The following is a 57,671-nucleotide window of genomic DNA, read 5'->3' on the forward strand; positions in this document are numbered from 1 at the left end:
GGCGCGCCGTGGCCGGGAGAGAGTACGGCAAGTTCGTTTTCACGCGCAACCTTTCCGACATCCTGGAAGGTGTGGCCTGCTGGGGCGAGGAGTGCGGCTTCTCCAGGGAAAACGTTTCCTTCCTGACGTTCCAGGAGATACTTGAGCAGCTTACCGTGGGGGTACTCAAAGACAGGAAGGAACACTTCCAGGAGCTCATCAACAGGAACAGGTCACTCTTCGACCTCGGCCAAACCCTGCGCCTGCCCTACCTGATCGTGAGTCCTCGCGACGTCTACGTGGCCCCCCAGCACCGCAGCTCCCCGAACTTCATCTCGCGCAAGCGGATTGTCGCCCGCGTGGCGAGGCTGGGTGCGGAAACGCGCCAGGCCGACCTGGCTGGCCGAATCGTTTGCATCGAAAACGCAGACCCCGGTTTCGACTGGATTTTCTCCCGCTCCATTGCGGGAGTGGTCACCAAGTTCGGCGGGGCCAATTCGCACATGGCTGTGCGCTGCGCCGAATACGGCCTGCCCGCGGCCATCGGCTGCGGCGAAAAGCTGTTCGAGTCGCTCAAGCCCTCCTGCCTGGCGGAACTGGATGCGGTGGCCGGCATCCTGCGCCCCGTCACGGACCGCCCATGAGACGTATCGGAATCACCTGCCGCATCGTCGAGGCCCCGGGATACGCCGAACGCCGGGACGCCCTTGCCCATGACTGGCAAGCCTTCATGGCGGCGGCCCTGCCAGAGGCGGCATGGCTGCCCATCCCCAACCTGGGGGCGCACGTCACGGATTTCATCACCGCCTGGGGCCTGAACGGCTTCATCCTGAGTGGCGGAGAGACTCCGGGTGACTGCCCGCAAAGGGACCTTACGGAAGGTCTCATATTGGATATCGCGGTATCCCGGCGGCTTCCCGTGCTCGGTGTCTGCCGCGGGGCGCAGTGCATCAACCGTTACTTCGGCGGGGCGCTCTCGCCCCTCCCGGACGGCGGCCACCCCGGAAAACGGCACGGCATCCGCACTCTGTCAGGGAGCACGCGCGAGGTGAACTCTTACCACGCCTTCGGCATGGCACGAGGCGGGATGGGCGGCGGGCTTGCCCCCACGGCCTTCAGCGCCGAGGGCGACGTCGAGGCCTTCGTCCACGAATCCCTGCCTGTGGCCGCCGTCATGTGGCACCCCGAACGCGAACGCCCCCATCACCCTAGCGACGTGCGACTCGCGCGCGGTCTTTTTGTGGAGGAATCAGGGTGCGACCAGCAGCGATAATCCTTGCCGCGGGGCGCGGCTCTCGCATGGGCGAGCTCACCAGCGCCAGACCCAAATGCATGACCGGACTGGCCGGGCGCCCCCTGCTCCACTGGCAGCTGGACTCCTTGCGACAAGCCGGATTGACGGAGATTCACGTGGTCACCGGCTACCTGGGGGACACCCTGAAGGGTCCGTTCGCCACGTTCCCCAACGCGCGCTGGCAAGAGACGAACATGGTGGCCAGCCTGGCGTGCGCCGCATCGGTGCTCAGCCGCCGCGCCTGCATCGTGGCCTATTCGGACATCGTCTACCATCCCGGCCATGTTCGGGGCTTGGCCGAGGCGGAGGGTGACATCGTCATCACCAGCGACCGCCTCTGGGAGGCTTTGTGGCGTCTGCGCTTCGACTCGCCGCTGGATGACGCAGAGACCTTCCGCGCCGAGGAAGGACTCTTGGCCGAGATCGGGGCCAAGCCCCGGACCCTGGACGAAATCCAGGGGCAATACATGGGGCTTCTCAAGATAACGCCAAGGGGATGGGAGGGTATCCGCGCCGTGCTGGACGGGCTGCCCGCCCCGCAGCGAGACCGCCTCGACATGACGTCGCTGCTGCGCCTGCTTCTCCAGGCGGGGCAGCCGGTCGGTGTCGTGTCCGTGGAAGGTCGCTGGCTGGAGGTGGACAGCGGGCGGGACGTCCTGGCCTACGAACGCGCCCTGGAGGATGCCTTGGCCCAGGGCACATGCTTCAGCCACGATTGGAGGGAGAATCCGTCATGGTGCTCTGGATCATAGGGCTTTCCGGCGCGGGCAAGAGCACCCTGGCGACGGCCGTCGCCGAGGAAGTCCGGCGGCGCATGCCCAACGTGGCGCTGGTGGACGGAGACGTGCTCCGCGAAGTCTGGGGCAACGACCTGGGCCACACCATGGAGGACCGGAGGAAGAACGCCGACAGGCTTTGCAGGCTCTGCCGCTTCCTCGACAGACAGGGCATCCACGTCGTCGCCGCCATCCTCTCCCTGTTCGAGCAGTCGCGGGAATGGAATCGCGAAAATCTCCGGGACTACAGGGAGGTCTACATCAAATGCCCCCTGCCGGACCTCGTCCGCCGCGACCCCAAGGGGCTTTACGCCAAAGGCGCGCGCGGGGAGATCGACCTGCCGGGGCTTACCCTGCCCTTCGCGGAACCGGCCCGGCCGGACCTGGTCATCGACAACTCGTCCGGACTCGAGGCACTGCTTGCCCACGCCAAAACGCTCGCTTCGCTGTTCCCCGGCGGCAGGGAGGAAAACTGATGCGCGTCACCTACAGAAGCAGGGACAACAAGGATTACTGGGAAAAACGGTGGTCGGCCATCCCTGCCGATGAACCCATGGAGAACGAGGACGCCTATCCCCTGCGCTATGCGCTCATGGCCACGGGGAACGCTCCCAAGGGCTGGATCTTGGAAGCAGGCTGCGGAGCGGGCAGGCTGTTACGGTACTACCACGCCCTCGGAGCGCCAATTCGCGGGTTCGACTTCATCCCGTCGGTGGTGGACAAGCTCAAGAAGGCTGATCCGAGCCTGGACGTGACCACCGGAGACATCTGCTCCCTGGACTATCCGGACGAAAGCTTCAGCCATGTCCTCGCCTTCGGCCTCTATCACAACCTGCCCCCCGACATGCTGGGCAGGGCCCTCTTGGAGACAAGGCGAGTGTTGAAACCGGGCGGCGTCCTTTGCGCATCCTTCAGGGCCGACAACATGACCACCCGGGTGACGGACTGGCTGCGCCAGAGGGAAACCAAATCCGCCGCCACCCCTGACCGCTTTCACAAGCTGAACCTCTCGGAGGCGGAATTCCGGGCGGCTCTCGTCTCAAACGGTTTCACAGTGGATTCGATGCATTATGTGGTAAACATGCCGGTGCTCTACAAGTTTCGCTTCTTCAGGCATGCCACCCACAAGACGTTCGACGAGCACAAGATGCGCCTTGAAGGCTGCAGGCTGAACCTGTTGGGGGCACTGCTCCAGAGCTTCCTCCTGAAGTTTGCGCCCTCCCAGTATTGCAACATTTATGTGGCTCTGGCGAGGCGCGCCAAAGGCCCATCGGAAGACTAGCCGCCCCCCCGCCGCCCCCCGAGCATCAGAATGTGCCGCAGCACGGGATGCATGATGTAATACGGCTCCGAATGGACATTCTCGACCCCGGAATCCGGCCACTCCCCGTATGCGGCGTAATGCCGCGCCAGGGCGCACAGGACCTCGGCCCGGTAAATCGAGTCGAGCACGAGATCCAGTTCGGTCACGTCTTCCGGGGCGGGGAAACGGGCACGGTGGAGAATGCGCCCCGAATCAATCACGTCGGTCAGAAAAATGGCGCTCGCCCCGCAGAAGTTGCCTTCCAGGATGCTGTAATGATTCGTCGTGCTGCCTTTGTAGTCCGGCAGCCAACCCCCGTGGACATGCAGGAACCTCTTGCCGCAGGCCAGCACCGGCCCGCGCAGGATCGCCCCCCCGAAACCTGAATACAGGAACGTTTCCGCCTTGATCCCGTTCAGGAGCGACACCACCTCGGCATCGTTGATGTCCCCCGTGGGTGCGAACGTTACGGGCACGTCGGCATCACGGCAGGTTTGCTCCAGAGGGACACCCGGGAAGAACGCGCCCCACGATCCCAGGGCCGACTTCTGTTCCCCCGCCGCGCATTGGCCGGGTCGTTTGCCGTCCGGGCTGGGCAGGAGCACGCATTGTTCCGGCAGGATGCCGATGCCCGCCAGCGCCTGCATGTAACAGCGAGACCGGGCCGTGTCCCCCGCCAGCAGGGTGACCGCCCGCATCAGCATGGCTTCTCCGGCCACAGGGCTCCGACCAGGGACATCTCGCACATGATGGCCAAGGCGACGGCCGGAGCCGTCAAGGGAGCGGCAAGGGCCTCCACCCCCTGGGAACACAGGAGGTCGCACGCCTTGAGGAGGCAGTTGACCAGCCGGAGGTCGCGCGCGGACATGCCCGCCAGCCCAACGAGGCAGGCGAACGCCGCGTAGGGTTCCACCTGCGTCAGGGGGGCGCCTTTCAGGCCGTACTGCGGGGGACTCATCACGCACGGCAGCTTCTTGCTCACCTCGAATCGCCGGACCAGCCCACGCAACACCGCATTCACCTCCAGCGGGGCATGCTCCGCCGGGCAGGCCAGCATGCCCCGCAGCACCCCGGCCGTTTCCTGCCCGCCGTTCCCGGCGGCCTCGTCTCCCGACCAGCCGTCCCCGATGAGTTCCGCATGCACCGCGAAGGCCGACGCGGCGTCGAGGACGCCACCCGAGTTCAAGGATGCCTGGGCTGCCCGGGATGCCCTTGTGCCGCCTTGAAGGGGCTCGAGCTGGCCCAGCAGTCCTCCGAGCACGTGCAGGCGCGAGGCTCGGTACGCTTCGAGAAAATCCCACCCTTTGAACGGCGGGTACATGTACGTCGCAGGTTCGTTCAGCAGGTCACGCCGGGTGTAGCTGTATTCCATGCCTGCCACATACCCCGTGTCCGGCGGCGTCCGCAACCGCCCGGAGGTGGTTTCAGGCGCTCGGGACTTGATTCCGCCCGAGCAGCGTCGTACCACCCTTCACAAGCGAAAAGGCCCCTCATTCCGGCATAGGACTTGCATTTCGCGAGAAGGTTGCGCCGAATTCCCGCCCCCGAACGGCGCAGGTGCCACATCGGGGATGGCTGCCGCACACCCCCGCGGCTTCAGGCTGAACACTTCGCCGCACTCGGCTGCTGCCGAACCGCCGGGGCGGAAGATGGAGACTCTACATGGACTCTCATTTCCAGACGCTGTTGGACTCCTACGCCACAACCCTCTCACGGCTTCAGGGGCACCCGTTCTTCAAGACCGCCGCCCTGCAGTCCGCTACCGCCGTGGCGAACCTCATGGACACGCTCCTGATGGCCGACGCCCGGGAAGACCCGTCAGCACTGCTTTGCGGCCTCTTCACCCGCCATACCGCCTACCTGAAAGACCTCCTGGACGCCAAGGCCGCGTTCAAGGATGCGGATGCTCCGTCCTGCGGCACCCCGCCCGACGACACGGACGCCATTTTCGGCAGCGCCTGGACCGCATTTGACCCCAAGGCCTACGACCACTCGGTATCCTTGGTGACCAGGCGCCTCGAGGCAAGCGGCATCACATCCGAAACCATCCGCGGCAAACGCTGCTTCGACGGCGGCTGCGGTGTTGGGCGTCTGTCTGTCGCCCTGGCCAGGATGGGCGCAGCGGAGGTGGTGGCCCTGGACCACAGCGAGGAATGCCTCGACTATTTCCGCAAGGTTCTCAAGGACACGGGCGTCGCCAACGTCACCCCCGTGCGGGGCGACGCGACGGACCTGGGCGCCTGGCCCGATCAATCCTTTGATTTTGTCGCGACCAACGGCGTGCTCCATCATACGCCGGACTGCCGCAAAGGCCTGCTCGAGCACATGCGCGTCACCAAGGACGGCGGGCAACTGTGGATCTATCTCTATGCGCAGGGGGGATTGTACTGGCCGGTTTTCGACGCCCTGCGCGGCGCCATCGGGCCATCCATGGAAGCGTCGGAGATCAAGGCCAGGCTCTTCGGCCTCGGGCTGCGGCCGGGGTTCGTTTACACGTTTCTCGACAACGTGCTGGCGCCGAGAACGTACCACACCATCTCCGAAGTGGTCGAACTGCTGGGCAGAGAGCACACGCTGTCCTGGCGCGAGGCCGACGGTCCGTCCGTTTACGACAACCCGTCGCGCACGGCCGGGTCCCCCCTGGCCAGCGCCCTCCTCGGACCGGAAGGAGAAGTGCGCATGGTCATCAACCGGCTGGGTCGCAAGGCGCGGTCCGTCGCGCCGGGCAACTGACCGGGCGACGCCATGCGATACTGCTCCCGCTGCCTCTACCCCGCCAACCACCCGCTGCATCTGACCTTTGACGATGCGGGCGTTTGCAGCGGATGCCGCATCCACGAGGAAAAGGACGCCCTGGATTGGGAGGAGCGCTTCGAACGCCTTCGGAACATCGTGGACGGCTTCCGCTCACCCGGCGGGCGCAGGCACGACTGCATCGTCCCCGTAAGCGGCGCGCGTGATTCCCATTTCATCGTCCACGTGGTGAAGAACAAACTGGGGCTGAACCCCCTGCTGGTTTCCTACAACAAGCACTACAACACCAAGCGCGGCATCCGAAATCTCGCCTACCTCCGCACGCTCTTTGATTGCGATTTCCTGATGCAGACGGTGTCTCCGGAAACCGTCAAGCGCATCACCAGGGCGACCCTGCGCCTCATGGGCAGCATGTACTGGCACTGCCTGGCCGGCGAGACGGCCTATCCGGTGCAGGTCGCCGTGCGGCTCAAGATTCCGCTGATCATCTGGGGGGCGCACCAGGGCCTTGACCAGGTCGGCATGTTCTCCCATCTCGACGAGGTGGAGATGACCCGGAAATACCGCAAGGAGCACGACCTGATGGGCTTCGAGGCCGAGGACGTGCTCGCCGCGGCCCCGGAGATCGCCGAACGGGACATGCTCCACTTCGTGTACCCCCATGAGCGGCAGCTCGCCTCGGTTGGCGTACGGGGCATATATCTGGGCAACTACATCCGCTGGGACTCGAAAGCCCAGCATGAAGCCATGATAGACGCCTACGGCTACGAAACCGCCGCCCAGGCGCGCACGTTCGACACCTACAACGATGTCGATTCGTTCCACTACAGCGGCGTCCACGACTTCATCAAATACATCAAGCACGGATACGGCAAGGTCACGGACCACGCCGTACGGGAACTGCGCTTCGGCAGACTGACCCGCGAGCAGGGGATAGAGCTTGTGCGCATGCACCGCGACATGGCCCCACCCGCCGACCTCAGGCTCCTGCTGGACTGGCTCGGCATGCCTGAGGACGAATTTCTCGAAACCGTCGACAGATTCCGCGACCCGCGCATCTGGACGCGGGAGGATGGTTCCTGGAGGCTGCTGGACAGCGTTGACAGGCACACAGATGATCCGGGGACACGGCAGGCACGCCTTGATGCAACCGGCGACTGCCGTTTCCGGATCACGGACGGCAGGGATCCGGAAGCTGTCGAGGACAACTATGTCCTCATCGGGCGCGGATGGGTGGACGACCGCCAGGACATCCCTGGCCCAGGCCGTGGAGAAGGCAATGGCTGACGACGAGCACACGACCATCATCACTCCCAGGCTTCGCATCGTGGCCTTCGGCGAAGAGCACTGCGGCGAGCATTACCTCGCCTGGCTCAACGATCCCGACCTCATGGCCTTCAGCGAGCAGCGGCACCGCCGCCATACCATGGAGAGTTGCCGGGCGTACCGCATGAGCTTCGAGGGAAGCCAGAACTCGTTCTGGGCCATCGTCGCCAGGAAGGACGGCGCGCACATCGGAAACATCAGCGTGGCCCTCGACACGCACAACAGCCTCGCGAACATCTCCATTCTCGTCGGCAACGCCACAGCCCGCGGCAAAGGGTTCGGCAAGGAGGCCTGGGAAGGCGTCTGCGACCATCTTTTCCGCAACCGGGGCGTCCGCAAGATCCAGGCAGGGACCATGGCCGTCAACGCCCCAATGGTGGCGCTGGCCCGCTCCGTCGGCATGGTGGAGGACGGTCGCCGGATCAGGCATTACGTCTGGCGCGGGCGTGAAGTGGACCTCGTTTTCTTCGCCCTCTACCGGGACGACTGGCTGGCAGGCCACGCCGACCCTACTCTCTCCGGCGGTGAAGAGCGCGGCCGGGTCGAACCGGAACAGCTTTCAGAAAACAGGGGATGAGGCCCATGCGATACTGCTCCAAATGCCTGCAGCCGGACACCAGACCGAGCATTGTCTTCGACGCGCATGGCGTCTGCCCCGCATGCCGGTTCGCCGAAGCAGCCGGGGACATCGACTGGGCACTGCGCCACCGGGAACTGGAAAAAATCGCCGCCTTCGGACGGGCGCGCAACACCTCTGGATACGACTGCATCGTGGGCGTCAGCGGCGGAAAAGACAGCACCCGGCAGGCCATGTTCGTCCGCGACGAACTTGGACTGAACCCCCTGCTCGTGTGCTGCTCCTATCCGCCCGAGCAGTTGAGCGACCGTGGAGCCAGAAACATCTCCAACCTGGTCTCCCTCGGCTTCGACCTTGCCACGGTCTCCCCCGCGCCCCAGCTTTGGAAAAAACTGCTGCGTTACGGCTTCATCCGGTTCGGCAACTGGACCCGGTCCACCGAGATGGCCCTGTATGCGAGCGCCCCCAGGCTGGCCATCGCCTATCAGATTCCCTTGATCTTTCTGGGCGAGAATCCGGCCATAACCGTCGGCGAACTGGCCACCGGCTCCGTCACCGGAGACGCGAACAGGATGAAACACGCCAACACCATCGCCGGCGGCCCCGAAAGCCTCGGCCTGACCCCCGAGGAGGCCGAACGCCTCTTCTGGTACAACTACCCCCCGGATGAAGACATGGAGATGGCCGAACTCCGCATCGTCTACCTCGGCTACTACATCGAGGACTTCCGCAAGCGCGAGAACGCGGAATTCTCCATGGCCCACGGCATGGAGGTACGCTCCGACCCACCGGAAGACATCGGGGACATCACCGGCCATGAGGCCCTGGACGAAGATTTCGTGATCCCCGGACAAATGATGAAGCACCTGAAGCTGGGCTTCGGCAAGGTTACGGACCAGGTGTGCGAGGAAATCCGCCTGGGCCGCATGACCCGAGAGGAAGGCAAACGGCTGGTGCGCCTGTACGACGGTAAGTGTGCCCAGAAGTATCTGGACAGATTCAGGAATTACATGGCCTTGTCGCAACATGAGTTCCAGGCGGTGCTTGACCGGTACCGGAATCAGGAAATCTGGCGGCGAGGACCGGATGGAAACTGGGAACTGTCCGCGGACTTCGATTCCTGATCATGGCGAACGCGGCAGCCTCGCCACCGCCGCCCACGCAAGGCGCCAGCGCTCTCAATCGCATCAACCGGCAGGACAGCATGGACAAAAAGCCTGGAAGAAAACCCCGCATCGCCGTAGTCAACTGCGGCGTCGGCAACCTTCTCTGCGTCCACAGCGCGCTGAAACGTCTGGGGGCGAGTCCGTTTGAGGCGGCCACCCGCCAGGAACTGGCGGAAGGCCAGGCCATCATCCTGCCGGGGGTAGGGGCGTTTCCCGAAGCGATGGCAAACCTGCAACGGCTGGACATCGCCAAGCCCCTCACCGACGAGGTCCTGGGCAAGAAGAAGCCGTTCCTCGGCATCTGCCTCGGCATGCAACTGCTCGCCGAAAGCTCGGAAGAATTCGGCATGCACCAAGGCCTCGGCTGGCTCAACGCGAAGGTGACGCGGATTCCCGAAAACGGAGTGAGGTTGCCGCATGTAGGCTGGAACACCATCGACGGCGCGGACCCCGGCATGTTTTCACGCGTCCCGGCAGACGCCCACTTCTATTTCGACCATTCGTACCGCATGGAATGCCACGCTGAAGATGTGGCCGGGAGTTGCTCCTACGGCGCAGCAATCACGGCTGCGGTGCGCAGGGACAACATTTGGGGCACCCAGTTCCACCCCGAAAAGAGCCAAATCTACGGGCTGATGCTGCTGAGAAACTTCCTCAACACGGTTGAGGCCACGACACCATGTTAAAAATCCGCCTGATAGCTCTTCTGCTTATCCGTGAGGGCATTTGTGTCCAAAGTATCGGGTTCAGGCGCTACCTGCCCGTCGGACGGCCGGAGATAGCGGTCGAATTTCTCGACTCTTGGGGAATCGACGAGATCATATGTCTCAACATCGACAAGGCTGGCGGAAAGGCTGACTATTTCAGCGAGATAGAGCGATACGCCACACGCTGCCAGGTCCCCCTGGCCATCGGCGGCGGTATTGCCTCCGTTGATGATGCGGCGCACATCATCAGCAACGGCGCAGACAAGGTGGTCATCAACTCCGCCCTCATCAATGCTCCCGACACGGTTGAAAAGGCCGCCAGACGATATGGTTCGCAAAGCATCATTGCTTCGATAGATTGCAGGCGGGACGGGACCGGCTACCGGGTTTGGGTCAACGGCGGCAGGACGCAAACGGGGTTCACGCCAAGCGAGATGGCTCGCAGAGCGCAGGATCTCGGTGCGGGCGAATTGATGATCACTTCGATTGACCGGGATGGCAGCAAATCCGGCTACGATTTGGCGTTGTTGCAAGAAATTTCCGCCACCTCGAACATACCCGTGATCATCGCTGGCGGGGCGGCGAAACCAGCGCATCTGGAAGAAGCGATTCTCGCCGGGGCCGAGGCTATGGCGGTTGGGAACAGCTTCCATTTCGTCGAGCACGCCCCGGCCCTGGCCAAACAATACCTCGCGGATCGGGGCCATAATATGCGCATGGATTCACCGTTCCGCTACGATGACTCCAATACAGATGAATTCGGAAGAATTCTCAAAAAGGATGAAGAGACACTATCCCGACTTCGCTTCATCAAGATTGAGAAGATCGTCATTTAGCCTTACTAGCCAGAAAAAATCCACAGACAACACAAAATACGAAAACAAGCAGCAGAAGTTCTGACTTTAGCCGACATTCTTCCACATAATTGGCGCGCTGCCTGAAAGACCAATTGACCTGACGCTTTTCCTGCTCGGGCATTCCCTTCATCAAAAAGATCCTGCGCGATACCCCCCCCTGCAAAAACATACGCACACCTGACGAACGACAGGCGTGCTGCATAAATGCATCAACACAACACTGCAATTCATACAGAGTCGTGATGCATATTAATGACGTGAGATACAGGACAGAAATCATGCATGGGCGACCGTGTGGAAGCATTCACAGGCGCAGCCTGCTTGTGCCTTGCCCCATGCACGTTCAAGGCCGTTCATGCAGACAAACCAGATAACCGTGCCTTCCAGTTTGCAGCTACACTTCGCGCCCCTGTCCGCCAGAATGCGAAGAATGCCCATTCCCCATGGACAAAGAAGGGCAAAAACCCGCCGTTCCGCAGGGCGACCCCAGTGACGGGCGCCTTGGCGATATACAGCCTGGCCGCCGCGCGCGGACACATCGGCAACGTCTTCCCGCGCCTCTAGCCGCCCTTGCCGTGCGCCAACACGACGGATGGCCGACCTGCCAACCGCGCACCTTCTCTTACGCCTGCAACCGCAGCGGACCGTTGCCGTTGCCGCCGTCCTTGTCCTCGCGGCTGAACTGCACGGCCGTTCCGTAGCAGGAAAAATACTTCGATCCGTCGGGGTGGAAGGCCACGTTTTCCTGATAGCCCACGATGGCCTGGGCGCCCTTGTTCACGGCGCGGGCCGCCATGCCGAAGAACGTTTCCTCGGAATCGTAGCCCCGGCAGGCCACCAGGCCCAGCACGCGGCCTATCCTGCGGTCTTCGACGCCGTCGGTGGTGACCACGGGAAAACGCCCGGATACGAACAGCTCACGCACCCGTTCAAGGTTTTCGGTCTGCGCGGCCTCGGCCTTGCGCGCCTTTTTGTCGTTGCCGCCAAGCAGAAACAGCATGGGGAAGCCTCCTTGCAGTGATCTGGCGGAATGCCGCCACGCCGCCATGCATTGCAAGAGCCTTGCCGAACGCACACCTTGCTGTATTTTCAAGCTATCCAAAAAATGAACGACTCACCGCGTCGAAAACACGACGCCGCCCGGCACATCCCGATGCCGCCATTTCGGCGCACCGCTTCCTTCATGTCGCGGCCCCGGCCCGCATTTCTTCCGTCAACGGTTACACCAGCGGCACCAATCCCAGCGAGGCCCGGAACAGAAACCAGCCCAGCGCGGCCACGTACAGCACCAGCCCCACGATGACCAGCTTGAGCGACCACAGGAAGTAGCGCGTCTTGCGGTTGCGCACCGCCAGCAGCCGCAGGAAGCTGGCCTCCACCGTGTCGCCGCGCAGGCTGGACATCCAGCGCACCCGCACCACGCCGTACAGCGCCACGAACAGCCCGACAAGGATGCACACCAGCCCGGCCATCAGGGTCAGCCCGCTGAACGGCCCGGCCGCAGCCAGCCGGTGCCCGGAAAAGCCCGCCACGGAAATGGCCAGCGCCCCCACGCCGAAGACCATCTGGGTGCGTTGGGTGACGATGCCGAACTGCTGTTGCAGGCTCTTCCACACTTCGGCCTCGCTGCCCAGCACCTGGAGCAGGAAGCGGTATTCCTCGCACAAGGCGCAGGCGTCGTCCCGCCAGGGCGCGCCGCCGCGCTCGTAGTCGTCGCCCGCCATCCCCGCCCCCTCCTGTTCGGCCACATCCGAACGTGCGGCAAGGGCCGCCTCCGGGGGCAGGCCACACGTGGCGTCACCAGCCTTTGGGGCCGTGCCCATCGCACCGGTCGAATCCTTCTGCCGCCCTGCATCGCGTGCCACGCTCGGGTCCGTCATCGTCCGCTCCTTCAGGGGAGTGTCCCGGTTTTCCGGCGCACCGGGGGTGCCCCGCGCCGCCATCCTTCCAGAGTATTCCCGCCTCGCCGTCCGCACAAGCGCGCGCGAACATGCGGGCACACTGCCGGGGAAACGTCACGGCCCGCGCGCCAACCGGCCCGCACGCCCAGCCGGCGCGGCGGGCCTTGACCTTGACGGGGAAGTCCAGCATTAGTTGCACTCACGGTGGCGCCACTGCAAACTGTGCAGTCAAACACCTTCCTCGGCGGGGCCGCCCGCAGCCTTGGCCGTCCGGCATGCCCGCACGCCGTGCGACCCGGCGGCGCGTGCTCCCCCCGGTTTCCCCGCACCCCAGCCTTTCGGCGGACCCCCCGCATGCATACCAGCCATTTCCGGCCGATCCGGTCCCCGCGTCGGCCTGCCGATCCGCTTCCGCCCCCATCCCCGGTCCGGCACGCTTCCCGCGCGCGGCGCGCCGCGCTGCTCCGCCTGTGCGTCGTGCTGCCCGCGCTGTGCCTGGCGCTGCTCCTCGCGCCCGCGCTCGCGCCTGCCCCCGGGCCCATGTCGGCAGCCGGGGCCGCACCCGCGTCGCCCCTCGCGCCTTCACGAACTCCCGGCCTCCCCGCCAGCCTCCCCCTTGCCCTGGCGTCCCCCGCCCTGGCGGCCCCGGCCGAGGCCCCCACGCCGCCAGCCGTGCCGCAGTCGCCCGAAGGGGCGCGCAAGAACGTGCTGTACCTGAATTCGTACCACAACGGGTACTCCTGGTCCGACCACATCCAGGAGGGCATCCGCCGGACGCTGGCCGAAAGCCCTTACAGCATCGTGTTCCAGGTGGAATACATGGACTCCAAGAAGTTCCATTACCAGGACACGGTTTCCACCCTGTACGCCCTGTACCGCGACAAGTTCCGCAACAAGAAGTTCGACATCATCATCGCCTCGGACAACGTGGCGGTGGATTTCCTGCTCCAGTTCGGCGAAGAACTGTTCCCCGGCGTGCCCATCGTGTTTTGCGGGCTCAACGACGTGCAGCCCGAAAACCTGCGCGCCACCGGACGCGAGATCACCGGGGTGCTCGAAAATTACGACGTGGCGTACAACATAGAGCTGGCCCTGCGCCTCAACCCGCAACTGCGGCGCATGGTGATCATCGGCGACGATTCGGTCACCGGCGCGGCCATCCGCAACCAGGTGCTGGCCCAGCTCGGGCCGTTCAAGGACCGCCTGGTGGTGGAGGAATGGAGCGAATACAGCCTGGAGCAGATGCTGGACTGGGTGCGCGACCAGACCCCGGACACCTTCTTCTATTTCGTGCCCATCTACCGCGACATCGACGGCCAGTTCTACTCGGCCGAAGAACTGCTGGAAAAGGTGCACGCCGCCTCGCGCGCGCCGCTGTACAGCAACTGGGCCTTCCTGCTGGGCCACGGCATCGTGGGCGGCAAGCTCATCTCCGGGGTGCGCCACGGCGAGATGGCCGCGCGCATGGCCCTGCAGGTGCTGAGCGGCATCCGCGCCTCGTCCATCCCCATCGCGGAGCAGGCGGACCAGGCCTACATGTTCGACAACAACGAGTTGCAGCGGCTGTTCATCAGCCCCTCGCAACTGCCGCCCGACAGCATCATCATCAACGAGCCCAGCCGGTTCTACGAACTGAACAAGCAGGTCTTCTGGACCATCATCGTCAGCATGGTCATCCTGTCGGTGACCCTGGTGCTGCTGGTCATGAACATCCTGGAAAAGCGGCGGGTGGAAGGCAAGATCAAGGACCAGCTGTCGTTTTTGCGCTCGCTGATGGACACCATACCCATACCCATCTACAGCAAGGACGCCGACGGCCGGGTGCGCGAATGCAACGTGGCCTTCGAACGCTTCTTCGGGGTGGACCGCACGGCGCTGCTGGGCCGCTACGAATGGCAGGCCGGGCCGGAAGGCGTGGCCATGCTGCGCGACGCCTCGGACACCAGCCTGATGCACGAACCGGGCGTGGCCAGTTACGAAACCACGTTGCCCGGCCCCGAGGGCTCGCCCCATTCCATCATCATGCACAAGGCCACCTACCAGAACTCCAGGGGAGCGGTGGCGGGCCTTGTGGGCGTGGTCTTCGACTACACCGACCGCAAGAAGGCCGAGGACAGCCTGCGCGCCGCCGAGGAAAAATACCGCTCGCTGTTCGAAAGCTCGCCTCTGGGCATCTTCCGCGTCACCCCGGGCGGCGACTACCTGGACGCCAACCCGGCCATGGCGCGCATGTCGGGCTACCCGTCGCCTGCGGCGCTGCTGGCCTCGGGCGCGGGCACCTTCGCCCGGCTGCACGGCGCGCCGGACATAACGGACGCCGCGCCAGACACCGTGGTGTCGTTCGATTCCAGCGTGGACAGGCCCGGCGGCGGCACGGTGACCATGCACCTCACCCTGCGCCCCCTGCGCGACGAGCAGGGCAAGGTGCGCCACATCGAGGGCTACGCGGAAGACATCACCCAGCGCAAGGCCGCGGAGCGCGCCCTTTCCGCCTCGCAGCGCATGCTGCAACTGGTGCTCGATAACATTCCCCAGTTCGTCTACTGGAAGGACCGCGACCTCAAGTACCTGGGCGCCAACAAGTCGTTCCTCGGCTTCGTGGGGCTGGACAGCGCCGACGCCCTGCTGGGCCGCACCGACGAAGAACTGCTGCCCTCGTCCGAAGACGCTGGCCGCGTGCACGAGGATGATGCGGCCGTGGTGCGCTCCGGCCAGCCGCGCTACCAGACCAAGATCACCATCACCTCGCCCGGCGGCGACGCGGTGTGGCTGGAAACCAACCGCGTACCCCTGCTGGGCGACCGGTCCGGCCAGGCCGGGGCCGGATCCCCCGACGATGGCGGCGACGTGGTGGGCCTGCTGACCACCGCCGAGGACGTCACCCAGCGCATCCGGCTGGAACGCCAGCTGCTGCAATCGCAGAAGATGGAGGCCATCGGCACGCTGGCGGGCGGCATCTCACACGATTTCAACAACATCCTGACGTCCATCATCAACTCCATCGAACTCGCCATCAGCGACATCGCGGCAGACTCGCTGACCTGCAACGACCTCATGCGCGCGCTGAAGGCCGCCCAGCGCGGCAGCCGCCTGGTCAAGCAGATCCTGACCTTCAGCCGCCCCTCGGTGGAGGGCTTCGTCATCACCGACATCAACGAGGTGCTCACCGAGGCGCTGGTGCTCATCAAGGCGTCGCTGCCCCGCAACATCGAAATCCGCAAGGCCATCCCGCCGCGCCCCTCCATCACCCGGGCCGACCCCACCCAGATCCACCAGGTGCTCATGAACCTGTGCACCAATTCTTTCCAGGCCCTGCGCGAAACGGGCGGCGTGCTCGAGGTGAACCTGGAGCAGGAGACGCTGTCCGACGAGCGCGCCCTGGAACTGGGCATGGAGCCGGGCTGCGCCCTGCGCCTGACCGTGGCCGACGACGGCCCCGGCATACCCGCCGAGATCGTGGACAAGATCTTCGACCCGTTCTTCACCACCAAGGGCAAGACCGAGGGCACCGGTCTCGGCCTTGCCGTGGTGCACGGCATCATCAAGGGCCACAGGGGCTCGGTGCGCGTGTCCAGCGTGCCGTGGCGGCGCACCGAATTCGAAATCCACCTGCCCATGCACGCGCAGGACGCCTGCCTCATCGACCCGGCCCTGCTGGCCCCGGAAACGGGCAGCGAGCGTATCCTGTTCGTGGAGGACGACGACGACCAGTTGCACACCATCCCGCGCGTGCTGGAAAGCCTAGGCTACACCGTGCGGCCCTTCAAGAACCCGCTGCTGGCGCTGGCCGCCGTGCGCGAGCACCCCGCCTCGTTCGACCTGGTCATCACCGACTTCGACATGCCGGAAGCCAACGGCCTTGAGCTTGCCCGCAAAATGGGCGATATTGCGCCGAACATGCCGATAATTCTCGTTTCGGGCCGCGAGGTTGCGGCCGAAGGGGCGGCCGTCGCCGGAAACATCAAGGCCATGGTTCACAAGCCGTACAACCGGAACATCCTGGCGGACGCCATCCGCCGCGTGTTCGCCCGCCTGGGGAGCTAGCAAGCGTGCCCACCATCCTCGTCATAGACGACGACGTCCAGGTCTGCGAAACCATCGCCAGCCTGCTGGCCCGCCTGCGCTACGCCTGCGAGACGGCCCACACGCTGGAGGAAGGGCTGCGCAAGCTGGAAACCACCGACGTGGACGTGGTGTTTCTGGACGTGCGCCTGCCCGACGGCAACGGGCTGGACGCGCTGCCGCGCATCCGGCTCTCCCCGTCGCGGCCCGAGGTCATCATCCTGACCGGCGAGGGCGACCCCGACGGCGCGGAACTGGCCATCCAGGGCGGTGTGTGGGACTATCTGGTCAAGCCCTCGCCCATCAAGCAGACCACCCTCACCCTGCACCGGGCCCTGCAGTACCGCGAAGAAAAGCTGTCGCGCGGCGAGGCCCCCGCCGTGGCGCTGGACCTGGACGGCGTGGTGGGCACCAGCCCCTCCATGCGCCAGTGTTTCGACCTGGTGGCGCATGCCGCCTCGTCCGACGCCAACGTGCTGGTCACCGGAGAGACGGGCACCGGCAAGGAACTTTTCGCCCGCACCATCCACCGCAACAGCACCCGCCGCGCCGGCCACTTCGTGGTGGTGGACTGTGCCGCGCTGACCGAAAGCCTGGTGGAATCCACCCTGTTCGGGCACCGCAAGGGGGCCTTCACCAGCGCCCTCGCCGACCGCGACGGGCTGGTCAAGCTGGCCGACGGCGGCACCCTGTTCCTGGACGAAGTGGGCGAGATGCCCCTGTCCATCCAGCGCTCTTTCCTGCGCTTTCTGCAGGAACGCACCTTCCGCCCGGTGGGCGGCACGCAGGAGATAAAGAGCGACTTCCGGCTCATCTCCGCCACCAACCGCGACCTGGACGCCATGGTGGAGCGCGGCGAATTCCGCAAGGACCTGCTGTTCCGCCTGAAGACCGTGCACGTGGAGCTGCCCCCGCTGCGCAGCAGGCCGGAAGACCTGAAGCCGCTCGCCATCTACCACGTCAACCGGCTGTGCGAGCAGTACGGCGTGCCCCACAAGGGCTTCTCGCCAGACTTCTTCCAGCAGCTGGCCCAGTACGACTGGCCGGGCAACGTGCGCGAGCTGTACAACGTGCTGGAGCGCTCGTTCGTCATTTCGGGGCTGGAAAGCGTGCTCTACGCGCTGCACCTGCCCCAGGACATCCGCATCAAGATCACCCGCGCCGCCATCGCCCGCCCCGCCACGGGCGAAGTCGGCATCGGGAGCGAATCCGCCACCCACCCCTCCGCCGCCGACGGCAACGGCGACGGAACCGGCGGTGGCCCCGGCGGCGGAGAGGACATGGTGCCTCCCGCCCAGCGCGCCGACGCGCTCGGGGCCGCCTTCACCAGCCCCTTGCCGCCGCTCAAGGGCTTCAAGCGTCTCATGGAGCGCAAGTACCTTGAAATCCTCATCGGGCAGACGCGAGGCAACCTGCAGGAGATGCTGGACGTCTCCGGCCTGTCGCGCTCGCATTTCTATGCCCTGCTGAAAAAGAATAATATGTCGCTGTAAACGGGCCGGGGTAACCTGCGGGAGCATCCCTCCGGCGGGTGTCCTACCTTTCGGACGAGGCCCCCTCGCCCGCTCCGCCATCCGGTTTTTCGGACGCGCGGCGGATTTCGCCCCGATGAACCGTTTGACCATTCAAACCGGCGGCGTTAGGCTCCTTTCCCGCCCTTCGCCAGCCCGGACCCCCCATGCGCCGCAACGTCGGCCGTCCGGTTTTTCGGACCAGACGTCGACGTCAGTTTCACAAGACGACTTTATACTTCAACAATCCAAGGAGGATGCAGCCGACGTATCAGCGTAACGGAACTGGCACACTTCTTGTTGTTGCGTAGGGGCCACAGCCTGTCCCGCGCGGAGCAAGGCCGCCCGATATCCGGGCCCGCCACTCTGCCCGCGCCGCCCGCCCCGCTCGCCCGGATCATCCAGATCATCCGGAGCGCCTGAATCACAAGGGGCAGGGGGGCAGGCCTCGGCCGCCCACGCGACACCAACGGCCGCCAGCGGCAGCAAAACGCGCCGCAAGGGCCGGCATGACGAGGCACGATTCCGAGTCAATGCCCACGGACCGCGCCGCAAGGCACGGCTGATCTTTCACCCCCCGCTTCAAGGTTAGCAATCCAAGGAGAGATCAATGGCCAAGAAAATGAAGACCATGGACGGCAACACCGCTGCCGCGTACGTCGCCTACGCGCTCAGCGACACCGCCGCCATCTACCCCATCACCCCTTCGTCCAACATGGGCGAATCGGCGGACGAATGGGCCGCCCAGGGCAAGAAGAACCTTTTCGGACAGACGGTATCCGTCCGCCAGCTGCAGTCCGAAGCGGGCGCCGCGGGCGCCGTGCACGGCTCGCTGGCCGCTGGCGCGCTGACCTCCACCTTCACCGCCTCGCAGGGCCTCTTGCTGATGATCCCGAACATGTACAAGATCGCCGGTGAACTGCTTCCCGGCGTCTTTCATGTTTCGGCCCGCGCGCTGGCCTCGCACGCGCTGTCCATTTTCGGCGACCACCAGGACGTCATGGCCGCTCGCCAGACCGGCTTCGCCTTCCTGAACTCCAACTCGGTGCAGGAAGCCATGGACATGGCCCTGGTGGCCCACCTGGCCTCCATCGAGTCCAGCGTGCCGTTCTGTCACTTCTTCGACGGCTTCCGCACCTCGCACGAACTGCAGAAGATCGAAGTCATCGAATACGACGACATGAAGAAGCTGGTGAACTGGGAAAAGGTGGAAGCCTTCCGCCAGAACGCCATGAACCCGGAACACCCGCACATCCGCGGCACCGCGCAGAACCCGGACATCTACTTCCAGGCGCGTGAAGCCTGCAACTCGTTCTACAACGCCGTGCCCGGCATCGTTTCGAACTACATGAAGAAGGTCGGCGAGATCACCGGCCGTTCCTACAAGCTGTTCGACTACGTGGGCCACCCCGAAGCCGAGCGCGTGATCATCGCCATGGGTTCCGCCTGCGAAACCATCGAAGAAGTGGTCAACTTCCTGAACGCCAAGGGCGAGCGCGTGGGCCTGATCAAGGTGCGCCTGTACCGTCCGTTCTCCATCGACCACATGCTGTCGGTGCTGCCCGCCACCGCCGACACCATCACCGTGCTCGACCGCACCAAGGAACCCGGCTCGCTGGGCGAACCGCTGTACCTTGACGTGTGTACTGCCTTCATGGAGCGCGGCGAAATGCCCAAGCTCCTGGCCGGCCGCTACGGCCTGGGCTCCAAGGAATTCACCCCGGCCATGGCCAAGGCCGTGTACGACAACATGAAGGTCGTCGGCCCCAAGAACCACTTCACCGTGGGCATCATCGACGACGTCACCGACACCTCGCTTGAAGTGACCGAGGGCGTGGACACCGTGCCCACCGGCACCGTGCAGTGCAAGTTCTTCGGCCTTGGCGCCGACGGCACCGTGGGCGCCAACAAGCAGGCCATCAAGATCATCGGCGACAACACCGGCATGTACGCCCAGGGCTACTTCGCCTACGACTCCAAGAAGTCAGGCGGCTTCACCGTGTCGCACCTGCGCTTCGGCAACAGCCCCATCCAGTCCACCTACCTGGTCAACAGCGCCGACTACATCGCCTGCCACAAGTCGGCCTACGTGCACCAGTACGACGTGCTCGACGGCATCAAGACCGGCGGCACCTTCGTGCTGAACTCGCACTGGAACAGCGTGGCCGACATGGAGAAGGAACTGCCCGCCTCCATGCTGCGCACCATCGCCCGCAAGAAGCTGAAGTTCTACAACGTGGACGCCGTGAAGGTCGCCACCGAAGTGGGCCTTGGCGGGCGCATCAACATGATCATGCAGACCGCGTTCTTCAAGCTGTCCAGCGTGATTCCCTTCGAGCAGGCCGTGGCGCTGCTGAAGGACTCCATCCACAAGGCCTACGGCAAGAAGGGCGAAAAGATCGTGGCCATGAACGTGGCCGCCGTTGACAAGGCCATCGAGGCCGTCACCGAGATCAAGTACCCCGAAGCCTGGGCCACCGCCGCCGACGCCCCCTCGGCCGCCTCGGCCGACCCCGACTTCATCACCAACGTGGTGCGTCCCATCCTGGCCCAGCAGGGCGACAAGCTGCCGGTCTCGGCCTTCGAGCCCGACGGCCTGTTCCCGGTGGGCACCTCCGCCTTCGAAAAGCGCGGCGTGGCCATCACCGTGCCCGAATGGCTGTCCGAAAACTGCATCCAGTGCAACCAGTGCTCGTTCGTGTGCCCGCACGCGGCCATCCGCCCCATCCTGGCCTCCGATGACGAACTGGCCGGCGCGCCCGCCTCGTTCGTGGCCATCGAAGCCAAAGGCAAGGAACTGAACGGCCTGAAGTACCGCATGCAGGTCTACGCGCAGGACTGCATGGGCTGCGGCTCGTGCGCCGACGTGTGCCCGGCCAAGAACAAGGCCCTGGTCATGAAGCCCATCGAAACCCAGATGGCCGACCAGGTTGCCAACCTTGCCTACGCCGACGCCAACATCGCCATCAAGGACGACCTGATGGCCCGCGACAGCCTGAAGGGCTCGCAGTTCCAGCAGCCGCTGATGGAATTCTCCGGCGCTTGCGCGGGCTGCGGCGAAACCCCCTACGTCAAGCTGCTCACCCAGATGTTCGGCGAACGCATGGTGGTGGCCAACGCCACCGGCTGCTCGTCCATCTGGGGCGCTTCCGCCCCCACCACGCCGTACACCACCAACAAGGACGGTCACGGCCCGGCCTGGGGCAACTCGCTGTTCGAAGACGCCGCCGAATTCGGCTTCGGCATGAGCATGGCCTACACCCAGCGCCGCGCGAAGCTCGCCGACGTGGTGACCGAGGCCCTTTCGCTGGATCTCGCCGACGACCTGAAGGCCGCCCTGAAGGGCTGGCTGGACAACAAGGACGACGCCGAAGGCTCCAAGAAGTACGGCGAGGAAATCCTTGGCCTGCTGGGCGGCTCCGACGACCATCCGCTGCTGGACGAGCTGTGGCACATGAGCGACCTGTTCACCAAGAAGTCCGTGTGGATCTTCGGCGGTGACGGGTGGGCCTACGACATCGGCTACGGCGGCGTGGACCACGTGCTGGCCAGCGGCGAGGACATCAACATCCTGGTCATGGACACCGAAGTGTACTCCAACACCGGCGGCCAGGCCTCCAAGGCCACCCCGCTGGGCTCCATCGCCAAGTTCGCCGCCTCGGGCAAGAAGACCGCCAAGAAGGACCTGGGCCGCATGGCCATGACCTACGGCTACGTCTACGTTGCCTGCGTCTCCATGGGCGCCAACAAGCAGCAGGTGCTGAAGGCCTTCAAGGAAGCCGAAGCCTACAAGGGGCCCTCGCTGATCATCGCCTACGCCCCCTGCATCAACCAGGGCCTGCGCAAGGGCATGGGCAAGTCCATGGAAGAAGCCAAGATGGCCGTGGAATCCGGCTACTGGCCCCTGTACCGCTTCAACCCCGAACTTGCCGACGAAGGCAAGAACCCGTTCGTGCTCGAATCGAAGGCGCCCAACGGCACCATGCAGGAATTCATGGCTGGTGAAACCCGCTACGCCGCCCTCGAGAAGATCGCTCCCGAAGAGTCCAAGCGCCTGCGCACGGCCATCGAGAAGGAGTACAACGAACGCTACCTGCTGCTGAAGCAGATCGCCGAAGCGCCCGCCGTTACCGCCCCCGCCGGGGCCCCGGTGACCGTGGGAAACGCTGACAGCGGCTTCTGCGCCGTCACCGAAACTCCGGAACATGCCCGGCGCAAGGGCGGCGACGCCTGCGACGATGGTCGGGCCGCTGAATAACACCAACCGGTAGGACAGTGCCGGAGGGGAGGTGCAAACCCCTCCGGCACTTACATACCCTTCCCAATCCCGGCGGGTGCACTCCGGGGGCGGGTCACGCACAACAGAAGAGGAGCGTTTTGATGTCATTGGAACTGCTTGCATTGGTGGCACTGTTGCCCATCCTCGTGGCCCTGGTGCTCATGGTCGGCATGCGCTGGCCCTCCACCCGCGCCATGCCCTTGGCCTGGCTTGTCTGCGTGCTCGGCGCCATCGGCGCCTGGAACCTGCCCGCGGGGTACATCGCCGCGCTGTCGCTGCAGGGCATCGTCACCGCCATCGGCGTGCTGATCATCGTGTTCGGGGCCATCATCATCCTGTACACCCTGAAGTATTCCGGCGGCATGGAAACCATCCAGTACGGAATGCAGAACATCAGCCGTGACAAGCGCGTGCAGGCTATCATCATCGGCTACATGTTCGCGGCCTTCATCGAAGGCGCCGCCGGTTTCGGCACGCCCGCCGCGCTGGCCGCTCCGCTGCTGCTGTCCCTCGGCTTTCCGCCGCTGGCCGCCGCCGTCATCTGCCTTGTGTTCAACTCGTTCTGCGTGTCGTTCGGCGCGGTGGGCACGCCCATCCTCATCGGCCTGAAGTTCCTTGCCCCGCTGGTCAAGGACGCCGCCGCCGCCAACCCCGGCCTGAACTTCACCGACTTCGGCTCCTTCGCCAAGGTCATCGGCCAGTGGGTCACCCTGATGCACGGCCCGATGGTCTTCATCCTGCCCATCTTCATGCTGGGCTTCCTTACCCGTTTCTACGGCCAGAAGAAGTCGTGGGCCGAAGGCTTTGCCGCGTGGCAGTTCTGCGTGTTCGCGGCCGTGGCCTTCATCGTGCCCTACCTGACCTTCGCCTGGCTGGTGGGCCCCGAATTCCCGTCGCTGATCGGCGGCCTGGTGGGCCTTGGCATCATCGTGGCCGGCGCCAAGAAGGGCTTCTGCGTGCCCAAGGAAACCTGGGACTTCGGCCCCCAGTCCACCTGGGAAGCTGAATGGACCGGCACCATCGCCACCAGCACCAACACCGAATTCAAGCCGCACATGAGCCAGTTCATGGCGTGGCTGCCCTATATCCTCATCGGCATCATCCTGGTGCTGACCCGCATTCCCGAACTGGGCCTGAAGGGCTGGATGGCCGCCCAGAAGATCCCCTTCAACGACATCATGGGCTACAAGGGCGTCTCCGCCTCCATCGACTACCTGTACCTGCCCGGCACCATTCCCTTCACCCTGGTGGCGCTGCTGACCATCGTGCTGCACGGCATGAAGGGCGATGCGGTACAGAAGGCCTGGGCTGAATCGTTCTCCAAGATGAAGGCCCCCACCATCGCGCTGTTCGCGGCCGTGGCCCTGGTGTCCATCTTCCGCGGTTCCGGCGTGGCCGACGTGGCCCTGAACCCCAACAGCTACCCCTCCATGCCCCTGGCCATGGCCAAGACCGTGGCCGCCTTCGCGGGCAACGCCTGGCCCATGCTGGCCTCTTACGTGGGTGGCCTTGGCGCGTTCATCACCGGTTCGAACACCGTTTCTGACCTTCTGTTCGCCGAATTCCAGTGGGGCGTCGCGCAGCAGCTCAGCCTGCCCCGCCAGATCATCGTGGCGGCCCAGGTGGCCGGCGGCGCCATGGGCAACATGGTGTGCATCCACAACATCGTTGCCGTCTGCGCCGTTACCGGCCTGATCGGCCGCGAGGGTATGATCCTGAAGCGTACCTTCTGGCCCTTTGCCCTCTACGGCATCGTCGTGGGCATCATCGCCAGCGTGCTCTCCTTCGGGGCGTACTCCAACCTGTTCTAGTTTCGTAGGTGCAAGGGGGGCGGGGCGTCGCCCTGCCCCCCTTTTCAACAGAGGAGTGGCTGAACATACAGCCAGGAATGGGCGGAGCATCCGCTCCCCCAAAGTTTCCGCCGCCTCGCCCTTTCCCGGTGACGGGGGTGGAGCAACGCATGACCCGGAGGACCATCCTCATGCCCAGTGCAGCCCTGATCAAGGAATTCGAAGCCGTCGTCGGCAAGGACAACGTGTTCACCAGCGAGGCCGACCGCCAGTCGTACTCCTATGATTCCGCCGTGCTCGACGCCGTGGTCCCCGCCCTCGTGGTGCGCCCCACCACCACCGAACAGCTCGGCAAGGTGGTTCGCCTGTGCAACGAGAACGGCAACCCCATCACCGTTCGCGGCGCCGGCACCAACCTTTCCGGCGGCACCATCCCCGACCCGCGTGAAGGCATCGTCATCCTGACCAACAGCCTGAACCGCATCCTCGAAATCAACGAGGAAGACCTGTACGCCGTGGTCGAGCCCGGCGTGGTCACCGCGAAATTCGCGGGCGAAGTGGCCAAGCGCGGCCTGTTCTACCCGCCGGATCCGGGCTCCCAGGCCGTTTCCACCCTTGGCGGCAACGTGGCCGAAAACGCCGGTGGCCTGCGCGGCCTGAAGTACGGCGTGACCAAGGACTACGTGATGGGGATCGAATTTTTCGACGTCAACGGCGGCCTGGTGAAGACCGGCTCGCGCACCGTCAAGTGCGTGACCGGCTACAACCTCGCGGGCCTCATGGTGGCGTCCGAAGGCACCCTTGGCGTGTTCAGCCAGATCACCCTGAAGCTGGTGCCCCCGCCGCAGGCCTCCAAGGCCATGATGGCCGTGTTCGACGACGTGAACAAGGCGTCGGAAGCCGTCGCCGGCATCATCGCCTCGCACGTGGTGCCCTGCACGCTCGAATTCATGGACCAGGCCACCATCCGCTACGTTGACGACTTCACCAAGGCCGGTCTGCCGCGCGACGCCCAGGCCATCCTGCTCATCGAAGTGGACGGCCACCCCGGCCAGGTCGCCGACGACGCCGAAAAGGTGGAAAAGGTGCTGAACAAGGTCGGCGCCACCGAAATCAAGGTGGCCAAGGACGCCGCCGAAAAGCTGAAGCTGTGGGAAGCCCGCCGCAACGCGCTGCCCGCGCTCGCCCGCGCCAAGCCCACCACCGTGCTTGAAGACGCCACCGTGCCGCGCTCCAAGATTCCCGCCATGGTCAAGGCCATCAACGACATCGCCGCCAAGTACAACATCTCCATCGGCACCTTCGGCCACGCTGGCGACGGCAACCTGCACCCGACCATCCTGTGCGACCGCCGCGACAAGCACGAGTTCGAGCGCGTGGAACACGCCGTGGACGAAATCTTCGACGTGGCCCTTTCGCTGCAGGGCACCCTGTCCGGCGAACACGGCATCGGCATGGCCAAGTCCAAGTGGATGGAGAAGGAAACCTCCAAGGCCACCATCGAGTTCTCGCGCAACATGAAGCGCGCCATCGACCCCAAGTACATCCTGAATCCCGGCAAGATCATCGGAGCCTAAAGCCATGGCAGACCTTACCAAACTCGCCAAGCTGCTTCAGGAGCTGGACGACCAGATGGTCGGCTGCATGAAGTGCGGCATGTGCCAGGCCGTCTGCCCCGTGTTTGCCGAGACCATGAAAGAGGCGGACGTGACGCGCGGCAAGATCGCGCTGCTCGAAAACCTGGCCAAGGAAATGATCCACGACGCGGCGGGCGTTCAGGAAAAACTGAACAAGTGTCTGCTGTGCGGCTCGTGCGGGGCCAACTGCCCCTCGGGCGTGAAGGTGATGGACATCTTCCTGCGCGCGCGCGTCATCGTGAACACCTACATGGGGCTCTCGCCGGTCAAGAAGGCCATCCTGCGCGGCATGCTGACCAAGCCTGCCCTGTTCAACGCCCTGCTCGACCTAGGCTCCAAGTTCCAGGGCATCTTCACCACCAAGGTGGACGACCTGCTTGGCTCCTCGTGCTCCAAGGTGCTCTCGCCCGTCATCGGCGACCGTCACTTCGTGGGGCTGGCCAAGGAATCGCTGCACAGCAAGATCAAGGCGCTGGACACCCCGGCGGGCAAGAGCGGCAAGCGCGTCGCCTTCTTCCCGGGCTGCCTTGGCGACAAGATGTTCGTCAGCGTGGCCGAAGCCTGCCTGAAGGTGTTCGAGCACCACGGCGTTGGCGTGTACATGCCCGAAGGCCAGGCCTGCTGCGGCATCCCCGCCATCTCGTCGGGCGACCGCGTGGCCTACGACAAGCTGGTCAAGATCAACCTCGACCTGTTCTCCAAGGGCAACTTCGACTACCTGGTGACCCCGTGCGCCACCTGCACCGCCACCATCAAGGAAATCTGGCCCAAGCTCATGGAGGACTACCCTGGCCCCATGCGCGACCAGATCCGCGCCCTGCACGACAAGGTCATGGACGTCAACCAGTTCGTGGTGGACGTGCTGGGCGTCAAGCCCGAGGCCCCGGCCAAGGGCGGCGTGAAGGTGACCTTCCACGATTCCTGCCACATGAAGAAGTCGCTCGGCGTCACCTCGCAGCCGCGCGCCCTCATCGGCATGAACCCCAAGTACGAACTGGTGGAAATGGCCGAATGCGACCGCTGCTGCGGTTCGGGCGGCAGCTTCAACCTGTACCACTACGACCTGTCCAAGCAGATCGGCGAGCGCAAGCGCGACAACATCCTGGCCACCGGCGCCCAGATCGTGTCCACCGGCTGCCCCGCCTGCATGCTGCAGATGACCGACATGCTCTCGCAGCATGGGGCCAAGGTGGCGGTAAAGCATTCCATCGAACTGTACGCGGATTCGCTGCGCTAGAACAAACATCCGGGGCACGGCCTGCCGTGCCCCGGATCTGGCAAGATGACGACCACGGCGCTGCGCGCGATGGTCTGGTGCTTGACGAGCGGGCGCGGCCTGGCCGTGCCCACGGATTATATAGTTATCGAACGGGCGCGCATGCCGCGCCGCGCTCTGGTATCATTCCCCGGCGGGGGGCCGAACGGCGGCCCCCCGTCAGGGGATTTCGGCCCCGCGGAATGTTCCGCGGGCCGTTTGGCTCACCGGGCCAGGCCCGGAACACCGGCGGCAGCCCCCCGGTGGTTGATCCACGGACGCCTCGCCGCGCCCGCCCAGTGGCACGCAAGGAGATATGCATGGCCAACAATCTGTACATCACCGCGACGGAATCGAAGAGCGGCAAGTCCGCCGTGGTGCTCGGCATGATGCAGCTATTGCTGCGCGACATCCGCAAGGTCGCCTTCTTCCGGCCCATCATCAACCGGCCGGTCAAGGACGGGGTGGACCACGACACCAACCTCATCCTGACCCACTTCAATCTCGACATCCCCGTGGCCGACACCTACGCCTACTCGCTGCAGGACGCCCGGGAGCTGATCAACAACGGTCAGCACGCCTCGCTGCTTGAAAACATCCTCAAGAAATACAAGCAGCTGGAAGACAGCTACGACTTCGTGCTCTGCGAGGGCACCGACTTTCTGGGCAAGGATGCTGCCTTCGAGTTCGACCTGAACGCCGACATCGCCGCCAACCTGGGTTGCCCGGTGATGGTGGTGGCCAACGGCCAGCAGAAGACGGCCGACGAGATCATCGCCTCCACCCAGCTGACCATCGACCTGCTGGATGAAAAGGGCCTGGACATCGTGGCCGCCGTGATCAACCGCGCCTCGGTCACCGACGCGGAGCGCGACGAGGTCATCCGCAGCCTGGAGTGCAAGGTCAACTGCTCGAACCCGCTGGCCGTGTACGTGGTGCCCGAGGAACCCACCCTGGGCAAGCCCACCATGGGCGACGTGAAGAAGTGGCTGGGCGCGCAGGTGCTGTACGGGCACGGCCGCCTGGACACCCTGGTGGACGACTACATCATCGCCGCCATGCAGATCGGCAACTTCCTCGACTACGTCACCCCCGGGTGCCTGGTGATCACCCCCGGCGACCGTTCGGACATCATCCTGGCCGGTCTTGCCTGCCGCCTTTCCGGCGCCTACCCCGACATCTCCGGCATGCTGCTTACCGGCGGCCTGCAGCCCGCGCCCAACGTGCACCGGCTCATCGAAGGCTGGACCGGGGTGCCCATTCCCATCCTGTCGGTGAAGGACCACACCTACAAGACCATCCAGACCCTGAACGAACTCTACGGCAAGATCGAGCCGGACAACGACCGCAAGATCGCCACCGCCCTCGGCCTGTTCGAGCGTTCCGTGGACAGCCAGGAACTGGGCCGCCGCCTGATCAACCGCAAGTCCAGCCGCATCACCCCCATGATGTTCGAGTTCAACCTCATCGAGCGCGCCAAGCAGAACCGCATGCGCATCGTGCTGCCCGAAGGGGTGGAGGAACGCATCCTGCGCGCCGCCGACATCCTGGCCCGGCGCGAGGTTGCCGACATCATCCTGCTGGGCGACGCCGACAAGGTGGGCGCCAAGGTCAGCGAACTGGGCATCGACCTGGACGGCGTGCAGATCATCCAGCCCAACCTGTCGCCCAAGTTCGAGGAATACGCCCAGGCCTACTTTGAACTGCGCAAGCACAAGGGCGTCAGCATCGAACGCGCCCGCGACACCATGAACGACGTCACCTACTTCGGCACCATGATGGTGCACAAGGGCGACGCGGAAGGCATGGTCTCCGGCTCCATCAACACCACGGCGCACACCATCCGCCCGGCGTTCGAGTTCATCAAGACCAAGCCCGGCTTCTCCATCGTGTCCAGCGTGTTCCTGATGTGCCTGAAGGACCGCGTGCTGGCCTTCGGCGACTGCGCGGTGAACCCCAACCCCACGGCGGAACAGCTGGCCGAAATCGCCATCAACTCGGCCCACACCGCGCGCATCTTCGGCATCGAGCCGCGCGTGGCCATGCTGTCGTACTCCACCGGCTCGTCCGGCAAGGGCGCGGACGTGGAAAAGGTCATCGAGGCCACCCGCATCGCCAAGGAACGCGCGCCGGAACTCCTGCTGGAAGGCCCGCTGCAGTACGACGCCGCCATCGACATGGACGTCGCGCGCACCAAGCTGCCCGGCAGCCAGGTGGCGGGCCAGGCCACGGTGTTCATCTTCCCCGACCTGAATACCGGCAACAACACCTACAAGGCCGTGCAGCGCGCCGCCGGGGCCGTGGCCATCGGCCCGGTGCTGCAGGGCCTGAACAAGCCCGTCAACGACCTGTCGCGCGGCTGCACGGTGCCCGACATCGTGAACACCGTGGCCATCACGGCCATTCAGGCGCAAGCCGAAAAGGGCCTTATCTAGCACCCACCGCCGCACGGCGGGGTTCGCCCCGCCGCGTCGGCTTCACAACGGCAACCACGGCCGGGGGGCCGCCCACACTCCCCCCGGCGCCCGCCCCTCCGGGCCGCCCACACGGCCCGGAGGGCCACACTCCCAAAGGAAACGACCCGCATGAACGTACTCGTCATCAACTCCGGCAGCTCGTCCATCAAGTACCAGCTCATCGACATGACCACCGAGCAGCCCCTGTGCTCCGGCCTTGTCGAGCGCATCGGCGAAGGCATGGGCAAACTGACCCACAAGATCAAGCCCGACACGGATGCCGAGGAAAAGATCGTCCTCGAACAGGCGTTCGCCAATCATGTCGAAGGCATGAAGAAAGTCGTGGACCTGATCACCGATGCCGAGAAGGGCGTCATCGCCGACAAGGGCGAAATCTACGCCGTGGGTCACCGCGTGCTGCTTGGCGGCGAAGAGATCAAGCAGTCCGTCAAGATCGACGAATGGGCCAAGGGCATCATCCGCGACTACATTCCGCTGGGCCCGCTGCACAACCCCGCCAACCTCGCGGGCATCGAAGTGGCCGAAGAACTCTTCCCGCATGCGCCGTCCGTGGGCGTGTTCGACACCGAGTTCCACCAGACCATGCCCAAGAAGGCGTACCTGTACCCGCTGCCCTACGACCTGTACAAGACGCTGCGCATCCGCCGCTACGGCTTCCACGGCACCTCGCACCGCTACATCACCAAGAAGACAGCGCAGTTCCTGGGCAAGCCGCTGGACCAGCTGAACATCATCACCTGCCACCTCGGCAACGGGTGCTCCATGGCCGCCGTGAAGAACGGCCAGTGCGTGGACACCACCATGGGCATCACCCCGCTGGAAGGCCTGATGATGGGCACCCGCTGCGGCGACATCGACCCCGCCCTGGTTCCCTTCCTGATGGAAAAGAAGGGCTGGACCGGCGCCGAGATCGACAACGTGATGAACAAGCAGAGCGGCCTGAAGGGCGTATGCGGCATGAACGACATGCGCGACATCCACGCCGCCCGTGAAAAGGGCGACGAGATGGCCGAACTGGCCTTCCAGATGTTCGTCTACCGCATCCGCAAGTACATCGGCGCCTTCGCCGTGGTGGTGGGCAAGCTGGACGCCATCGTGTTCACCGCCGGCATCGGCGAGAACGACGACTTCCTGCGCGCCGCCGTGTGCAAGGACATGGACATCCTGGGCATCGACATCGACGAGGCGGTCAACGCCAAGCGTTCCGGCCAGGCGCGCCACATCGGCAAGCCCGGCCAGCGCGTGCCGGTGCTGGTGGTTCCCACCAACGAAGAACTGGAAATCGCCCAGACCACCGTTGCCGTGCTGAACGGCAAGGGCTAGGCCCGGACGGCAGACACATAGTCCCGCCGCGCCGCCCGCACGGGCGGCGCGGCGGGGCCTCTCCGGGGCGCGGCCGCGCGCGGCCACGGCCCGGAACATCCCACGGCCTTTCGTACACACCGGACACATACGCATGGTGGGCATCTACATCGGATCAACGGCGCCTCGGGCAGGCAAGAACCTTGTCTGCATGGCGCTCGGTTTGGCGCTGCGGCAGGCCGGACGCAACGTGGGCTTCATGAAGCCCCTGGGAACGTTGCCCCGGACCGTGGACGAACAGACCGGCGACGAGGACGCCCTTCTGGTGCAAGAGGTGCTGGGGCTTTCCGCCCCGCCCGAAGTGATGACCCCCGTGATCATGCCCGGCAACATCCGGGCGGCCGCCCTGTCGGCTGGCAACGCGCTTGAGCGCGTGGCCTCGGCCTACGGGGCGCTGTCACGCGGGCACGACACCATGCTTGTGGGCGGTGCAGGGGCGTTCCTTACCACCGGCAAGGCGCGCGGCGTGGACGGCCCCACGGTCGTCCGGCGGCTCGACCTCAAGGTGCTGCTGGTGGAACGGTACGCCCACGGCATCGACTACGACGCCATCCTGTACGCAAAGGAACTGCTGGGAGACGCCCTTGCGGGCGTCCTGTGCAACGACGTGCCCGAAAGCTACCTGCGCGACGCCGAGGAGGTGCTTGTCCCGTTCCTTGCGGAACGGGGCGTGCCCGTGCTCGGCATCGTGCCCAACGACCCGCTCCTCAACGCCATCAAGGTGTCGGAGCTGGCGCACCGCCTGGGCGGTCGCATGGTCTCGGGCACGGCGCGGGCCAGCCGCATCGTGGATGGGTTCCTCATCGGCACCATGCAGGTGGAGAACTTCATGGCGCACTTTCGGCGGCACGCCAACTGCGCAACCATCGTGGGCGGAGACCGGACGGACCTGCAACTCGTCGCGCTGGAGGGGCAGTGCCCTTGCCTGGTCCTGACCGGAAACATCCCCCCCGATGAGATCATACGCGCCAGGTCAGAGGCGCTGGGGGTTCCGGTGGTGGTGGTCCGCGAGGACACCTACACCGTGGCCCGGAAGATGGAGGAGATCCTGAACAGCCAGAAGCTGCGCGAACTGGTCAAGATCCGCCGCGGGGCCGACCTCGTGGCGCATGCCCTGGACCTGTCGCGGCTGATGGCCCAACTTGGCATTCAGTAAAGGGAGAGTACTGATGAGTGCTACCAATGACCTTGCCCGGCTCATGCGTGAGAAAGCCGAGGCGGTCGGCGCCACCGTGGTGGAACTGAAGGACCTGAAAGAGGCCTTCGCCTACGCCCTCGACGTCTGTGACAAGAAGGAAGCCTGCCAGCTGCTGGTTTCCGGCTGCGAGGAAAAGCTTTCGGACAAGGCCGAGGCCCTGTGCGAAACCAAGCAGGAAAAGGTGGTGGCCGCACCCAACCTTTCCGAAGAAGAATACGCCGCCTTCTCGGCCCTGTGCGCCGAACGCGGTATCAAGTGCATCCGCGAGGGCCTGCGCGGCCATCTCGCGGGCATCGACATCGGCGTGGCCCATGCCGACATGGCCATCGCCGAAACCGGCACCTGCGTCATCGACTCCACCAGCGAGGAACTGCGCCTGTCCTCGATGATCAGCGAGATTCACATGGCCATCCTGCCCAAGTCGCGCATCAAGGCCACGGCCTTCGAGGGCGAGCAGGAAGTCAACGCGCTGATCAACACCGGCACGCCGCGCTACACCGCGTTCATCACCGGGCCCAGCCGCACCGCCGACATCGAGCGCGTGCTGGCCATCGGCGTGCACGGACCGCTGGAACTGCACATCCTGATGCTGGAGGACTAGTCTGATGCAAACCGCCAAGACCCTGAAAGAATACCGCAAGGAACTGCGCGAATCCCTCGACAACGAGTTTCTGCGCGAGGCCATGGACAAGTTCGCCACGGCCTACCCCGTCAGCCGGGCCAACGCCTTCCGCGGCCTTGACGAAAAGGCCATGATCGCCGAGGTGGCCGACGCCAAGGACGCCGCAGCCCGCAACATGGACGGGCTGTACGCCCAGTTCAAGGCAGAGGCCGAGAAGCGCGGCGTGAAGGTGCACATGGCCAAGGATGCCGCCGAGGCCAACGAGATCATCGCGCGCATCGCCAAGAACGCGAACTGCAAGAAGATCGTCAAGTCCAAGTCCATGACGGCGGAAGAAACGCTGCTCAACCATCGCCTGGAAGAAGACGGCCTTGAAGTGATCGAGACCGACCTTGGCGAATGGATCATCCAGCTGCGCCACGAAGGGCCGACCCACATGGTCATGCCCGCCATCCACCTTTCGCGCTACCAGGTGGCCGACCTCTTCTCCGAGGTGACCAAGCAGAAGCAGGAAGTGGACATCCAGCGCCTGGTGAAGGTGGCCCGCCGCGAACTGCGCCAGCATTTCGCCACCGCCGACATGGGCATCTCGGGCGCCAACTTCGCCATCGCCGAATCGGGCACCATCGGCCTGGTCACCAACGAGGGCAACGCCCGCCTGGTCACCACCCTGCCCCGCGTGCACGTGGCCCTGTGCGGCCTGGACAAGCTGACCCCCAGCCTCAACGACGCCCTGAAGTCGCTGCGCGTGCTGCCCCGCAACGCCACCGGCCAGGCCATCACCTCGTACGTCACCTGGATTACCGGTGCCAACGAGTGCAAGGCTGCCGCCGACGAGAAGAAGGAAATGCACATCGTGTTCCTGGACAACGGCCGCCGCGCCCTGGCCCAGGACCCGCTGTTCTCGCAGGTGATGCGCTGCGTGCGCTGCGGCGCGTGCGCCAACGTGTGCCCGGTGTACCGTCTGGTGGGCGGCCACAAGATGGGCCACATCTACATCGGCGCCATCGGCCTCATCCTCACCTACTTCTTCCACGGCAAGGACAAGGCCCGCAACCTGGTGCAGAACTGCATCAACTGCGAATCGTGCAAGAGCATCTGCGCGGGCGGCATCGACCTGCCCCGCCTGATCAAGGAAATCCGCGCCCGCCTCAGCGAAGAGGACGGCGCGCCCGTGGAAGCCACCCTGCTCGGCAAGGTGCTGAAGAACCGCAAGCTCTTCCACACCCTGCTGCGCTTCGGCAAGTACGCCCAGAAGCCGGTTACCGGCGGCACCCCGTACCTGCGCCACCTGCCGCAGATGTTCATGAAGGACCACGGGTTCCGCGCGTTGCCCGCCATCGCGGACAAGGCCTTCCGCGACGAATGGGAAACCATCCGTCCGCGCGTCTCGGGCGCCAAGCTGCGCGTGGCCCTGTTCTCCGGTTGCGTGCAGGACTTCGTGTACCCCGAGCAGATGAAGGCCGCCGTGAAGGTGCTGGCGTCCAAGGGCGTGGACATGGACTTCCCCATGGACCAGAGCTGCTGCGGCCTGCCCGTGCAGATGATGGCCGAACGCCAGGCCACCATCGACGTGGCGCGCCAGAACGTCATGGCGTTCGACGCGGCCAAGTACGATTACATCATCACCCTGTGCGCCTCGTGCGCCTCGCACCTGAAGGAAGGCTACCCCAACATCCTCGCGGGGCAGGCTGACATGGTCGGCAAGGTGAAGCTGTTCGCCTCCAAGGTCATCGACTTCAGCTCCTTCGTCCATGACGTGCTGGGCATGACCGCCGACGACTTCAAGGGCAAGGGCGAGAAGGTGGCCTACCACTCCTCGTGCCACCTGTGCCGCGGCCTTGGCGTGGTGGAACAGCCCCGCGCGCTCATCGCGTCTTCCGGCTCGGAATACTGCCCGGCCCAGGAAGAAGCGGTGTGCTGCGGCTTTGGCGGCACCTTCTCCATGAAGTTCCCGGAACTGTCCAAGGAACTGCTGGACAAGAAGCTGAACAACGCCGAAGCCACCGGGGCCACCCGCATGGTGGCCGACTGCCCCGGCTGCATCATGCAGATCCGCGGCGGCGCGGAAAAGCGCGGCAACCGCATGAAGGTCGGCCACATCGCCGAACTTCTGGCGGAAAACCTCAAGTAATCCCGCGTTCCGTCGATTGATACATTGGGGGGCCGTTTCCGCCGTTGGCGGGGACGGCCCCTTGCGTTCCGCGCGGGACGGCAGGCCCGCGCGAGAAGAAAAACGAACCACTAACGCTCTTTGCAAGAGCGGCACGTCGGTGTAGTGTCGTAGTAGCCCCAAATTTCGGGGCATGATGGCGGCACGCCGCAGGGCAGGCGCTGCAGGGGCGGCGAACAATCAAGGGGGAACGCATGTTCAGGAACTTTTCCATCGGCGCGCGGGTCATCGCGCTGCTCGTGTTCATGGTGCTGTTCGTGGCGGGCGTGGTGGCGGCCTTCGTGTCCACCATCGGCACGGTGAAGGACCACGGCGTCACGGAAACCCAGCAGGTGATGCTGGACGAGGAAAAGGCCAAACTGCAGGTGGCCACCCACACCATTGCCCTTGCCCTGGGCCAGCTTGTGGCCGACGTACCCGACGATGCCGCCCGCATAGAAATGGTGCGCAAGGCCATCGACACCATCCGCTTCGAGAAGGACCAGTCGGGTTACTATTTCGTCTACCAGGGCACCACCAACGTGGCCCTGCCCCCCAACAAGAGCATTCAAGGCAAGGACCTGTCCGAAAACAAGGACAAGAACGGGGTGTACTTCGTGCGCGAGCTGTCGCAGCGCGCGGCGGCGGGCGGCGGCTTCGTCGAGTACATCTTCCCCAAGCCGGGCAAGGGCGACCAGCCCAAGCTGGCCTATTCCGAAATGATTCCCGGCACCAAGTTGTGGATCGGCACCGGGGTGTACATCGACAACATCGACGAGGCCAAGGCCGCCATCAACGCCAACCTCGAGGGCCTGGCCAACAAGGCCCTGACCTGGCAGCTTTCGGTCATGACGGCGATCCTGGTGCTGGTCGTCATACCCGTCTGTATCATGCTCATCGCGTCCATCGTGCGACCGTTGCGTGAAGCCACGGGGGCGGCCCAGGCCGTTGCCGAAGGCAACCTGGACGTGCGCATAGAGGCCAAGGGCCGCGACGAGGTCTCGGCGCTGCAGGCGGCGCTGAACACCATGGTCACCACGCTCAAGAACAACATCGCGGACATCACCGAAAAGCAGCGCGAGGCGGGCCGCCAGGCCGACGCCGCGCGCGCCTCGGCCAAGCAGGCGGAAGAAGCCATGGCCAAGGCCGCCGTGGCCACCAAGGAGGGCATCCTTTCCGCCGCCGAACGGCTGGAAGGCGTGGTGCGCGCCATCGACCACGCGGCCGATGACATCTCGCGCCGGTCCGAGGAAATCAGCCGGGGCACCGACACCCAGATGGCCCGCATCAACGAGACCGCCACGGCCATGGAAGAAATGAACGCCACGGTGCTGGAAGTGGCGCGCAACGCGGGGCGCGCCGCCGACCAGACCGAGGCTTCGCGCACCAAGGCCGACGAAGGATCGGGCATGGTCAGCCAGACCGTGAAGGCCATGCAGGACCTGAAGACCCTGGCCAGCGGCCTGAAGGACAACATGCACCGCCTGGGTCAGCAGTCCGAGGCCATCGGCCACGTGATGAACGTGATCAACGACATCGCCGACCAGACCAACCTGCTGGCGCTGAACGCCGCCATCGAGGCGGCCCGCGCCGGTGACGCCGGGCGCGGCTTCGCCGTGGTGGCCGACGAGGTGCGCAAGCTGGCGGAAAAGACCATGGGCGCCACCAAGGAAGTGGGCGACTCCATCCGGGCCATTCAGGATCTGGCGCGCACCAACGTGTCGGGCATGGACGACGCGGTGTCCGCCATCGACGGCGCGGCCCGGCTGTCCGGCACCTCGGGCGAGATGCTGCAACAGATCGTGACCATGGCCCACGACGCCGCCGGGCAGGTGCAGGCCATCGCCACGGCGGCCGAGGAACAGTCCGCCGCCAGCGAGCAGATTACCCGCTCGGTGGAGGAAATCGACCGCATCGCCCGCGAAAACGGCACGCTGGTCAACGCCACCAGCAGCGACCTGCGCAACCTGGCTGACCAGGCGGCGGAACTGCGCCGCCTTATCGAGGGCATGAAGAAGGAAGCCTCGTAGCGGCGCGCCACGCGCCGCGCGGCACACCGCACCGTTTCGGGCCGGGAGGGGGCAACCCCTTCCGGCCCTTTGCCGTCTGGCGGGCGGAGCCTGCGCCAGCCGCACCGGGCCACACCGGGCCGCGCCGGATCACACCGGACCGCACCGGACCACAGCGGTCAGCGTCAAGCCGCACCGGGCACCATCTGCCCACTCCACGCACGCGCGGGGCTGGCAACGGAGCATCGGCGGTGCTATGCTGGTCCGACGTAGCCCCAGCACCTCATCCGGCCCTGCCCACGGCCCCGACACCGCCATGCCCGACACCGCGCCCCGGCCGGAACGGCCGACCACCGCAGCGCCAGACGCCCCGCCAGACGGCACGCCCGCAGCCGCTTCCGACGCGGCCCGTCTGGCCCACTTGGCCGACTCGGCCCAACTGGCTGCCCCATGGCGGCCCGTGCAGCCCGCCGACCTCGACGGCCTGCTGCAACCATACGGCGACCCCGCCCGGCCGGTGCGCCCCGGCGAACCCGTGGGCCGCGTGCTGGACGGCACGGCCTTTCCCGCTTCCGACGACAGGCTCGCCCCGCTGGTCATCGACCTGCTCACGGGCGAACTCGTGTCGCGCGAGCTGGGCGTGCTGGAACGCACGCCGCGCGCATCCGCCGCAGGCCAGGCAGACCCTGACGAACGGCACACCCTGGCCCTGCGCCCGCTGGTCATCGTCAGCCCCGACAGGCTCGCCGTGCTGGCCGACGTGCACCCCACGGACCATCGCAACCGGCCCCTTGGCGCGGACGTGTACGCGGCTGCCGTCCAGCGCCTGGGGGTCGCCGCAGCGGCGGACACCGGCCTGCCGCTCGGCCCCGCGCTGGACGACGCCCTGCGCGACGCCGCGCGCATGGGGCCGCGCACGGGCGTGGTGCTGGCGCGCGGCATGCCGCCGGTGCACGGCGAAGACGCCCGGCTCGAATTCCAGACCGACCCCGGCGCGACCTGCGTGCTGCGGCAGGGCGAAGGACGCATCGACTGTTCCGACCGCTGGCCCCACTTCACCGTGGAAACGGGCGACCCCGTGGTGCGGGTGCACCCGCCCACCCCCGGCATGCCCGGCGTGGACGTGTTCGGCGATCCCGTGCCGCAGCGCCCCGGCGCGCCGCTGGAACTGCTGCCCGGACCCGGCATGCGGCGGCTGGAAGAGGTGGGCGGCGCGGTGCTGTTCATCGCCACGGCCCCCGGCCTGGTGGACGTGGCCGATGGCACGGTGACCGTCTCTCCGCTCAAGATCATCGACGGCGACGTGGACCTTTCCACCGGCGACGTCACCGTGTCCGTGGGTTCCGCCGTGGTGCGGGGCACCGTGCGCAGCGGCGTGACCCTGACCGTGGAGCGCCACGTGCTGGTGGAAGAGGCGGTGGAGAACGCCCGCGTGCGCTGCGGGGGCGACCTGATGGTGCGCGGCGGCATCGTCATGGGCCGGGCCGGGCGCGAAGCCGTGGGCAACGTGGCGGGCGCGCCGGGCGGCGGGCAGGCCGGGCAGAATGGCGACGACGCGCCGCCGCCCCCGCCGGGCATGCGCGCCGCCGCGCTGTCGCCATCGACCGCGGCGTTTTCCTCATCCTCCGTGTCCGGCCCGCTCGGCCCGTCTGGCCCGCACATCGCATCGGGCGCAGGGGCATCCCCGCCCCCCCCCGCATCCGCAGCGGCGACCGCACCCAGTCCCGCCCACCCAACAGGCGCGCCCCTGCCCACGGACCCGGACGCGGGCATCGAGGCGGGCGGCAACGTGGTGGCCGCGCACGCCGCCTTCGCGCTGGTGACGGCGGGCGGCGACGTGGTCATCCCCTCGGGGGTCACCGGCTCGCGCATCACGGCGGGCGGCCGGTTTCTTGCTCCGGGGCGCGGCGTGGTCATCGGCAGCGCCATCCGCACGGGGGGGGGCATCGACGTGGGCGAGGCCGGGTCCGTGGCCGAGGTGGCCACCCGGCTCATGGTCCAGCCGGACGCCACCCACCTCAACGCCCTGCTGCGCGAACGCGATACCATCGCCGACCGCATGACCCGCATTTCGGCAGAGCTGCCCGGCGGCCCGGACATGGCCGTGCTGCTGCAAACCCCGGAGGAAGACCGCACCCTGGTCGAGGTGCTGTTGCGCATGCGCCGCGAGATGGACGAGCGCCAGCGGACCCTGGGGCAGGACATCTCCCTGGCCCGCAAGCGCCACAACGCGGAACTGGCCGCCAGCCCCGTCATCATCCGCCGCCGCACCCACGGCGGGGTGCGGGTACAACTTGGCGGGCGCGGGCACGACGCCATACCCGCCGAGACGGGTGTGCAGTACGTGTGGCGAGCCTCGGCGCACCGGGTGGCCGTGGAGCCCGCAACGGCCACGCCCACGGAGCGGCTGTTTCCGCCGCGCCCCGTAAGCGGAGCGCGGACCGGGCCAGCCCGGTCTGCCGGAACAGCCTTTGGCGACACGCCGCCGGGCGAGCCGCCATCCGGCGGAGCCGCGTCCGCATGACCGGTTCTCGCCGCGCCACCGCGCCGCAGGCATCACTTCCGCACGTTCCCGGCCGCACACGGAGCACCGCATGACCGAACGCATCCTGTTCGTGGACGACGAGCCGAACATTCTCGACACCTTTCGCCGCAACCTGCGCCGGGCCTTCGACGTGGCCACGGCGGAAGGGCCAGAGCAGGGGCTTCTGGCGCTGGAAAGCGCGGGGCCGTTCGCGGTGGTGGTGTCCGACCTGCGCATGCCGGTGATGGACGGCATCGCCTTTCTGGAGCACGTGCGCGAGCGCGCGCCCGACGCGGTGCGCATCATCCTTTCCGGCCACGGCGATTTCGCCACGGCCGTGGCCGCCGTGAACCGAGGGGCGGTGTTCCGCTTTCTCACCAAGCCCTGCCCGCCGGAAGAACTGGTGGGCGTGCTGCGCGACGGGCTGCGCCAGCACCGGCTGGTGGTGGCCGAACGCGAACTGCTGCGCGGCACCCTGCGCGGCAGCGTGCAGGTGCTGACCGACGTGCTGGCCCTGGTGAACCCCGAGGCCTTCGGCCGCAGTGAACGCATCCGCGACCTGGTGGTTAAGCTGGGCGCGCGGCTGGACGCCAAGCCGCTGTGGCAACTGGAACTGGCCTCCATGCTCTGCCAGCTGGGCTGCGTGGCCCTGCCGCCCGACACCCTGCGCAAGCGCCTGGCCGGAGAGGACCTGACCGCCGAGGAACAGCAGATATGGGGCATGCACCCGGAAATCGCCGCCAACCTGCTGACCAACATTCCCCGGCTGGGCGAGGTGGCGGCCATGATCGGCGCGCAGCAGCTGCCGCCCGGCCCGGACGTGCCCCTGGGAGCGCGCATTCTGCGGGCCGCGCTGGATTACGACGTGGAGTTGCGGCGCGGCCTTTCGCCCTCGCTGGCCGTGGCCGCCCTGCGCGTGCAGGCGGAACGCTACGACCCTGCCGTGCTGGCCGCGCTGGCGGCAAGCGTGGCCGACGCATCCGACGTGCCCATGCGCGAGGTGCCCCTGACCGGGCTGCGCCCCGGCATGGTGCTGGCACGAGACCTGACCAACGCGGCGGGAACGCCGCTGCTGCTGGCCGGGCAACGGCTGAGCGACGCTTCCATCTCGCGGCTGCGCAACCTGTCCGACATCCTGCAAACGGATGGCGCCGCATGGGTGGTGGATGGCGTGCGCAAGGGGCCGGGCGCGTAACACGCAACGGACCGGAATCGGCAAGCCGGGATTGGCGGATGGAAGCGCCGGAACAGGAATCGCGCAGGGAAGGCGGCAGGCCGGGTACCGGGCGCGCCCCTTCCGGCCGCATCGGAAACGCCCCGGCCAAGGCCGCTTCAGTCAAGGCCGCCCCAGAAGAATCCCGCAAGGATCACCGCGCTCACGACCGCCACGCCGCCCACAGGCGGCGCACGGTGCTGCGCAGCAGCGTGGCCGGGCGAAAGCTCATGGGCTTGAGCACGCCGGGCACCTCGAAGCGGCTGGCGTCGAAGGCGTCCAGCCCCTCGCGCACCAGCGCGGCGTGGCCGGGCAGTGCGCCGGGGGCGGAGCGCCGCGTCAGTTCCGCCCACAGGGGCACCTGCGCGGGCGTCAGGCCCAGCAGGCCGCAGACCACCGCATCCAGCGCCACGCACGACGCCGAGGCCCCCACCAGCCCGAGGTGGTACGGCTTGCCGGAACCGGGGCCGGTCACGTGCATGGCCTCCACCCCATCCAGCAAGGCCGCCGTGGGCGGCAGCGCCGCCGCCACCTCCACCAGCGCCCCCTCGAAGCGGTGGCCCCGGTCGCCGTGGCGGGTGTGCACGAAGGCCTTGCGCACGCCGGGCACGCAGCCGAACAGGTTCTTTACCGCCAGGGTGACGCGCATCTGGCTGTGCGCCTTCAGGCGCGGCACGCTGAACACGCCGTCCGCCTCCAGAGCGCACCGCGCGACGCCGATGGACCCGCCGAAGGACAGGGGCACCGCCACCGCGTCGTCCAGCGGGGTGACGGCCAGGCCAAGGGGGCGCAGGGCCGCCGCAAGGCCGATGGCCTCGGCCACGCCGTGTGCCGTGCCGAAGCCCGGCGAATCGGCCACGGTGAGCGCGCAGCCGTGGTCCAGCAGCCACGCGCAGGCGGCCCGCACGATCTGCGGATGGGTGCAGCTGAGGGCCGGGGCGGCGCGCAGCAGGTTGGGCTTCACCAGTATGCGGCCGCGCGGCGGGGCCCAGGCGGAGGCGTCCAGCGCATCGGCCACGGTGCGTTGCACGCGGTCGGGCTGGTAGTCCGGGCAGCGCAGCAGGGCCACGGGAAACGGCGGTGCCGAAACGGGCGACGCGGCGGTTTCCGCGCCCGTCACGGGGGGCTGGCCGGGAGGGCCGCCGACCGCGCCGGTTATGTTGGACGCGCCGGGCCTGTCGGGCCTATCGGGCCTGTCAGACATCTCCGGCATGTCCGGCATGTCCGGCATGCCGGGCGTACCGGCGTGCCGGGGTGCGGGCGCAGGGACAGGTGCAAGAGCGGAGGCGGCGGGCCGGGGCATGTCCGCGCGCCGGAAATCGTGGGTCACCGGGCCTCCCCGTCTGCGGAAAAGGTGGCGATCTGGTCGATGATCATGCGGGCGTGGGTCTTTTCCTGCGTGGCCAGGTCCAGAAAGGCGCGTTCCGCCTGCCCGCCCAGCCCGCTGCCGCGCCGGGCCTCGTCGGCCAGGGTGCGGTACAGGTCGTAGGCGTTCATTTCCACTTCCAGCGCCAGTTCGGCGATGTCCAGGCAGTCGCCGCTGGCGGCGTCGCGCACCCACGGGTCCAGGTCGGCCACGGCCATGCCGCCTTCCAGCACGCGGCCTTCCAGCGCGGCGAACAGTTCGTCGAAGGGGGGCAGCGGGCCGCGCGTGGCATCTGCGCTGGCGTCCGCGTCCCAGCGCTGCGCAAGATGGTGGTAGACCACCCTGGCGTGGGCCAGTTCCACCCCGATCAGCCTGTCCATCAGCGCGCACACGGCGGGCTTGGGCCCGGCATCGCGCACGCGGGTGTACAGCAGGTGGGCGGCCTTTTCCATGTCCAGCGCGCGGCGCAGCAGTTCTTCCATGGTGCGCACCCCGGCAAAGACCTGAATGCGCGGGCTGTCGGCCACGGCCTGCCCTTCCCACGCGGACATGCCGCCCGCAAGGTTCAGGATGCGGCCGCCGCCGGTGGGCGATTCCGGAAACAGGCCGCTCTCCGCCGCCATGACCGCCGCCGCGATGGAGCGCCCGCCACTGCGGCAGTAGAACACGTGGTCTTGCGTCGGATCGAGCGTGGGCAGCAGGCCCGCCAGTTCGCCCACCGGGGCCAGCCGCGCGCCGGGTATGTGCTCCTGCCGGTATTCACCCGGCTGGCGCACGTCCACCAGCACGTAGCTGCCCTCTGGCCGGGCGGCCATGTAGTCGCGCAGGGCCTGTGGCGAAATGGATTCGATGGGGACGCGGGCTGATGGGCTCATGGTGCCTCCTGCGGGTGGATGCGACGGGCTGGCGTGTGACCGGGGGACTTGCGGACGATGACGGCCCGGCGGACACGGACCGCGCGGGGGCAAGGGGCGCGTGGGGCATGGTCATGTCGCGCAGGGCAGCGGACAACGGGGCGACGCCATGGCACGCCACGGCTGCCCGTGCCGCCCGTCGCCATTCTACCCGACACGGCCGTGCCTGCAAGGGCATCGTGCCCGTGCACCGCAGGTCATGCCACTGCCATGGCCCCGGCAGCGCGCCGCCATCGTCCTGTCATGCCCCTGGCATTACCCTGCGCCGGCCGCCATCGGCTGCCGCCACCCTCTCCCCCTTCCCGCCTTTTCGCGCACTTTGACCCACTTTCATGTTGACAGCACCGGCCACCGGGGCTACACACCTTTTCTCGCGTGTCGGGATGTAGCGCAGCCTGGGAGCGCACCTGAATGGGGTTCAGGGGGTCGGAGGTTCAAATCCTCTCATCCCGACCAGCTTAGACACGCAAAGGCCGTCGATCGAAAGATCGGCGGCCTTCTTTGTTATCACCAAGCGCAGGGGCTCTCTCCATTTTCTTTTCATTTCAGGGGCAAGAGCTCCGTGTCACAGGCATCCTGATGGCGCAACCTAGGTCACTTTGACGCCACCCCTTTGTTTGAACGCAAATATTTATGGATGCACATATCACCACTTTGGGACGACACCTTGATGACCCCCCCCTTGTTGACAGCCCATAAAGCCCCACCCCCCTGATTTGTATATTTGAAAAACTCATCCTCCTGCAGCAAAGCCCCGCAATTCCCCTGCTCTGTTACGACCGAACTCACCTGCGCGTAGCATGCCCCATTTTTTTTGGAAAAAAAATAATCTACATTGACCGTATCATTTGTCTTTCCATACGTTACGGAGATTAATATGGAATCATTTGACGTTTCTTTGAAATAATTAACATTCGCTCTAAAATTGCTACTGACAGAACTCGCAGTCTCCTCTTCAATAAAAGCATCACATCCCTTAAACCCTACGGAATTTGCAAGCTGTACAACCCCATTTTGTCCTGCTTCTGCCGTCAAAAACCCTGACAACAATATCGCCAAAAGAAAACAAACACTTTTTAAAAACACGCTGTCCCCCTTATTTATTGCACACAACGGCTATACATAAATCAACGACCATCCAAAACAAAAAGATTCACAGCTATTCACTGCGACAACTGCGACACATATAACACCGCGAGCCTTTCTGCACATCTACCAGTCCTCTCGCTCACTGATTTGCCCAGACCCATGATGTTGGAGAATCTGCGCATATAACCACCCCTGCGAAAATAAAACCCTGTCGCCGCAACCGCAACTCCATCGCCAAATGCTGACGAAGTGGGCAGGGCGACTCCCCTGCTTCCGGTGGCGGGGACATATCGACGGCCTGGAATAGCCGCCCCCGCTCAACTGAACCGCGCAGTGACCTGCTTGCCCATGCTCAACACGCAATAGGCGATGCAGCTCACGGATTCGGCGGTCAGGCGCACGCTGTCGTGCCGGGCGCAGGCGGCGGCATGATCGGCGGGGGCGGACTGGCAACTGCGTGTCATCAGCAGTGAAGGCACGCCGTTTCTGGTAAGACTTTCATGCAAGGCGTCGCGGTCGGCGTCGTGCTCCATGGATGCCGTGTCCACCAACGCAAAGTCGAAGCAGTGCGTCTCCAGCGCGGGCAGGGCATCTTCCACCTTGCGCACCACGAAGGCTTCCGCGCCACGCTTGCGCAGCTCCCACTCGCACATGAAGGCGGACATGGGATTGCGGTCGACCACAAGGACAAAAACGCCCGTCAGCATATCCCCCCCAAGGGATCATTGCCACGGGCCGTTCGGACGCACTGCCTTCCGGTGCAGGCAACCCGGCTGTCTCTGCGCGAGATCCGTGGCTTTCCGTCCCCGCCTCGCGGCGGGTTTGGCTTTCTCTTGAGTATAGGAGTGAACCAGCATGCAGGATGTGTCAATGCGCTGCATTGAGCGTACAACCATTGACGACAGTTCTTGTAAAATCATTTCAGTGGATTCGCACACCCCCACCATGTTCCCCCCGCGCACCCTACCCATAAAATACAGGTTTCGCCCATAGGCAAGGGCGGCATTGCATGGCCCCCGTAATGGAGGGCACGCGGTCGCCGCCGTACCCCTGCTCCCCTTCGCTGGCAAGTTCCCCACGGCCTTGCCGAAGCCCGCGCATTGGGGCATGCCCCAGCTGTCGGCAGCCGCGTTCCCCCGCGTGCGCGGCCACGCCCTTCATCCCTTCGCCCGGCACGCAGCCCAGGAGGCCGCATGTTTTCACCCGCCACCGCCACGCTGTTCTGGTGCGCGCTGTGCGCCGCCGCCATCGCCAACGGCGCGGCGCGCGAACTGTGGCTTGTGCCGCACCTGGGCGTGGGCGCGGCCCACGTGGTCAGCACGCTGCTGCTCTGCGGGGTGATCTGGCTGGCCGCCCTGCTCTACGCGCGGCGCAAGGGCGCGGCACAGGGCGCGCGGGCCATGTGGGCCACCGGCCTGTACTGGACGGCGCTGACCGTGGCCTTCGAATTCCTGTTCGGGCACTACGTGGCCGGGCACCCGTGGCAACGGCTGCTGGCGGACTACGACCTGACGGCCGGGCGGGTGTGGGTGCTGGTGCCGGTGGTGCTGGCCACGGGGCCGCGCCTGGCGCTGTGGCGTCTGCAACGCCGGGGATGGGCGAAGCGCGGGGCGTAGGCGCGTTCGCCGCTCCGGCGCTCCGGCCTTGGGTAACGGGAGGGGTGACGGGCGTGACGGCTGGGACGGGGCGAGGCGGAACGAAACGCCCGCAAGCCCGTGGAACAGGCCCTGCGGTCTGGGGGCCGCCCATGCGGGGGCGGCGCATGCGGAATGGGCCGCCGCAACAGCTCCCACGCGGCAGGATGCTCGCCGGGGCCGCGCGCAATGGCCGCCCGGCACGAACCGGGCTATTCCGCGCCGTCGCCGCCCTGCCGCTGGCGGGCCAGCCGGGCGGTGTCCACGTCCACCAGCGCGCGCAGCGCGGCCAGCAGCGGGTCCGCATCGGTCTGCGCCCGGCCGTACCCAAGGTTGAAACGGTAGTCGAACCCGGCCGGGTTCGCGCCCTGGGTGTGCTGCAACAGCGTCTCCAGCTTGTCCAATCCCTTCACCAGGCGTGCCTCTGGCGTGGATGCCGCGTCGTACTCATCCCACAGCGCCACGATGTCGTCGCGGGCGGGCCCGGACAGATCGCCGAGCAGGGTCAGCAGGTCGCGCCGCTCGTCGTCGGCCTTGCCGTGGCCGGGGGACTGCTCCACGGCGGGAATGTCGCCGTTCAGCGCCTCGCCCAGGTCGTGCACCACGCACATCCGCAACACCCGTTCAAAGTCCAGGTCCGGATATTCCGGGCGCACCAGCATGGCCAGCAGGCACAGCCGCCAGCTGTGCTCGGCCGTGCTTTCGTGCCGCCCCTGCGTGGTCCACGCGCAACGGGTGGTGTCCTTCAGCCGTTCCGCCCGGCGCAGAAAGCCCAGCAGCCGGGCGGCCGCATCGGGCGGCATGCCGGGGGTGGGTGCCATGTCCGGCGACGTGTCCGGTGACGTATTCGGGGACGCATCCGCTGCCGCCCCCCCAAACGGGTGCGCAGACGGGCTCCCAGACGGACGCGAAGGCACGGGGGATTCGCCGTTCCGGCCAGCGGCGGGGCTGGCGGATGCGGGGCTGCAAGGCATGGCGGGCAAGGCGTCGCGGGGCATGGGTGGTTCCTTTCACGGGCTGCGGCATGGCGCGGCATGCGCCGCCGCCCCCGGCGCGCCGGAAGGGCGCGGGTCATTCCCATACCCCGTCGCCCGTCCCGCCGCAACGACGCCTGTGCGCTCCGGCCAGCCGGTGCGCCGCCGATCCAGTCCGACGCGCCGGTTCGCCCAGTTCGCCCGGTGCGCCAGACTGCGCCGCTAGACCGCCCGGGCCTTCTCGTAGGCGGGGTACAGGCGGCTTTCCTCGCGCTGGATGCGCAGCTTGAGGGCGATGATGATGCGCCCCAGCTCCCGCGCGAAATCCAGCCCGCCAGCGTCGCCGCGCCCGGCATCGGCGTCGTACCGGGCGAAGAAGTCCAGCAGCCCGCCCGAAATGGACTGCATCTCCGTGGCGAAGTCGTCGGCCACATGGCCAAGGTCGGCCTGTCCGCTCTGCCCGGCCTGCCCGGCCGCACCCCGCGCGCCGGACTGCCGCAGCGCGGGATAGAGCATGGTGTCTTCCTTGCGCAGGTGGCGGGTAAGCAGTTCCTTGCAGGTGAACAGGCAGCGGCGGCCTTCGGCGGTGCCCAGGCCCAGGCGGCGGGCTTCTTCCAGGGTATCCAGCAGGCGCTGGTGGTCGTCCTTCAGGTCGCTGATGAACTGGCTGGTGGTGATGGGGGCCATGCTATTTCTCCTTGCTGGATGATCTGTGCGGTTCGTGGCGCGCCGCGCGGCGGCGCATGACTGCGGACCGGCGGGCCCAGGCAGCGGGGCGCATTCCGCCGCCTCCAGCCAGATCATAAACATGGCGCATTCCCCTAACGTGAGCGACGTCACATCCGATAAAGAGAGTACCAACTTTTCCGCAGCGGCCTGATCATGCAGCGGCGGACACCGCGACAACACGGCGCGGGCACGCAGCCCAGAACCCGGCGTGCGCGAAACCGGCAAGACGGCAAGAGCAGCCGACGACTGCAACCAGAGACAACAAAAGCCCGCCCGCCCGGATTGAAGCTTCGCAGCATGGCATGCGCCCGGCAGACACAATCAAAAGAACCGATACAGACAAGGCCGCCGCAAGAAACCCGTACCGCGTGGCCCAAGACTTCTTTGGTTCATCAACCCCCGTTGTTTATACTTGCGCACGGCCCGCAATCTCGTGCTAGACTGTCGCCAACCCCTCACCACTCCACAACCCGCGAGGCACGCCATGAAATTTCTCCGCCAGTTCGGCATCACCACCCGGCTTGTCGTCCTTTCATTGCTGGCGTTCGTGTTCATCGGCGCGGCCGGTGCAGCCGGGTGGATGGGGGCGCGCACCATCCAGGAAAACCTGCAGGACATCTTCACCATTCGCCTGCCGGGCCTGAACTACCTGATACAGGCCGACCGCGACCTGCAACAGTTGCTGGTGGCGGAACGCTCGCTGCTGTTCGCGGACCCGGCGGACAAGAAGACCATCGAACGGCTGGTGAAGGAGTATGAGACCAACCTGAAGCAGTCGGACGAGCGCTGGAACAAGTACAAGAACCTGCCTGCAGACCCCGCCGCGAAGCCGCTCATCCCGCAGTACGACGCGGCCCGCGCCACATGGATGCCCTTGTCGCGCGCGGTGGTTGACGCCGCCCTGTCCGGCGACCCGGCCGCGCGCCAGAAGGCCGCCGCCAGTTCGCTGGGCGATGTGGGCGTGAAGTTCGAGGCCATGCGCGAGGTCATCAACCAACTGACCGAAATCATCGAAAGCGCGGCCAAGGCCGACAACGCAGAGGCCGACGCCAGCTACACCGCCACCACGTTCCGGCTGGCCGTAGCCACCGGGCTGGCGCTGCTGGTGCTGGCCGGGTTCGCCGCCGCCATCACCCTGTCGGTCACCGTGCCGCTGAAGCGCACCGTGGCCTTTTCAGAGGCCGTTTCTCGCGGGGCGCTGGATGAACGCCTGGCCGTGGACGCCCGCGATGAGGTGGGCGTGCTGGCCGACTGTCTGTGCCGCATGGTGGCCGCGCTGAAGGAAAAGATTGGCGAGGCCGACGCCCGGTCCTCCGAGGCCCGCGCCGAATCGGAACGGGCGCGGCAGGCCACGGTCGAGGCGGAAGCGGCGCAGAAGCGCGCGGAATCGGCCAAGCGAGAGGGCATGTTGCAGGCGGCGGACACCCTGACCGGCATTTCCGGCGTGCTGGGGTCTGCCTCCGAGGAATTGGCCGCCCAGATCGAGCAGGCCAGCCGGGGTGCGGAACACCAGATGCAGCGTGTTTCCGAAACCGCCACGGCCATGGAGGAAATGAACGCCACGGTGCTGGAGGTGGCGCGCAGCGCCGGTGAGGCCGCCGGGTCATCCGAAGGCGCGCGCGACAAGGCCGTGAGCGGTCAGGACGTGGTGCGCCAGGTGGTGGCGGGCATCGGCCAGGTGCAGCAGACCGCCGACCAGCTCAAGAGCGACATGGGCGAACTGGGCCGCCAGGCCGAGGACATCGGACGGGTGATGACCGTCATCAACGACATCGCCGACCAGACCAACCTGCTGGCGCTGAACGCGGCCATCGAGGCGGCCCGCGCCGGTGACGCCGGGCGCGGCTTTGCCGTTGTCGCCGACGAGGTGCGCAAGCTGGCCGAAAAGACCATGCTGGCCACCAAGGAAGTGGGGCAGGCCATCGCGGGCATCCAGAACGGCACCCGCCGCAACGTGGGCCACGTGGACGACACGGTGCGCCACGTGCAGGAGGTGACCCGCCTGGCCACGGAATCTGGCGAGTCGCTGGGGGTCATCGTGAACCTGGCGGCCGCCGTGTCGGACCAGGTGCGGTCCATCGCCACGGCCAGTGAGGAACAGTCCGCCGCCAGCGAGGAGATCAACCGGTCCATCGAGGACATCAGCCGCGTTTCGGCCGAATCGGCCGAGGTGATGCGCCAGTCCGCCGCCGCCGTGGCCGACCTGGCCCAGCAGTCGCACGTGCTGCAGGAGCTGATCCGCAAGATGCGCGAAGAGGGGTAGGTTTTTTTCGCAACAGCGACAGCGAGGCGCCCTTCCGCGTCCCGCCAGGGCAAATGCCCTGGCGGGACGCGTCATTTCCCCAAGGGGACGGCCCGGCTACCCGGCGGTTTCGCGCTCCCAGGCGGCCATGCAGTCCGCCAGCCGGGCAAAGGCCTCGCCCCCGGCGGGCTGGCGGCGCACGTCCAGCACGTCGTGCAGCTTGCGCACCTGGCGCACCATCTGCTCCAGCCGTTCGTCATCCACCACCAGCAGCCAGATGCGGCTCACCTCGCCGCCGTTCACCGGGGTGCACAGGATGGCCTCTACGTTGAACGCCCGGCGGGCGAACAGCCCGCACACGTGCGACATGACGCCGGGGTGGTTGTTCACCACCAGGCGCAGGGCCACCAGCGGCCGGGCATCCGCCGAGGGACCGGGAACCGGACCGGGCGCGGCGTCAGGCGACGCGGCGGGCGCGCCCCCCGCGCGCAGTTCCACGGGCGCGGAGGCGCAGGCGGGCCACGGCGGGTCCGCCAGAACTGGCGGAACGGGCGGAACGGGCTGGCCAGACGAGCCGGACAGGCCGGACAGGCCGGACGGGGAGTGACGGGCGGCATCAGGCGTGGACATGGCGACCTCCGGAGGTGGCGGCGATAGTGGTGGCGGCATCGTCAGGCTCGGTTGCGTTGGCGGCATCCGCCGGGGCATTGGCGGCGTCCGCCGGTTCCGGCTCGCCGCCGATCATTTGCAGGTTGTCCGCCCCGGGCGGCACCATGGGGTACACGTTGGCCTCGGCGGGCACGGTGACCCGGATCAGGCACGGACCCGGCGCGCGCAAGGCGTGGGCCAGGTCGCGCAGGGGGTGTGCGCTGGCGTCCAGGTCCACGGCGGGCACGCCGAACCCTTCGGCGATGCGGGCAAAATCCACCTTCACCCGGTAGCCGCTGGCCACCAGCCGCCCCTCGTAGAACAGTTCCTGCTGCTGACGCACCAGGCCCAGGGCGTTGTTGTCAGCCAGCAGGATCTTGACGTTCACGCCTTCTTCGGCGGCGGTGGCCAGTTCCTGGATGTTCATCTGCAGGCTGCCGTCACCGGTGAAGCACAGCACCGTGGCCTCGGGCCGGGCCAGCGCCGCGCCGATGGCCGCGGGCAGGCCGAAGCCCATGGTGCCCAGCCCGCCGGAGGTCAGCCAGCGGCGCGGACCGCGCAGGGGATAGGCCTGGGCCGTGCGCATCTGGTGCTGGCCCACGTCGGTGGCCACGATGGCGTCGTGGTCCACGGCGTCGGCGGCGCAGCGGATCAGCCCGTAAGGGGTGCGCGGGTCTTCCGCGCCGGGCATGACGAAGGGGTGGCGGCGGCGGCATTCCTCCACCCGGGTCAGCCACGCCTCGCGCCCGGCTTCCGCGCGGGGGCGCAGCAACGGCAGCAGCTCGGCCAGGGCCAGGCCCACGTCGCCGGTGATGCCGCAGTGCACGGGCAGTATCTTGTCCAGTTCGCTCTCGTCGATGTCGATATGGATGATGGTGGCGTCCGGACAGAAGCGCTCGGCCTTGCCCACGGCCCGGTCGTCGAAGCGCGCCCCGGCCACCAGCAGCACGTCGCATTCGGCCAGCAGCAGGTTGGTGTGCCGGGCGGCGTGCATGCCCAGCATGCCGAGGGAAAGGGGGTGCCCGGCAGGCATGGCACCCAGGGCCATCAGGGTCATCACCGTGGGCAGCCCGGCCCGTTCGGCAAGCTGCACGGCCATGTCCGACGCGCCGGAGGCCACCACACCTCCGCCCAGGTAGAGCATGGGACGCCTGGCGGCATTCAGCAGCGCGGCCGCACGGGAAATGTCCGCCGGGGCCGGCGCGGGGGGCGGCGCGGGCAGGCCCGGCTGCGGCGGGTTGTCGAACACCGCCGGGTCCACCGGGGCCATCTGCACGTTCTTGGGAATGTCCACCAGCACCGGGCCTGGGCGACCGGACGCGGCGATGCGGAAGGCGGCGGGGATGACCTCGGCCAGTTCGTCCACCGAGCGCACCAGAAAGTTGTGCTTGGTCACGGGAATGGACATGCCGTAGATGTCCACCTCCTGGAAGGCGTCCGAACCCACCAGGCCCAGCGGTACCTGCCCGGTGATGCACACCACGGGCACCGAGTCGAGCTTGGCGTCGGCGATGGCGGTCAGGGTGTTGGTGGCCCCGGGGCCGGACGTGGCGAAGAACACGGCGGGCCGCCCCGTGACGCGGGCCATGCCCTGGGCCATGAAGCCCGCGCCCTGCTCGTGCCGGGCCAGCACGTGGCGGATGGACCCGGCGCGGCCAAGGGCGTCGTACAGGGGCAGGTTGGCCCCGCCGGGAATGCCCGCGATGACGTCGATGCCCTGACGCTCCAGCAGGCGGATGACGAAATCCGCGCCGTTGGGCTGGCGTTTTCGGGGGGTGGATGCGGCGTCCGGTGCGATGCCGGAACCGGCCGTTGACTGGCTGTGGGCTGACATGTGCGCTCCTCCTGATATCCGGGCCGATGCCGGAGGAGGATGCGCCCTTCCCGCCAGGTGCGGAAAACGACAACCCCCGCCGGCTCGCGCCGACGGGGGTTGGACTGTTCTCTGCTGCTGAGACCTGCCCCGGCTACGGCGCGACGCGACGTACTACGCGTACGACGACCGCTACGAATACCGGGGCCTGTAGGCCCGTGGCGTTCGGAAGTGCGGTGGCTGCGGTGCGGCGCATGGGGCTGTTGTCCTTGCGTTGGAGATGCGAAGAAAACCTGGAAGACTATGGGTACCGCAATGTATGCATCAGTCCGCGCGGGAGGTCAAGCGGCTCGATATAGATTGGTTGACCGAACAATGCAGAGGCGCAACGGCAACCCGCCCGCCGCGCACAAGGCCCGCACCTGACGGGCCATACGGAGCAGGCGGAACACACGCAGCAGACGTGCACGCCATTCCCGGCCCCGCTCTTGACGCCGGTGGCGAAACAGGCTAGTCAACCGTCCGCCGCACGCGACGGGCCTTTCGTGCCCCGCAACCCTGCGGCATCATGCGACAGCATGCCCTTGTAGCTCAGTCGGTAGAGTGCGTCCTTGGTAAGGACGAGGTCAGCAGTTCAATCCTGCTCAAGGGCTCCATTTCGGGCCGCCGGGAAACCGGCGGCCCGGCTTTGTTTTTGGGTTGCCGCCCGCCGGACGCCCGCTGCCCAATGCCCGGCCAAGCAGCGCGGGGGGTTGGCGGCGGGGCATGATAACCTGCGCGCGCGACGCCGTTGGGGGCGTCTTGCCCATTGCCCGCGCGGGCGACACGTCATACCATATCAGTACACGGTGGCTCCCGCGCGCTCCATCTCATCCCGTCCAGCCCTGCCCCACCGGGGCGCATCACCTGCCGACCCGCGTTGCCCCCCTGCCAGCCACCCGTCGGCTCACGGTCGACAGATCCACACGCGCACGCACGCCGCATCACGCGGCGGCGGGCCGTCAGCACGGAGGGACACGCCATGAAGAATCCCAAGGAAGACCGCAGGGCATATTTCCGCATTGATCTTGCGTCCGCCGAATACGACTACCCGTGCCGCATCCTCTACGGTGAGCACGAGTACAAGGCTCGGTTGCTGGACGTAAGCACCGGCGGTGCGCGCCTGCTGGTGTACGGCGGCGGCGCGGACCTGGGCGGCGCGGGCAAGGGCATGTATCTGCACTCCACGGTGAACGAGCCGGGCCACCTGCACAACATCCCCTACCACACCCGCTGGTACCGAGGGAACGAAATGGGGGTGGAATTCAATCCGCCCCTGGGACCGGGCCGCGAGGAAATGCTGCGAGCCATGGCCCGCTGCCACTGACGGGACGCGAAAGAATTTGACCCAACGGCTGACGCACACCGGACGCAAGACGACACACGGACCGCACACTCGCCACGCACAACGGCCCTGCTGTCCCCCAAAAAGGGGACGACAGGGCCGTCTTTCGTGCGGTTCGCCCCGGAAACGGCGCGTGCGCCCGGGCGCATGGTCAGGATCAGGCGGCGGGGCGACGGCGGAACGGGTGGGAGCCGGGCGTGGGTCGGGGCGGGGTTACAGCCCCCACTTCTCCACGGTCACCGGGGTATAGGCGCGCATGGCAGCCACCAGGTCTGCCGGGTCCGCATGGGCCATGACCATGGTCCTGTGCCCCACGGGCAGAAAGCGTTCCTCGATCATGTGGTCGATCATGCCGAAGAACGGCCCGTAAAAGCCGCCCACGTCCAGCAGACCGATGGGCCGCGCGGGCGGATAGAGCTGACCTTCCACCCAGATTTCAAACAATTCCTCCAGCGTGCCGATGCCGCCGGGCATGGCCACGAAGCCCTCGGCCAGTTGGGCCATGCGGGCCTTGCGGCTGCGCATGTCGGGCACCACGTCGTGGCTGGTCAGCCCTTCGTGCAACTGGCCGCCCTCCACCAGCCTCTCGGTGATCACGCCGTGCACCTGGCCCCCGGCGCGCAGGGCCGCATCGGCCACCACGCCCATGAGCCCCTTGGTGGTGCCGCCGTAGACAAGACGGATGGACTGCGCCGCCAGCGTCTGCCCCAGGGCCACGGCGGCCTTCAGATAGTCGTCGCCCCTGCCGAAATTGGAGCCGCAATACACGGCGATGCTGCGCATGGCGAATGTCCCTCTCTGTCGCGTGCTCGCGGCAATGCAATGATGGTCCGATGCAGTGACGTTGCTGCCGGGCGGCGCACCCACGCACGCCCGCAAGGGCGGTTTCCTACCCCCGTGCGGCGCGGTGTGCAAGGGCGGAAAGGGCCACCGCCCAGAACGGGTTCTTCCGACCCCAAGGGCGGCATGAGTGCTGGCCGATACGCCCGGAAGCGTGGCCGTGTCTTCCCCATCCCTCTGAAAACAACACGGAGCCGGACAGACATCCGGCTCCGCACATGTTCTTCATGCCAAGACAGAAACAAACGTGATCTCGCGCTGGGGCGCGACGGGATTTTCGTTCTCCGGCTATGCGAAGCGATCAGCCAAAAGGCAGAGCACCAAGGGCTGCTCCCAAATTAGGATTTTCGTCCGTTGGCAAGGAAAACAAGCCTGCCATGAGGGAGTATACTCTTATCGTATTCGACCGACATGGCAGGCGAAGCTTGACGAAGCCAACGGGAAAAAGGACGGTTTGCAGTCGGCCCTAGCCGCAGCAGCTGCTCGAGCTCCCGCACCCGCTGCACCCCCCGCCACCGCCGCCGAGCTGCACTTCGGAGGTCACGGAAAAGCCCATGGAGCCAAGGTCGATGCTGATGGCGCCGGACTGCTCCAGCAGCCCGCCGTTGACGCAGAAGGTATAGCCGCTGGGTTCGAACACCTTGTCCTCTTCACCCGGCTCGTCCAGGGCCAGGGCCAGGCGCGGGCCGCTGCAGCCGCCGGGGGCCAGGTACACGCGAATGGGGCTGCGTTCCTTGTCGGAAAAATAGGCATCCAGTTCCGTGCGGGCACGGTCGGTAAGCGTAATCATAAATCTCACTGACTCCTTGGTGTTGATATAGATAAAATCGATACGAATAATTATAGGCATCAATTTCCGCACTGGCAAGAAGCAGCGCCCGGCCTTCTCCTGCCGCACGCACCCATCCCCTTGCCGCACAAGCCAGCGCGCGTTCAGGCCCGATGCATTCCACGCCTGCCGCCCGGCCCGCCGCGCCCGCCGCGCCCATCGGGCCAGCCGACCCAGCCAGATCAGCCCCGGCGCGCCGCCGCCACTTCGGCGTGGCGGAAACAACTGGTCAGGTGATCGTTGACCAGCCCCGTGGCCTGCAAATGGGCATAGATCACCGTGGACCCCACGAACTTGAAGCCCAGCCGCTTCAGCTCCTTCGATACCGTGTCCGAGAGCGGCGTGGTGGCGGGCACCTGCGACAGTTCACGCCACTGGTTGCACACCGGGCGGCCGTCCACGAAGTTCCAGATGAACGCATCGAAGCTGCCGTGGCGGGCCTGCACGTCCAGGAACAGTTGCGCGTTGCGCACGGCCGCCTCCACCTTCAGGCGGTTGCGCACGATGGAGGCATCGCCCAGCAATCGCTCCACGTCGGCCGGGGTGAACCGGGCCACCACCGCGGGGTCGAACCCGGCGAACAGGCGGCGATAGCCTTCGCGCTTGCGCAGGATGGTCAGCCACGAAAGCCCGGCCTGGGCCGCTTCCAGCACCAGGAATTCGAAATGGATGCGGTCGTCGCGCACGGGCACGCCCCACTCGGCATCGTGGTAGGCTATTTCTTCCGGCGTGCGCGCCCACGGGCAGCGTGCCACGTCGCCCCGCGCGTCCACCGCAGCCGCCGTGGCCGCCGCGCTCATCGGGCCATCTCCAGCACCAGTTCCTTGTAGGCCGGGTTGCCGTGCGTCAGCACGTACTGCGGCGCGGGGGTGCGAAACCACACCCGGCCCGTGCCGCCGCCCGTGGCGGGCTCGTACAGGGTGGCCTCGACCACGTAGTTGCGGCGCTGGTCGATGCGCGCAGCGTCAAAGTCGATGCGGTACGGCGCGGGCGCCCGCACCGGCGCGGGCAGTTCCACGCGGGCCAGTTCCACCCCGTCACCGCCATCGGTCACGTCCAGCAGGCGCACCTCGCCCTGTACGTTAAGCGGCAGCAGAATGCGCTGGCGAAAGCTCACCGTGCCGCTCAGCGTGGCCAGCGCGCCGGGCCGGTACAGTTGCAGCTTCTCGCTGCACCCGGCCAGCAGCGCCGCCAGCACCAGCAGCGTCACCAGCGCCGAAAGCCCGCACGCGGCGGACCGAGTGCGCCGGGTCATGGTCTTGCCGTCGTCGTTCATGCATCCTCCCCGATGACTGTTGAATGTTCCATTCCACCACTCCCCTGCCATACCCGCGCGGCCAAAGCCAGCATTGTGCGGCGCACCGGCCTCTTTTCCATTGACTTTGGCACGCCGAATCCTTACTGGTGCATCCGTCGCGAGTCCCATTCACTCCGTTCCGCCGGGCACCCCCGGCGGCAGCACGCGGCCACACCCCGCCCGGCACCGCCGGTCACCCCCCATGCATACCCCCGCTTCGCCCTGCCTTCTCCACGCCTCCGGCCCGCCGGGTGGCACCTTTACGCACGCCGCACCGCCGGGGCATTTCCCCGGCTAACCGCCTGTTCCACATATTTCCGGACATCTTGCCCGCCCCCGCGAATACGCCTAGAATGCGTAACGCGGCGCACCTTCCGCACAACCCCCAGGAGACCACCATGTACCGCAATACCAAGAACGTTCCCTTCTACATCCTCGGCAAGGGTTCCTTCGCCCAACTGGGCGATCTTGTGGACGCGCGCCGCGCCGCCGTGGCCGGCCCCGCCGTGTTCTTCGTGGACCACTACTTCCGGGGCCGCGAGCTGGAAGGCCGCCTGCCCAAGAAGGACGGCGACCTCGTGCTGTTCGTGGACACCACCAACGAACCCACCACCGAACAGATCGACGACTTTGCCGCCGCCGTGCGCAGCCACGACAACCGCCTGCCCTGCACCGTCGTGGCCATCGGCGGCGGGGCCACCCTGGACGTGGGCAAGGCCGTGGCCAACATGCTCACCAACCCCGGCCAGGCCGCGGACTACCAGGGCTGGGACCTGGTCAAGAACCCCGCCCCGCACAAGATCGGCGTGCCCACCCTGTCCGGCACCGGGGCCGAATGCTCGCGCACCTGCGTGCTGCTGAACGCCAAGCGCGGCATCAAGCTGGGCATGAACAGCGACATCACCATGTACGACCAGCTGCTGCTGGACCCGGAACTGACCCGCACCGTGCCGCGCGACCAGTACTTCTACACCGGCATGGATACCTACATGCACTGCATCGAATCGCTGCGGGGCAGCTACCGCAACGTCATCGTCGATGCCCTGGCCCAGAAGGCCGTGGACATGTGCGAGGAAATCTTTCTCTCCGACGACATGATGGCCGAAGAGAACCTGGAAAAGATGATGATCGCCTCGTATCTCGGCGGCATGAGCGCCGGTAACGTGGGCGTCATCCACCCC

Annotated in this window: 45 protein-coding genes, 2 tRNA genes and 1 riboswitch (2 of these 48 running past the window's edge); of the genes, 31 read left to right on the forward strand and 16 right to left on the reverse strand. The window is 66.4% G+C overall.

Translation table 11 applies throughout. The annotated features are described in order from the left end of the window. The 5 genes in view from RVX_RS16080 to RVX_RS16100 are tightly spaced (at most 26 nt apart) and all read left to right on the forward strand, a layout consistent with a single transcriptional unit that may run on beyond the window. Positions 1-623 carry the end of a PEP-utilizing enzyme gene (locus RVX_RS16080; protein ID WP_172596642.1) on the forward strand. 1,753 nt of this gene lie to the left of the window's left edge, so the window shows 623 of its 2,376 coding nt (coding positions 1,754-2,376); its start codon lies off the left edge, out of view; it ends in the stop codon at positions 621-623. After that, complete coding sequence (locus RVX_RS16085) at positions 620-1,252, forward strand: gamma-glutamyl-gamma-aminobutyrate hydrolase family protein (RefSeq protein ID WP_116307744.1); 633 nt, start codon at positions 620-622, stop codon at positions 1,250-1,252. The genes RVX_RS16080 and RVX_RS16085 overlap by 4 nt, the downstream gene beginning before the upstream one ends. Before the next feature lie 26 nt (positions 1,253-1,278). After that, positions 1,279-2,025, forward strand: a complete 747-nt coding sequence (locus RVX_RS16090; protein WP_116307743.1) for an NTP transferase domain-containing protein — start codon at positions 1,279-1,281, stop codon at positions 2,023-2,025. Next, a complete protein-coding gene (locus RVX_RS16095; protein WP_116307742.1) occupies positions 2,007-2,525 on the forward strand; it encodes an adenylyl-sulfate kinase in 519 nt (172 codons plus the stop codon). Before RVX_RS16090 ends, RVX_RS16095 begins: the two co-directional genes overlap by 19 nt. After that, positions 2,525-3,331, forward strand: coding sequence for a class I SAM-dependent methyltransferase (locus RVX_RS16100; RefSeq protein ID WP_116307741.1), 807 nt, complete (start codon positions 2,525-2,527; stop codon positions 3,329-3,331). Before RVX_RS16095 ends, RVX_RS16100 begins: the two co-directional genes overlap by 1 nt. Here the strand turns inward: RVX_RS16100 and RVX_RS16105 are convergent. Together RVX_RS16105 and RVX_RS16110 are read right to left on the reverse strand one after the other, a co-directional pair. Continuing rightward, positions 3,328-4,056: a formyltransferase family protein gene (locus tag RVX_RS16105; protein WP_116307740.1), complete on the reverse strand. Its 729-nt coding sequence runs from the start codon at positions 4,054-4,056 to the stop codon at positions 3,328-3,330. The two genes, RVX_RS16100 and RVX_RS16105, sit on opposite strands and share 4 nt — an antisense overlap. After that, positions 4,050-4,724 (reverse strand): hypothetical protein, encoded by a 675-nt coding sequence (locus RVX_RS16110; protein WP_116307739.1) that lies wholly within the window; start codon positions 4,722-4,724, stop codon positions 4,050-4,052. Before RVX_RS16110 ends, RVX_RS16105 begins: the two co-directional genes overlap by 7 nt. Before the next feature lie 290 nt (positions 4,725-5,014). Between RVX_RS16110 and RVX_RS16115 the strand changes: the two genes are divergently transcribed. Genes RVX_RS16115 through hisF form a run of 6 tightly spaced genes read left to right on the forward strand, consistent with a single transcriptional unit; the run spans position 5,015 to position 10,718 of the window. After that, positions 5,015-6,085, forward strand: a complete 1,071-nt coding sequence (locus tag RVX_RS16115; RefSeq protein WP_116307738.1) for a class I SAM-dependent methyltransferase — start codon at positions 5,015-5,017, stop codon at positions 6,083-6,085. Positions 6,086-6,097: 12 nt separating this feature from the next. Beyond that, on the forward strand, positions 6,098-7,393 hold the full coding sequence (locus RVX_RS16120) for an N-acetyl sugar amidotransferase (RefSeq protein ID WP_116307737.1): 1,296 nt from the start codon (positions 6,098-6,100) through the stop codon (positions 7,391-7,393). Continuing rightward, on the forward strand, positions 7,386-8,009 hold the full coding sequence (locus tag RVX_RS16125) for a GNAT family N-acetyltransferase (RefSeq protein WP_172596641.1): 624 nt from the start codon (positions 7,386-7,388) through the stop codon (positions 8,007-8,009). The genes RVX_RS16120 and RVX_RS16125 overlap by 8 nt, the downstream gene beginning before the upstream one ends. A gap of 5 nt (positions 8,010-8,014) precedes the next feature. After that, entirely contained in the window at positions 8,015-9,133 is a 1,119-nt protein-coding gene (locus RVX_RS16130; RefSeq protein ID WP_172596640.1) for an N-acetyl sugar amidotransferase, read from the forward strand. Between the two features lie 2 nt (positions 9,134-9,135). Then, on the forward strand, positions 9,136-9,861 hold the full coding sequence (gene hisH, locus RVX_RS16135) for an imidazole glycerol phosphate synthase subunit HisH (RefSeq protein ID WP_216362355.1): 726 nt from the start codon (positions 9,136-9,138) through the stop codon (positions 9,859-9,861). Further along, positions 9,855-10,718 (forward strand): imidazole glycerol phosphate synthase subunit HisF, encoded by an 864-nt coding sequence (gene hisF / locus RVX_RS16140; RefSeq protein ID WP_116307734.1) that lies wholly within the window; start codon positions 9,855-9,857, stop codon positions 10,716-10,718. Before hisH ends, hisF begins: the two co-directional genes overlap by 7 nt. A 643-nt stretch (positions 10,719-11,361) precedes the next feature. Here the strand turns inward: hisF and RVX_RS16145 are convergent. Together RVX_RS16145 and RVX_RS16150 are read right to left on the reverse strand one after the other, a co-directional pair. After that, positions 11,362-11,739 (reverse strand): hypothetical protein, encoded by a 378-nt coding sequence (locus RVX_RS16145; RefSeq protein WP_116307733.1) that lies wholly within the window; start codon positions 11,737-11,739, stop codon positions 11,362-11,364. A 220-nt stretch (positions 11,740-11,959) separates the two neighbouring features. Beyond that, a complete protein-coding gene (locus tag RVX_RS16150; protein ID WP_116307732.1) occupies positions 11,960-12,619 on the reverse strand; it encodes a DUF202 domain-containing protein in 660 nt (219 codons plus the stop codon). Positions 12,620-13,312: 693 nt separating this feature from the next. Here RVX_RS16150 and RVX_RS16155 point away from each other — a divergent pair. From RVX_RS16155 to RVX_RS16220, 14 genes are all read left to right on the forward strand, one after another. Then, positions 13,313-16,684 (forward strand): ABC transporter substrate binding protein, encoded by a 3,372-nt coding sequence (locus tag RVX_RS16155; RefSeq protein ID WP_420192385.1) that lies wholly within the window; start codon positions 13,313-13,315, stop codon positions 16,682-16,684. Between the two features lie 5 nt (positions 16,685-16,689). Continuing rightward, complete coding sequence (locus RVX_RS16160) at positions 16,690-18,195, forward strand: sigma-54-dependent transcriptional regulator (protein ID WP_116307731.1); 1,506 nt, start codon at positions 16,690-16,692, stop codon at positions 18,193-18,195. Positions 18,196-18,823: 628 nt separating this feature from the next. Continuing rightward, positions 18,824-22,471 (forward strand): pyruvate:ferredoxin (flavodoxin) oxidoreductase, encoded by a 3,648-nt coding sequence (gene nifJ / locus RVX_RS16165; RefSeq protein ID WP_116307730.1) that lies wholly within the window; start codon positions 18,824-18,826, stop codon positions 22,469-22,471. A 122-nt stretch (positions 22,472-22,593) separates the two neighbouring features. Next, positions 22,594-24,303, forward strand: coding sequence for an L-lactate permease (locus tag RVX_RS16170; protein WP_116307729.1), 1,710 nt, complete (start codon positions 22,594-22,596; stop codon positions 24,301-24,303). A gap of 170 nt (positions 24,304-24,473) precedes the next feature. Beyond that, positions 24,474-25,859, forward strand: coding sequence for an FAD-binding oxidoreductase (locus RVX_RS16175; protein WP_116307728.1), 1,386 nt, complete (start codon positions 24,474-24,476; stop codon positions 25,857-25,859). A gap of 4 nt (positions 25,860-25,863) precedes the next feature. Further along, positions 25,864-27,156, forward strand: coding sequence for a (Fe-S)-binding protein (locus RVX_RS16180; protein WP_172596639.1), 1,293 nt, complete (start codon positions 25,864-25,866; stop codon positions 27,154-27,156). Positions 27,157-27,494: 338 nt separating this feature from the next. Continuing rightward, entirely contained in the window at positions 27,495-29,609 is a 2,115-nt protein-coding gene (pta, locus tag RVX_RS16185) for a phosphate acetyltransferase (protein ID WP_116307727.1), read from the forward strand. Between the two features lie 150 nt (positions 29,610-29,759). Further along, entirely contained in the window at positions 29,760-30,974 is a 1,215-nt protein-coding gene (locus RVX_RS16190) for an acetate kinase (protein ID WP_116307726.1), read from the forward strand. Positions 30,975-31,107: 133 nt separating this feature from the next. Continuing rightward, the gene (locus RVX_RS16195) at positions 31,108-32,169 is read left to right on the forward strand and encodes a phosphotransacetylase family protein (RefSeq protein WP_116307725.1); all 1,062 of its coding nucleotides are present in this window, start codon (positions 31,108-31,110) and stop codon (positions 32,167-32,169) included. 13 nt (positions 32,170-32,182) lie between these two features. Next, positions 32,183-32,812, forward strand: coding sequence for a LutC/YkgG family protein (locus RVX_RS16200; RefSeq protein WP_116307724.1), 630 nt, complete (start codon positions 32,183-32,185; stop codon positions 32,810-32,812). Between the two features lie 4 nt (positions 32,813-32,816). Further along, on the forward strand, positions 32,817-34,967 hold the full coding sequence (gene ldhH, locus RVX_RS16205) for an L-lactate dehydrogenase (quinone) large subunit LdhH (RefSeq protein WP_116307723.1): 2,151 nt from the start codon (positions 32,817-32,819) through the stop codon (positions 34,965-34,967). A 233-nt stretch (positions 34,968-35,200) separates the two neighbouring features. Next, positions 35,201-37,015: a methyl-accepting chemotaxis protein gene (locus RVX_RS16210; protein ID WP_116307722.1), complete on the forward strand. Its 1,815-nt coding sequence runs from the start codon at positions 35,201-35,203 to the stop codon at positions 37,013-37,015. A 235-nt stretch (positions 37,016-37,250) separates the two neighbouring features. Further along, positions 37,251-39,518: a DUF342 domain-containing protein gene (locus tag RVX_RS16215; RefSeq protein ID WP_420192386.1), complete on the forward strand. Its 2,268-nt coding sequence runs from the start codon at positions 37,251-37,253 to the stop codon at positions 39,516-39,518. Positions 39,519-39,588: 70 nt separating this feature from the next. Beyond that, a complete protein-coding gene (locus RVX_RS16220; RefSeq protein ID WP_116307719.1) occupies positions 39,589-40,713 on the forward strand; it encodes an HD domain-containing phosphohydrolase in 1,125 nt (374 codons plus the stop codon). A 181-nt stretch (positions 40,714-40,894) separates the two neighbouring features. Here the strand turns inward: RVX_RS16220 and RVX_RS16225 are convergent, their stop codons facing one another. After that, entirely contained in the window at positions 40,895-42,061 is a 1,167-nt protein-coding gene (locus tag RVX_RS16225) for a DUF362 domain-containing protein (protein WP_116307717.1), read from the reverse strand. After that, on the reverse strand, positions 42,058-42,972 hold the full coding sequence (locus RVX_RS16230; RefSeq protein WP_116307715.1) for a rhodanese-like domain-containing protein: 915 nt from the start codon (positions 42,970-42,972) through the stop codon (positions 42,058-42,060). Before RVX_RS16230 ends, RVX_RS16225 begins: the two co-directional genes overlap by 4 nt. Before the next feature lie 418 nt (positions 42,973-43,390). Between RVX_RS16230 and RVX_RS16235 the strand changes: the two genes are divergently transcribed. Continuing rightward, positions 43,391-43,467: transfer RNA gene (locus RVX_RS16235), tRNA-Pro, on the forward strand. 138 nt (positions 43,468-43,605) lie between these two features. On the opposite strand, the gene RVX_RS16240 is transcribed toward RVX_RS16235, so the two are convergent. Next, the gene (locus RVX_RS16240) at positions 43,606-44,097 is read right to left on the reverse strand and encodes a hypothetical protein (RefSeq protein WP_147307540.1); all 492 of its coding nucleotides are present in this window, start codon (positions 44,095-44,097) and stop codon (positions 43,606-43,608) included. 320 nt (positions 44,098-44,417) lie between these two features. Further along, a complete protein-coding gene (locus RVX_RS16245; RefSeq protein WP_116307713.1) occupies positions 44,418-44,807 on the reverse strand; it encodes a response regulator in 390 nt (129 codons plus the stop codon). Positions 44,808-44,860: 53 nt separating this feature from the next. Beyond that, positions 44,861-44,937: riboswitch (cyclic di-GMP riboswitch) on the reverse strand. Between the two features lie 356 nt (positions 44,938-45,293). Between RVX_RS16245 and RVX_RS16250 the strand changes: the two genes are divergently transcribed. Further along, positions 45,294-45,716 (forward strand): hypothetical protein, encoded by a 423-nt coding sequence (locus tag RVX_RS16250; RefSeq protein ID WP_116307711.1) that lies wholly within the window; start codon positions 45,294-45,296, stop codon positions 45,714-45,716. A gap of 230 nt (positions 45,717-45,946) precedes the next feature. On the opposite strand, the gene RVX_RS16255 is transcribed toward RVX_RS16250, so the two are convergent. Both RVX_RS16255 and RVX_RS16260 read right to left on the reverse strand, forming a co-directional pair. Beyond that, on the reverse strand, positions 45,947-46,555 hold the full coding sequence (locus tag RVX_RS16255) for an HD domain-containing protein (protein WP_230404762.1): 609 nt from the start codon (positions 46,553-46,555) through the stop codon (positions 45,947-45,949). A gap of 375 nt (positions 46,556-46,930) precedes the next feature. Then, entirely contained in the window at positions 46,931-47,395 is a 465-nt protein-coding gene (locus tag RVX_RS16260) for a hemerythrin domain-containing protein (protein WP_116307709.1), read from the reverse strand. A 526-nt stretch (positions 47,396-47,921) separates the two neighbouring features. Here RVX_RS16260 and RVX_RS16265 point away from each other — a divergent pair. Then, the gene (locus RVX_RS16265; protein WP_116307707.1) at positions 47,922-49,700 is read left to right on the forward strand and encodes a methyl-accepting chemotaxis protein; all 1,779 of its coding nucleotides are present in this window, start codon (positions 47,922-47,924) and stop codon (positions 49,698-49,700) included. A gap of 96 nt (positions 49,701-49,796) precedes the next feature. On the opposite strand, the gene ilvN is transcribed toward RVX_RS16265, so the two are convergent. Together ilvN and ilvB are read right to left on the reverse strand one after the other, a co-directional pair. Continuing rightward, complete coding sequence (ilvN, locus tag RVX_RS16270; protein WP_116307846.1) at positions 49,797-50,090, reverse strand: acetolactate synthase small subunit; 294 nt, start codon at positions 50,088-50,090, stop codon at positions 49,797-49,799. A 205-nt stretch (positions 50,091-50,295) separates the two neighbouring features. Beyond that, a complete protein-coding gene (ilvB, locus tag RVX_RS16275) occupies positions 50,296-52,161 on the reverse strand; it encodes an acetolactate synthase large subunit (protein WP_116307705.1) in 1,866 nt (621 codons plus the stop codon). A gap of 559 nt (positions 52,162-52,720) precedes the next feature. Between ilvB and RVX_RS16280 the strand changes: the two genes are divergently transcribed. Continuing rightward, positions 52,721-52,796 (forward strand) — tRNA-Thr (locus tag RVX_RS16280). Between the two features lie 365 nt (positions 52,797-53,161). After that, positions 53,162-53,506: a PilZ domain-containing protein gene (locus RVX_RS16285; RefSeq protein WP_116307704.1), complete on the forward strand. Its 345-nt coding sequence runs from the start codon at positions 53,162-53,164 to the stop codon at positions 53,504-53,506. A gap of 231 nt (positions 53,507-53,737) precedes the next feature. Here RVX_RS16285 and RVX_RS16290 read toward each other — a convergent pair whose 3' ends face one another. From RVX_RS16290 to RVX_RS16305, 4 genes are all read right to left on the reverse strand, one after another. After that, positions 53,738-54,307, reverse strand: coding sequence for a TIGR00730 family Rossman fold protein (locus RVX_RS16290; protein ID WP_116307702.1), 570 nt, complete (start codon positions 54,305-54,307; stop codon positions 53,738-53,740). Positions 54,308-54,830: 523 nt separating this feature from the next. After that, positions 54,831-55,154, reverse strand: coding sequence for an IscA/HesB family protein (locus RVX_RS16295; RefSeq protein ID WP_116307700.1), 324 nt, complete (start codon positions 55,152-55,154; stop codon positions 54,831-54,833). A gap of 221 nt (positions 55,155-55,375) precedes the next feature. After that, positions 55,376-55,993, reverse strand: coding sequence for a DNA-3-methyladenine glycosylase I (locus RVX_RS16300; RefSeq protein WP_116307698.1), 618 nt, complete (start codon positions 55,991-55,993; stop codon positions 55,376-55,378). Next, positions 55,990-56,469: a YbaY family lipoprotein gene (locus RVX_RS16305; protein WP_116307697.1), complete on the reverse strand. Its 480-nt coding sequence runs from the start codon at positions 56,467-56,469 to the stop codon at positions 55,990-55,992. Before RVX_RS16305 ends, RVX_RS16300 begins: the two co-directional genes overlap by 4 nt. 419 nt (positions 56,470-56,888) lie before the next feature. Between RVX_RS16305 and RVX_RS16310 the strand changes: the two genes are divergently transcribed. Then, positions 56,889-57,671 carry the 5' portion of an iron-containing alcohol dehydrogenase family protein gene (locus RVX_RS16310; RefSeq protein ID WP_116307695.1) on the forward strand. 294 nt of this gene lie beyond the right edge of the window, so only the first 783 of its 1,077 coding nucleotides appear in the window; it begins with the start codon at positions 56,889-56,891; the stop codon falls past the right edge of the window.

The organism is Nitratidesulfovibrio sp. HK-II (assembly GCF_003402415.2).
Taxonomy (GTDB): Bacteria; Desulfobacterota; Desulfovibrionia; order Desulfovibrionales; family Desulfovibrionaceae; genus Cupidesulfovibrio.

Excerpts from the sequence above, each read along its gene's own strand:
- RVX_RS16085 (WP_116307744.1), top strand. The coding sequence starts at position 620 with ATGAGACGTATCGGAATCACCTGCCGCATCGTCGAGGCCCCGGGATAC.
- RVX_RS16090 (WP_116307743.1), top strand. The coding sequence starts at position 1,279 with ATGGGCGAGCTCACCAGCGCCAGACCCAAATGCATGACCGGACTGGCC.
- RVX_RS16095 (WP_116307742.1), top strand. The coding sequence starts at position 2,007 with ATGGTGCTCTGGATCATAGGGCTTTCCGGCGCGGGCAAGAGCACCCTG.
- RVX_RS16100 (WP_116307741.1), top strand. The coding sequence starts at position 2,525 with ATGCGCGTCACCTACAGAAGCAGGGACAACAAGGATTACTGGGAAAAA.
- RVX_RS16105 (WP_116307740.1), bottom strand. The coding sequence starts at position 4,056 with ATGCTGATGCGGGCGGTCACCCTGCTGGCGGGGGACACGGCCCGGTCT.
- RVX_RS16110 (WP_116307739.1), bottom strand. The coding sequence starts at position 4,724 with ATGGAATACAGCTACACCCGGCGTGACCTGCTGAACGAACCTGCGACG.
- RVX_RS16115 (WP_116307738.1), top strand. The coding sequence starts at position 5,015 with ATGGACTCTCATTTCCAGACGCTGTTGGACTCCTACGCCACAACCCTC.
- RVX_RS16120 (WP_116307737.1), top strand. The coding sequence starts at position 6,098 with ATGCGATACTGCTCCCGCTGCCTCTACCCCGCCAACCACCCGCTGCAT.
- RVX_RS16125 (WP_172596641.1), top strand. The coding sequence starts at position 7,386 with ATGGCTGACGACGAGCACACGACCATCATCACTCCCAGGCTTCGCATC.
- RVX_RS16130 (WP_172596640.1), top strand. The coding sequence starts at position 8,015 with ATGCGATACTGCTCCAAATGCCTGCAGCCGGACACCAGACCGAGCATT.
- hisH (WP_216362355.1), top strand. The coding sequence starts at position 9,136 with ATGGCGAACGCGGCAGCCTCGCCACCGCCGCCCACGCAAGGCGCCAGC.
- hisF (WP_116307734.1), top strand. The coding sequence starts at position 9,855 with ATGTTAAAAATCCGCCTGATAGCTCTTCTGCTTATCCGTGAGGGCATT.
- RVX_RS16145 (WP_116307733.1), bottom strand. The coding sequence starts at position 11,739 with ATGCTGTTTCTGCTTGGCGGCAACGACAAAAAGGCGCGCAAGGCCGAG.
- RVX_RS16150 (WP_116307732.1), bottom strand. The coding sequence starts at position 12,619 with ATGACGGACCCGAGCGTGGCACGCGATGCAGGGCGGCAGAAGGATTCG.
- nifJ (WP_116307730.1), top strand. The coding sequence starts at position 18,824 with ATGGCCAAGAAAATGAAGACCATGGACGGCAACACCGCTGCCGCGTAC.
- RVX_RS16170 (WP_116307729.1), top strand. The coding sequence starts at position 22,594 with ATGTCATTGGAACTGCTTGCATTGGTGGCACTGTTGCCCATCCTCGTG.
- RVX_RS16175 (WP_116307728.1), top strand. The coding sequence starts at position 24,474 with ATGCCCAGTGCAGCCCTGATCAAGGAATTCGAAGCCGTCGTCGGCAAG.
- RVX_RS16180 (WP_172596639.1), top strand. The coding sequence starts at position 25,864 with ATGGCAGACCTTACCAAACTCGCCAAGCTGCTTCAGGAGCTGGACGAC.
- pta (WP_116307727.1), top strand. The coding sequence starts at position 27,495 with ATGGCCAACAATCTGTACATCACCGCGACGGAATCGAAGAGCGGCAAG.
- RVX_RS16190 (WP_116307726.1), top strand. The coding sequence starts at position 29,760 with ATGAACGTACTCGTCATCAACTCCGGCAGCTCGTCCATCAAGTACCAG.
- RVX_RS16195 (WP_116307725.1), top strand. The coding sequence starts at position 31,108 with ATGGTGGGCATCTACATCGGATCAACGGCGCCTCGGGCAGGCAAGAAC.
- RVX_RS16200 (WP_116307724.1), top strand. The coding sequence starts at position 32,183 with ATGAGTGCTACCAATGACCTTGCCCGGCTCATGCGTGAGAAAGCCGAG.
- ldhH (WP_116307723.1), top strand. The coding sequence starts at position 32,817 with ATGCAAACCGCCAAGACCCTGAAAGAATACCGCAAGGAACTGCGCGAA.
- RVX_RS16210 (WP_116307722.1), top strand. The coding sequence starts at position 35,201 with ATGTTCAGGAACTTTTCCATCGGCGCGCGGGTCATCGCGCTGCTCGTG.
- RVX_RS16215 (WP_420192386.1), top strand. The coding sequence starts at position 37,251 with ATGCTGGTCCGACGTAGCCCCAGCACCTCATCCGGCCCTGCCCACGGC.
- RVX_RS16220 (WP_116307719.1), top strand. The coding sequence starts at position 39,589 with ATGACCGAACGCATCCTGTTCGTGGACGACGAGCCGAACATTCTCGAC.
- RVX_RS16230 (WP_116307715.1), bottom strand. The coding sequence starts at position 42,972 with ATGAGCCCATCAGCCCGCGTCCCCATCGAATCCATTTCGCCACAGGCC.
- RVX_RS16245 (WP_116307713.1), bottom strand. The coding sequence starts at position 44,807 with ATGCTGACGGGCGTTTTTGTCCTTGTGGTCGACCGCAATCCCATGTCC.
- RVX_RS16250 (WP_116307711.1), top strand. The coding sequence starts at position 45,294 with ATGTTTTCACCCGCCACCGCCACGCTGTTCTGGTGCGCGCTGTGCGCC.
- RVX_RS16255 (WP_230404762.1), bottom strand. The coding sequence starts at position 46,555 with ATGGCACCCACCCCCGGCATGCCGCCCGATGCGGCCGCCCGGCTGCTG.
- RVX_RS16260 (WP_116307709.1), bottom strand. The coding sequence starts at position 47,395 with ATGGCCCCCATCACCACCAGCCAGTTCATCAGCGACCTGAAGGACGAC.
- RVX_RS16265 (WP_116307707.1), top strand. The coding sequence starts at position 47,922 with ATGAAATTTCTCCGCCAGTTCGGCATCACCACCCGGCTTGTCGTCCTT.
- ilvB (WP_116307705.1), bottom strand. The coding sequence starts at position 52,161 with ATGTCAGCCCACAGCCAGTCAACGGCCGGTTCCGGCATCGCACCGGAC.
- RVX_RS16285 (WP_116307704.1), top strand. The coding sequence starts at position 53,162 with ATGAAGAATCCCAAGGAAGACCGCAGGGCATATTTCCGCATTGATCTT.
- RVX_RS16290 (WP_116307702.1), bottom strand. The coding sequence starts at position 54,307 with ATGCGCAGCATCGCCGTGTATTGCGGCTCCAATTTCGGCAGGGGCGAC.
- RVX_RS16295 (WP_116307700.1), bottom strand. The coding sequence starts at position 55,154 with ATGATTACGCTTACCGACCGTGCCCGCACGGAACTGGATGCCTATTTT.
- RVX_RS16300 (WP_116307698.1), bottom strand. The coding sequence starts at position 55,993 with ATGAGCGCGGCGGCCACGGCGGCTGCGGTGGACGCGCGGGGCGACGTG.
- RVX_RS16305 (WP_116307697.1), bottom strand. The coding sequence starts at position 56,469 with ATGAACGACGACGGCAAGACCATGACCCGGCGCACTCGGTCCGCCGCG.